General features: G+C 54.8%; 54 protein-coding genes and 1 tRNA gene (1 of these 55 running past the window's edge). 10 read left to right on the forward strand and 45 right to left on the reverse strand.

The window, feature by feature from the left end:
* Positions 1 to 35 precede the first annotated feature (35 nt).
* Both M2120_RS03005 and M2120_RS03010 read left to right on the forward strand, forming a co-directional pair.
* Entirely contained in the window at positions 36 to 1,133 is a 1,098-nt protein-coding gene (locus M2120_RS03005; RefSeq protein WP_280797238.1) for a DivIVA domain-containing protein, read from the forward strand.
* A gap of 10 nt (positions 1,134 to 1,143) precedes the next feature.
* Entirely contained in the window at positions 1,144 to 2,193 is a 1,050-nt protein-coding gene (locus M2120_RS03010) for an AI-2E family transporter (RefSeq protein WP_280797239.1), read from the forward strand.
* Positions 2,194 to 2,213: 20 nt separating this feature from the next.
* Here M2120_RS03010 and M2120_RS03015 read toward each other — a convergent pair whose 3' ends face one another.
* The 9 genes from M2120_RS03015 to rpsB all read right to left on the reverse strand — a co-directional run bounded on the left by M2120_RS03015 (position 2,214) and on the right by rpsB (position 8,805).
* Entirely contained in the window at positions 2,214 to 2,951 is a 738-nt protein-coding gene (locus tag M2120_RS03015; protein ID WP_280797240.1) for an alpha/beta hydrolase, read from the reverse strand.
* A 2-nt stretch (positions 2,952 to 2,953) separates the two neighbouring features.
* Positions 2,954 to 3,244, reverse strand: coding sequence for a hypothetical protein (locus tag M2120_RS03020; RefSeq protein ID WP_280797241.1), 291 nt, complete (start codon positions 3,242 to 3,244; stop codon positions 2,954 to 2,956).
* Positions 3,244 to 3,942, reverse strand: coding sequence for a lytic transglycosylase domain-containing protein (locus tag M2120_RS03025; protein ID WP_280797242.1), 699 nt, complete (start codon positions 3,940 to 3,942; stop codon positions 3,244 to 3,246). The genes M2120_RS03020 and M2120_RS03025 overlap by 1 nt, the downstream gene beginning before the upstream one ends.
* A 63-nt stretch (positions 3,943 to 4,005) precedes the next feature.
* Complete coding sequence (locus M2120_RS03030) at positions 4,006 to 4,557, reverse strand: DivIVA domain-containing protein (RefSeq protein WP_280797243.1); 552 nt, start codon at positions 4,555 to 4,557, stop codon at positions 4,006 to 4,008.
* A 37-nt stretch (positions 4,558 to 4,594) separates the two neighbouring features.
* Positions 4,595 to 5,569: a phosphatidate cytidylyltransferase gene (locus M2120_RS03035; protein ID WP_280797244.1), complete on the reverse strand. Its 975-nt coding sequence runs from the start codon at positions 5,567 to 5,569 to the stop codon at positions 4,595 to 4,597.
* A gap of 21 nt (positions 5,570 to 5,590) precedes the next feature.
* Positions 5,591 to 6,145, reverse strand: coding sequence for a ribosome recycling factor (frr, locus tag M2120_RS03040; RefSeq protein ID WP_280797245.1), 555 nt, complete (start codon positions 6,143 to 6,145; stop codon positions 5,591 to 5,593).
* 36 nt (positions 6,146 to 6,181) lie between these two features.
* Positions 6,182 to 6,895: a UMP kinase gene (pyrH, locus tag M2120_RS03045; RefSeq protein ID WP_280797246.1), complete on the reverse strand. Its 714-nt coding sequence runs from the start codon at positions 6,893 to 6,895 to the stop codon at positions 6,182 to 6,184.
* A 131-nt stretch (positions 6,896 to 7,026) separates the two neighbouring features.
* On the reverse strand, positions 7,027 to 7,854 hold the full coding sequence (gene tsf, locus M2120_RS03050; protein WP_280797247.1) for a translation elongation factor Ts: 828 nt from the start codon (positions 7,852 to 7,854) through the stop codon (positions 7,027 to 7,029).
* A gap of 36 nt (positions 7,855 to 7,890) precedes the next feature.
* Positions 7,891 to 8,805 carry a 30S ribosomal protein S2 gene (gene rpsB / locus M2120_RS03055; protein WP_280797248.1) on the reverse strand — a complete coding sequence of 305 codons (915 nt, stop codon included), beginning with the start codon at positions 8,803 to 8,805 and terminating at the stop codon, positions 7,891 to 7,893.
* A gap of 216 nt (positions 8,806 to 9,021) precedes the next feature.
* On the opposite strand from rpsB, the gene M2120_RS03060 reads away from it, so the two are divergent.
* Positions 9,022 to 10,617, forward strand: a complete 1,596-nt coding sequence (locus tag M2120_RS03060) for an MFS transporter (RefSeq protein ID WP_280797249.1) — start codon at positions 9,022 to 9,024, stop codon at positions 10,615 to 10,617.
* Positions 10,618 to 10,685: 68 nt separating this feature from the next.
* A complete protein-coding gene (locus M2120_RS03065) occupies positions 10,686 to 11,192 on the forward strand; it encodes a M23 family metallopeptidase (protein ID WP_280797250.1) in 507 nt (168 codons plus the stop codon).
* On the opposite strand, the gene M2120_RS03070 is transcribed toward M2120_RS03065, so the two are convergent.
* The 7 genes from M2120_RS03070 to rpsO form a co-directional block, all read right to left on the reverse strand.
* A complete protein-coding gene (locus M2120_RS03070; RefSeq protein ID WP_280797251.1) occupies positions 11,193 to 11,612 on the reverse strand; it encodes a tetratricopeptide repeat protein in 420 nt (139 codons plus the stop codon).
* A 35-nt stretch (positions 11,613 to 11,647) separates the two neighbouring features.
* Positions 11,648 to 12,370 (reverse strand): 4-hydroxy-tetrahydrodipicolinate reductase, encoded by a 723-nt coding sequence (gene dapB / locus M2120_RS03075; RefSeq protein ID WP_280797252.1) that lies wholly within the window; start codon positions 12,368 to 12,370, stop codon positions 11,648 to 11,650.
* Between the two features lie 9 nt (positions 12,371 to 12,379).
* Positions 12,380 to 12,982, reverse strand: a complete 603-nt coding sequence (locus M2120_RS03080) for a histidine phosphatase family protein (RefSeq protein ID WP_280797253.1) — start codon at positions 12,980 to 12,982, stop codon at positions 12,380 to 12,382.
* A 3-nt stretch (positions 12,983 to 12,985) separates the two neighbouring features.
* A complete protein-coding gene (locus tag M2120_RS03085) occupies positions 12,986 to 14,368 on the reverse strand; it encodes a M16 family metallopeptidase (RefSeq protein ID WP_280797254.1) in 1,383 nt (460 codons plus the stop codon).
* Positions 14,369 to 14,413: 45 nt separating this feature from the next.
* A complete protein-coding gene (locus tag M2120_RS03090; protein ID WP_280797255.1) occupies positions 14,414 to 15,427 on the reverse strand; it encodes an aldo/keto reductase in 1,014 nt (337 codons plus the stop codon).
* 156 nt (positions 15,428 to 15,583) lie between these two features.
* Positions 15,584 to 17,833 (reverse strand): polyribonucleotide nucleotidyltransferase, encoded by a 2,250-nt coding sequence (locus tag M2120_RS03095; RefSeq protein WP_280797256.1) that lies wholly within the window; start codon positions 17,831 to 17,833, stop codon positions 15,584 to 15,586.
* 338 nt (positions 17,834 to 18,171) lie between these two features.
* Positions 18,172 to 18,441: a 30S ribosomal protein S15 gene (rpsO, locus tag M2120_RS03100; RefSeq protein ID WP_096381651.1), complete on the reverse strand. Its 270-nt coding sequence runs from the start codon at positions 18,439 to 18,441 to the stop codon at positions 18,172 to 18,174.
* Positions 18,442 to 18,651: 210 nt separating this feature from the next.
* Here rpsO and M2120_RS03105 point away from each other — a divergent pair, with 210 nt between their 5' ends.
* The 3 genes from M2120_RS03105 to M2120_RS03115 all read left to right on the forward strand — a co-directional run bounded on the left by M2120_RS03105 (position 18,652) and on the right by M2120_RS03115 (position 19,749).
* Positions 18,652 to 19,017, forward strand: a complete 366-nt coding sequence (locus M2120_RS03105; protein ID WP_280797257.1) for a DUF805 domain-containing protein — start codon at positions 18,652 to 18,654, stop codon at positions 19,015 to 19,017.
* Between the two features lie 92 nt (positions 19,018 to 19,109).
* A complete protein-coding gene (locus tag M2120_RS03110; protein WP_280797258.1) occupies positions 19,110 to 19,502 on the forward strand; it encodes a DUF805 domain-containing protein in 393 nt (130 codons plus the stop codon).
* Between the two features lie 25 nt (positions 19,503 to 19,527).
* Positions 19,528 to 19,749, forward strand: a complete 222-nt coding sequence (locus tag M2120_RS03115; RefSeq protein WP_280797259.1) for a DUF167 domain-containing protein — start codon at positions 19,528 to 19,530, stop codon at positions 19,747 to 19,749.
* Here M2120_RS03115 and M2120_RS03120 read toward each other — a convergent pair.
* On the reverse strand, positions 19,746 to 20,432 hold the full coding sequence (locus M2120_RS03120) for an alpha/beta hydrolase (RefSeq protein ID WP_280797260.1): 687 nt from the start codon (positions 20,430 to 20,432) through the stop codon (positions 19,746 to 19,748). The genes M2120_RS03115 and M2120_RS03120 overlap by 4 nt on opposite strands.
* A 2-nt stretch (positions 20,433 to 20,434) precedes the next feature.
* The gene (locus tag M2120_RS03125; RefSeq protein WP_110233823.1) at positions 20,435 to 20,809 is read right to left on the reverse strand and encodes an FKBP-type peptidyl-prolyl cis-trans isomerase; all 375 of its coding nucleotides are present in this window, start codon (positions 20,807 to 20,809) and stop codon (positions 20,435 to 20,437) included.
* 25 nt (positions 20,810 to 20,834) lie between these two features.
* On the opposite strand from M2120_RS03125, the gene M2120_RS03130 reads away from it, so the two are divergent.
* The gene (locus tag M2120_RS03130) at positions 20,835 to 22,094 is read left to right on the forward strand and encodes an APC family permease (protein ID WP_280797261.1); all 1,260 of its coding nucleotides are present in this window, start codon (positions 20,835 to 20,837) and stop codon (positions 22,092 to 22,094) included.
* On the opposite strand, the gene M2120_RS03135 is transcribed toward M2120_RS03130, so the two are convergent.
* The 3 genes from M2120_RS03135 to M2120_RS03145 are packed head-to-tail and all read right to left on the reverse strand — an operon-like array spanning position 22,057 to position 25,156.
* Positions 22,057 to 23,742: an amidohydrolase gene (locus M2120_RS03135; protein WP_280797262.1), complete on the reverse strand. Its 1,686-nt coding sequence runs from the start codon at positions 23,740 to 23,742 to the stop codon at positions 22,057 to 22,059. The genes M2120_RS03130 and M2120_RS03135 overlap by 38 nt on opposite strands.
* 39 nt (positions 23,743 to 23,781) lie before the next feature.
* Positions 23,782 to 24,612, reverse strand: coding sequence for an aldo/keto reductase (locus tag M2120_RS03140; RefSeq protein WP_280797263.1), 831 nt, complete (start codon positions 24,610 to 24,612; stop codon positions 23,782 to 23,784).
* Between the two features lie 19 nt (positions 24,613 to 24,631).
* A complete protein-coding gene (locus M2120_RS03145) occupies positions 24,632 to 25,156 on the reverse strand; it encodes an adenine phosphoribosyltransferase (RefSeq protein ID WP_280797264.1) in 525 nt (174 codons plus the stop codon).
* 27 nt (positions 25,157 to 25,183) lie between these two features.
* Between M2120_RS03145 and M2120_RS03150 the strand changes: the two genes are divergently transcribed.
* Positions 25,184 to 25,681, forward strand: coding sequence for a DUF6328 family protein (locus tag M2120_RS03150; protein ID WP_280797265.1), 498 nt, complete (start codon positions 25,184 to 25,186; stop codon positions 25,679 to 25,681).
* Between the two features lie 14 nt (positions 25,682 to 25,695).
* On the opposite strand, the gene M2120_RS03155 is transcribed toward M2120_RS03150, so the two are convergent.
* The 9 genes from M2120_RS03155 to M2120_RS03195 all read right to left on the reverse strand — a co-directional run bounded on the left by M2120_RS03155 (position 25,696) and on the right by M2120_RS03195 (position 32,747).
* Complete coding sequence (locus M2120_RS03155; RefSeq protein WP_280798152.1) at positions 25,696 to 27,099, reverse strand: aspartate ammonia-lyase; 1,404 nt, start codon at positions 27,097 to 27,099, stop codon at positions 25,696 to 25,698.
* 238 nt (positions 27,100 to 27,337) lie between these two features.
* Entirely contained in the window at positions 27,338 to 28,741 is a 1,404-nt protein-coding gene (locus M2120_RS03160) for an aldehyde dehydrogenase family protein (protein ID WP_280797266.1), read from the reverse strand.
* Positions 28,742 to 28,768: 27 nt separating this feature from the next.
* Positions 28,769 to 29,113 (reverse strand): zinc ribbon domain-containing protein, encoded by a 345-nt coding sequence (locus M2120_RS03165; protein ID WP_348519937.1) that lies wholly within the window; start codon positions 29,111 to 29,113, stop codon positions 28,769 to 28,771.
* Entirely contained in the window at positions 29,034 to 29,897 is an 864-nt protein-coding gene (locus M2120_RS03170; protein WP_280797268.1) for a carbon-nitrogen hydrolase family protein, read from the reverse strand. The genes M2120_RS03165 and M2120_RS03170 overlap by 80 nt, the downstream gene beginning before the upstream one ends.
* Positions 29,894 to 30,835 (reverse strand): bifunctional riboflavin kinase/FAD synthetase, encoded by a 942-nt coding sequence (locus tag M2120_RS03175; protein ID WP_280797269.1) that lies wholly within the window; start codon positions 30,833 to 30,835, stop codon positions 29,894 to 29,896. The genes M2120_RS03170 and M2120_RS03175 overlap by 4 nt, the downstream gene beginning before the upstream one ends.
* Positions 30,835 to 31,245: a hypothetical protein gene (locus tag M2120_RS03180; RefSeq protein ID WP_280797270.1), complete on the reverse strand. Its 411-nt coding sequence runs from the start codon at positions 31,243 to 31,245 to the stop codon at positions 30,835 to 30,837. Before M2120_RS03180 ends, M2120_RS03175 begins: the two co-directional genes overlap by 1 nt.
* 41 nt (positions 31,246 to 31,286) lie before the next feature.
* Positions 31,287 to 31,655 carry a hypothetical protein gene (locus M2120_RS03185; RefSeq protein WP_280797271.1) on the reverse strand — a complete coding sequence of 123 codons (369 nt, stop codon included), beginning with the start codon at positions 31,653 to 31,655 and terminating at the stop codon, positions 31,287 to 31,289.
* A gap of 6 nt (positions 31,656 to 31,661) precedes the next feature.
* Positions 31,662 to 32,597, reverse strand: a complete 936-nt coding sequence (gene truB, locus M2120_RS03190) for a tRNA pseudouridine(55) synthase TruB (protein WP_280797272.1) — start codon at positions 32,595 to 32,597, stop codon at positions 31,662 to 31,664.
* A 74-nt stretch (positions 32,598 to 32,671) separates the two neighbouring features.
* Positions 32,672 to 32,747: transfer RNA gene (locus M2120_RS03195), tRNA-Lys, on the reverse strand.
* Between the two features lie 264 nt (positions 32,748 to 33,011).
* Here M2120_RS03195 and ald point away from each other — a divergent pair.
* On the forward strand, positions 33,012 to 34,127 hold the full coding sequence (ald, locus tag M2120_RS03200; RefSeq protein ID WP_280797273.1) for an alanine dehydrogenase: 1,116 nt from the start codon (positions 33,012 to 33,014) through the stop codon (positions 34,125 to 34,127).
* A gap of 6 nt (positions 34,128 to 34,133) precedes the next feature.
* Here ald and M2120_RS03205 read toward each other — a convergent pair whose 3' ends face one another.
* From M2120_RS03205 to rpmF, 15 genes are all read right to left on the reverse strand, one after another.
* A complete protein-coding gene (locus M2120_RS03205; protein ID WP_280797274.1) occupies positions 34,134 to 36,647 on the reverse strand; it encodes an FtsK/SpoIIIE domain-containing protein in 2,514 nt (837 codons plus the stop codon).
* Positions 36,648 to 36,713: 66 nt separating this feature from the next.
* Complete coding sequence (locus tag M2120_RS03210; RefSeq protein ID WP_280797275.1) at positions 36,714 to 37,346, reverse strand: FHA domain-containing protein; 633 nt, start codon at positions 37,344 to 37,346, stop codon at positions 36,714 to 36,716.
* 10 nt (positions 37,347 to 37,356) lie between these two features.
* On the reverse strand, positions 37,357 to 39,555 hold the full coding sequence (locus M2120_RS03215) for a transglutaminase domain-containing protein (RefSeq protein ID WP_280797276.1): 2,199 nt from the start codon (positions 39,553 to 39,555) through the stop codon (positions 37,357 to 37,359).
* Positions 39,555 to 40,817: a DUF58 domain-containing protein gene (locus M2120_RS03220; RefSeq protein WP_280797277.1), complete on the reverse strand. Its 1,263-nt coding sequence runs from the start codon at positions 40,815 to 40,817 to the stop codon at positions 39,555 to 39,557. Before M2120_RS03220 ends, M2120_RS03215 begins: the two co-directional genes overlap by 1 nt.
* Entirely contained in the window at positions 40,814 to 41,779 is a 966-nt protein-coding gene (locus M2120_RS03225) for an AAA family ATPase (protein WP_280797278.1), read from the reverse strand. Before M2120_RS03225 ends, M2120_RS03220 begins: the two co-directional genes overlap by 4 nt.
* A gap of 27 nt (positions 41,780 to 41,806) precedes the next feature.
* Positions 41,807 to 47,551, reverse strand: a complete 5,745-nt coding sequence (locus M2120_RS03230) for an Ig-like domain-containing protein (RefSeq protein ID WP_280797279.1) — start codon at positions 47,549 to 47,551, stop codon at positions 41,807 to 41,809.
* 2 nt (positions 47,552 to 47,553) lie between these two features.
* Positions 47,554 to 48,660: a serine/threonine-protein kinase gene (locus M2120_RS03235; RefSeq protein WP_280797280.1), complete on the reverse strand. Its 1,107-nt coding sequence runs from the start codon at positions 48,658 to 48,660 to the stop codon at positions 47,554 to 47,556.
* Positions 48,661 to 48,741: 81 nt separating this feature from the next.
* Complete coding sequence (locus tag M2120_RS03240) at positions 48,742 to 49,557, reverse strand: PP2C family protein-serine/threonine phosphatase (RefSeq protein WP_280797281.1); 816 nt, start codon at positions 49,555 to 49,557, stop codon at positions 48,742 to 48,744.
* 45 nt (positions 49,558 to 49,602) lie between these two features.
* On the reverse strand, positions 49,603 to 50,280 hold the full coding sequence (locus M2120_RS03245) for an FHA domain-containing protein (RefSeq protein ID WP_280797282.1): 678 nt from the start codon (positions 50,278 to 50,280) through the stop codon (positions 49,603 to 49,605).
* Positions 50,281 to 50,291: 11 nt separating this feature from the next.
* Positions 50,292 to 53,837: a chromosome segregation protein SMC gene (smc, locus tag M2120_RS03250; RefSeq protein WP_280797283.1), complete on the reverse strand. Its 3,546-nt coding sequence runs from the start codon at positions 53,835 to 53,837 to the stop codon at positions 50,292 to 50,294.
* Positions 53,838 to 53,920: 83 nt separating this feature from the next.
* Positions 53,921 to 54,685, reverse strand: a complete 765-nt coding sequence (locus M2120_RS03255) for an IclR family transcriptional regulator (RefSeq protein WP_280797284.1) — start codon at positions 54,683 to 54,685, stop codon at positions 53,921 to 53,923.
* A gap of 92 nt (positions 54,686 to 54,777) precedes the next feature.
* A complete protein-coding gene (locus M2120_RS03260; protein WP_280797285.1) occupies positions 54,778 to 55,857 on the reverse strand; it encodes an alanine racemase in 1,080 nt (359 codons plus the stop codon).
* Positions 55,858 to 55,867: 10 nt separating this feature from the next.
* Positions 55,868 to 56,725: a bifunctional DNA-formamidopyrimidine glycosylase/DNA-(apurinic or apyrimidinic site) lyase gene (mutM, locus tag M2120_RS03265; protein ID WP_280797286.1), complete on the reverse strand. Its 858-nt coding sequence runs from the start codon at positions 56,723 to 56,725 to the stop codon at positions 55,868 to 55,870.
* 9 nt (positions 56,726 to 56,734) lie between these two features.
* Complete coding sequence (gene rnc / locus M2120_RS03270; RefSeq protein ID WP_280797287.1) at positions 56,735 to 57,442, reverse strand: ribonuclease III; 708 nt, start codon at positions 57,440 to 57,442, stop codon at positions 56,735 to 56,737.
* Between the two features lie 23 nt (positions 57,443 to 57,465).
* Positions 57,466 to 57,671 carry the 3' portion of a 50S ribosomal protein L32 gene (gene rpmF, locus M2120_RS03275; RefSeq protein ID WP_280797288.1) on the reverse strand. Its footprint extends 1 nt past the window's final position, so only the last 206 of its 207 coding nucleotides appear in the window; its start codon straddles the right edge of the window (only 2 of its three bases are visible, at positions 57,670 to 57,671); its stop codon occupies positions 57,466 to 57,468.

Genomic DNA, 57,671 nt, shown 5'->3' on the forward strand with positions numbered 1-57,671 from the left:
GAAATCCCCCAAGACGGGGCCTATGGAGGTCAACGGTGGCATCGGAAGAATCGTTTTCTCGCGTCCTGCGCGGATACGACCCCGCTGAGGTTGATCCCCTCATTCAAAAGCTTCGCCGTGAGTTACTCAGTGCGAAATCTTTACACGACGACTCCATCGCTCAACTCAAGCAAATAGAGGCACGTCTAGCCGAGCTGGAACTTGAATCAGATGTGAAGGCTTCCCCCACTGTTGAAGGATTGAGCACCGCACTGAATAACAAGCTCAAGAAAGCAGACAAACTCGCTGCTGAGATTGTTCGAAGAGCAGAAAGCGATGCGTTGCTCATTCGTTCAGCTGCAGAAAAAACTGCTAACAAATTCGTTGACGCGGCACGAGAAGGATTTGAGCAGGCACGTGCCGAAGCACAACAACTCTCTGAACAACTTGCTACCCAAGCTCGGGAAGAAGCACAGAGAATTCTTACCGAAGCCCGTGCCGCAGCTGAAAACATAGTTGCCGCAGGCCACAGTGACGCGCTGCAATTACGAGGTGAAGCGTCCACCATCGCAGCGAACCTTCGCGCCGAGAGCCACAACGAAATTGCCCGACTCAAAGCAGATGCCCAGCGAGAAATAGAAGAGCTGAAGTTGGTGCTCACGTCACAAACCAACCCTGAAATCTCAGTCAACGACAAAATTATGAGCATTCTCAAACTGAATGCGGACGGTGCTGCGATTCGTGCAGAGATGGAAGCAGAGCTTCAAATTCGGCACCAAGAATCCGTGCTGCAAACTGAGAAGTACGTTGGTGCTGCTGAAGCACAGCTAGCTACTGCTCGGACCCGTCAACGCGCTATTGAATCAGAGTGCGAACGACTTGAGGCAACGGCGACCGAAGAAGCGAAACGTATCGTTGAACAGGCCCGTCAAAAGGCAGCTGTCGAGCTCGACAGTGCACAAAAACTCGCGCGCAAAAAAATTAACGACGCCGAGAAGTATGTTGCGGCCGTTATTTCGTCTATCTACTCCCAAATTGATGGCCTCCACGTGGAGCGGGAAGCCGTCGCTTCGTTCTTTGACGCGCTACGGTTGGAGTTAGAACACAGCTTGGGCAAATCTTCGCCTCAGAAGAAGCTGACTACCAAACGTTAAGGAGTACCCGATGAGAATCCAGAATGCATTCCGCGCTGGTTTGATCGGTAGCTTGGGCGTCGGCCTGGGTATCGTGTTGATGACGGCAGTTCAGTCCCTCGCCACGGTTCTCACCTACATCTTTATTGCCCTCTTCCTTTCGTTGGGCCTTGACCCTGCCGTGAAATGGCTCACCGCAAAAGGCCTGCCCAAGTGGGCTGCCATCCTCACCGTGGTGATCATTGTTGTCGGTGCCTTCGTGGCCATCTTGGTCGCGGTTGTGCCCATGATGGTCGATCAGATTATCTCGCTGTGGAATACCTTGCCGAAGGAAATTACGACGCTGAAAACACAGGACTGGATTGCCTATATTCAAAAGCAATTCGGCAGCGTAATTGATGTCAACCAGGTCATTACCGAAGTGGGCAAGTTCTTTGGAGATCCCGCAAACATTGGCAAGATTGCTGGTGGTGCACTCGCAGTTGGTGTTGGCGTTGCTAACGCTCTGACGGGCACGCTAATCGTAGTTATCTTGACTCTGTACTTCACCGCGTCTTTGCAAACCATCAAGGACACCGCTTACTCTCTGGTTCCTCTGAGCAAGCGTCAGAAGTTCGTTGAAATGAGCGAAGAGATTACCGGCGGTGTGGGTAAGTATGTTGTGGGCCAAATCTCTTTGGCAGCGTTGAACGGTATTTTGGCATTCATCATGCTGACCCTCATTGGCGGAAAGCAAGTCATGCTCTTTGCCTTCCTGGCTTTCTTGTTCGCATTGATCCCACTCATTGGTACTGTGATGGCGTCCATCATTGTGACCCTGGGTCAGCTCGTTCTCGCCGATTCACAGGTTGCCATCATCATCGGCATCTACTTCCTGATTTATATGCAGGTTGAGGCGTATGTCTTCAGCCCCAAGATCATGAACAAGGCAATCTCAATCCCCGGTTCCATTGTGGTGATTGCCGCACTGGCTGGTGGAACGCTGATGGGCATCTTGGGTGCACTGGTGGCAATCCCCATCGCAGCATCCATTGTGCTGATTATCAAAGAAGTGGTCATACCGGCCCAAAACGAGGCCTAGTACTCCCGCGTCAGGAGTACTTAGTCGCTGGAGCCTGCGACAGGACCATCCCACCATTCCGGTAGGGGTACTGCAGCAGGATTCACGCGTTCAACAATCTCGTTAAGCACACGCTTGGTTTGGTTTTCCCCCACCCACAGGTGCTTGCCGCCCTCCACCTCGACAATGTCAATGTGTGAAACAGAAGAGAAACGCTCGCGCGCTTCGGGGCCCTGCAGATAATCATCCAGCTCAGGCACGAGAGCGATGAGTTGACGATGATCGCCATCCCAGGCAGCAACCTCTTCGGGGGTTGCCCGGTGGAGCGGCGGCGAGAGCAAAATGGCTCCCACAATGGCGTGCTCTCGCCCATACTTCAACGCCAGTTCTGTCCCGAAAGACCAGCCCACCAACCAGGGGTTGGGCAATCCACGTGCGGCGACAAAATCCATAGCTGCCGCAACATCAGCTTGTTCCGTGATGCCGTGACCAAACTCTCCGTGGCTGTGTCCACGAGCAGACTTTGTGCCACGGGTATTGAATCGCAACACCGCGATGTTCGCCAGTGCAGGTAATCGACCTGCTGCCTTGCGCAGGATGTGGGAGTCCATGAAACCGCCGGCAGTAGGCAGGGGGTGCAACGTCACCAGCGTGGCAACAGGAGCACCATCGAGCGGCATCGCCAGCTCACCCACGAGCGTTAGCCCGTCGCTGGTGTGAAGTTCAATCTCTTCACGGTGTGCAGGCAGGTTAATCCCACCACGAATTTCAGTACTCACGTTTAGCTCATCCTCCAACAGGCTTCGTGCCAGTGACGACGTGCCTCAACATCAGCAAGATCGCCCAGAATGCCATCATTACGCCATGCCACCAGGTGTGAGACACCTGGAGCGATCTCGAGCGAGCATCCCGGACAGGTGTAGGACTTAGCCGCATTGAGGGCAGAAATAGGCTGAACGGTCCATTCGCGTCCCTTGCGGACTTCCGTGCGTCGCCAGCCTGTGGTCAGTCTCTCCACATCCAGCGGCTCGTAGTCAGCGTCACGTTTGCGCGAACGATTGTTGCGTGCCATTAGTACCAGTGAACAGCTTCAGAGTGCGCCCACGCACCACAGGGTGAACCGTAACGACCCTCGATGTATCGAAGACCCCACTCAATCTGTGTAGCGGGGTTGGTCTGCCAGTCATCAGCCACGGTTGCCATCTTTTCACCAGGCAAAGCCTGCGGAATACCGTAAGCACCACTGCCGGTGTTGTGGGCATAGACGTTCCAGTGAGACTCGCGGTTCCACAGCGCCACCAGACAGTCGTATTGATCCATACCCCAGCCACGTGCCTTCACAGCGGCAAGACCGAGTGCCTGAGCAGTGTCGGGATCGGGAACACCTGCAGCGGGGGCAGAGGCAGAAGCCTTCGCAGCCGAACGCGCAGAAACAGTCACACCATCACGTCCGGCAGCTGTGGTGTAAGTGCCAGAAAGGGTTACTTCTTGACCATCGGGGGCAACGATAGTTGCGGGGATGTAATACGGAGAAGCAACAGCACCTGAATAGGGGTCAACGACGTTGACGAGCAAGACACCCACCGTGATGAGGAAGGCAGAAGAAAACAGGCTAAATGAGCGCTGCGAAGGGAACAAACTGGGTACGACAAGACGAGGACGAACAACAGAGCTGGCTGCGAGACGCACCTTGCCCTTGTTCGCGGTTTCTCGTAACGAGGCAACGACAGTCTGTGCTGGCGTGCTGGTTACATCTGAATGTCTACCCACAGTTCTCTGATTTTAGCCCAGAAGCCTGTGAATCAGCCACCAGAGTGGCTCTGAACAGGGGTTTTAGTTGTTTCCGAGGGACAGAAGTAAGTCGATCAGTGCGTCCAGCACCGCATCCACTTGAGCTTCGTCATACCCGCCACGGGCCGCACGGAAGGTCACCGAGCGCACATCAGCAACGCTGAGTGGCTCTCCTGAAAGCAAATAGGCATTCACGCGCTCAGCAAATGCATCAACATCTTTGACGGCATATCCCTGAGTGAGGAAACCCACTCGAGAGAAACGATGCTTGGGCTCACGTGAGAAACGAGCGGTGAGCACAGCTGCACTCTGACTTGCTTGTTCCAGTAGTGCCGCCTCACCAATAGTTGCCAACGCAACGGCACGCTCACGCTCAGCAAACGCGGTCTCTAGGCGCTCCAGCGCGCCATCGACGTGACGGGTTGAGTAGCCACCCTTGTGCAGGGAGAAGGAGGTGTCGCGAATAGCGCGAGAAGTGAGGGAGGTGGCTCCAGCGATATTACTGTCATAGGCAACGCGGGCTTCAGCAATGAAGGCATCAACCTCAGCGGTGTTGTAACCACGGGTGCCGCGCTTCACGCGGGGAAAAGACATACTCACAGAACTTATTGTTTCAGAAGATGTTCAAGACTTAGTGCACGACGAGGATATAGATCAGGTATGTCACTAAAGCAGAGGGAAGAATCGAGTCCAGACGATCCAAGAATCCACCGTGACCAGCAAGCCAGGAGCTCATGTCCTTGACTCCGATGGTGCGCTTGATGTGGGACTCTCCGAGATCACCCAAGGTGGCCGTGACCAAGATGATGGGCCCCATGATCAACCCGAACCACCAGGGTTGACCAATCATGAACATGCTCAATAAGATTCCAGCAATAATGGCTGCCAGTCCCGCGCCAGCAAAACCTTCCCACGTCTTCTTAGGACTGATCTTGGGCGCCATCGGGTGCTTGCCGAAGTTCAAACCGCTGACATAGGCACCGGTGTCGACAGAAACCACCATGATCAAGAAGGCCAAGGTCCACCACTGACCGTTGGGCTCGGCAACGAGCGCAACAGCAAAGCTACCCAAACCCGTGACATAAGCCTGCACGAAGGCAGCTGCCTGTGCGTCCTTGACCAAGCTGACGTCAGCAGTGGCGTGATAGCCGCGCTTGATATCAAACCAACGCCACAGCACCACAACGATTGTGCCAAGAGCGGCGAAAGCCAGTGCTGCCAGTGCGCCAAAGTAATAGGCAATCGGAACTGCTGCCACAGCCACCACACCTGTGGGAATGCGTGGAACCCTGCGCCCCATGGCCTGGAGTGCAGTAGCTAACTCAACCGAGGAAATACCCAGCAGTACTGCCGCAAAGAGCATGAATAGGTCTTTATTGACCAACAAGCTCAGCAGTAATAGTCCCCCGAGGACAATGCCGATACCGATGGCGCCGAGAAGGTTACGCCCAGACTTTTGCTTAATGCGTTCATTAGTCTTTTCGAACTGCATTCGCCGGGCTTCGAGCTGACGCTCGAAGTCTGCACGAGTGGCACGAAACTGCGCATGCAGTTCACCAGCAGGATTTCTCCTGCTGTGCTCATCTCGATGGGGATTCTCGTTCATGCCTGGGCCCAGAGATGGGGGCTAAACCTTGAGAAGTTCAGCTTCCTTGTGCTTGAGGGCGTCATCGATAGCGTCTACAAACTTCTTCGTGATCGCTTCGAGTTCTTTTTCTCCACGTGCACGTTCGTCATCGCCGAGCTCACCCTTGAAGGCATCAATGCCGTCCTTGGCACTACGGCGAATGTTACGCAGGGAAACCTTGGCGTCTTCAGCTTTTGCCTTAACGATCTTGACGTATTCCTTACGACGCTCTTCAGTGAGCTCGGGCATGGTGACGCGAATCACGTTGCCGTCGTTGGTGGGGTTAGCGTCCAGGTTGGGCACGTCGCGGATTGCCTGCTCAATGTCGCGCAGTGCGCTCTTGTCGAACGGGGTGATCAGCAAGGTGCGAGCCTCAGGGTTCTGCATCGAGGCAAGCTGAGCCAGCGGTGTGGGGGTTCCGTAGTAAGTCACCATGACCTTCTGGAACATTGCGGGGTTGGCGCGACCCGTGCGCACGTTAGAGAAATCTTCTTTGGCTACTTCAACAGCCTTGGCCATACGCTCTGAGGCATCTGATAGTACTTCCGCAATCACGGTAACTCCTTGAAATTTGGTGCGATGGTCTTCAGTCTAGTTGGTGACCAGTGTGCCGATCTTTTCGCCCAAGATGGCCTTAGTGATGTTGCCGGAAGGCTCCATACCGAACACGCGCATAGGCATCTTGTTATCCATGCACAGGCTGAATGCGGTCGAGTCAACCACCTTGAGGCCACGCTTGAGGGCATCGCGGAAGGTGACCGACTCCAGCTTTTCTGCACTGGGGTCCGTCTTGGGGTCTGCGGTGTAGACGCCGTCAACACCGTTCTTGGCAACGAGCACCTCATCGGCGTGAATTTCAAGTGCGCGCTGAGCGGAGACGGTGTCGGTAGAGAAGAAGGGTAGACCTGCACCAGCACCGAAGACGACCACGCGGCCCTTCTCCAGGTGACGGATTGCACGAAGTGGCAGGTAAGGCTCAGCAACCTGGCTCATGGCAATGGCTGACTGCACGCGGGTGGCAGCACCTGCCTGCTCGAGGAAGTCCTGCAGAGCAAGAGCGTTCATGACGGTGCCGAGCATACCCATGTAGTCGGCACGTGCACGATCCATACCGCGCTGAGACAGCTCAGCACCGCGGAAGAAGTTTCCACCACCGACGACGACGGCAATGTCGACATCCTTCGATGCCGCCGCAATCTCGCGAGCAATCGCGCTGACCACGTCGGGGTTGACACCGAGTCCACCACCACCGAATGCCTCACCCGAAAGCTTGAGTAGAACGCGACGGCGGGTGTTTGTCGGCATGAGTTTCCTTATCTAAAAGCAGTGGCGCTAGAACTAATTTACTGGGTGCATGGCATGAGCTGATACCCACCACACATGAAAGAAGCCCGATCCATAGTGGACCGGGCTTCTTTACGAGATAACCGAAACGACTATGCGCCAACCTTGAAACGAGCGAAGCCCGTCACGGTGATGCCAGCGTTCTCGAGAACCTGCTGAACCTTGAACTTGTTGTCGCGAGAGTATTCCTGCTCCAGCAGAGCAATCTGCTTAATGTAGGCAGTGATACGACCGTCAACGATCTTCTCCAGCTGTGCTTCGGGCTTGCCCTCGTTACGGCTGATTTCGGTAACGATTGCGCGCTCCTTCTCGATGTCCTCTGCAGGAACATCTTCGCGGCTGAGGTACACAGGGTCAGCGAAGGAGATGTGCTGTGCAATTGCACGAGCAGTCTCAGCGTCATCACCGGTGTAAGCAACAACAACACCAACCTGTGGAGGAAGGTCCTGGCTGGTCTGGTGCAGGTAGATGGAGAACTTGTCACCGCTGAATGAAGCCAGACGACGAAGTTCGATCTTTTCGCCCAGGATTGCTGCCTCATCTGCGATGAGCTCAGCAACAGACTGTGAACCTGCAGGAGCGGCAAGTGCTGCCTCAACAGAGGTTGCACCAGCAGCGGATACTGCATCGAGAACCTTCGCTGCGAGTGCAACGAACTTGTCACCCTTAGCCACGAAGTCGGTCTCGCAAGCGAGCTCGATCATGGTTGCGGTGCCGTTCTCCTCCTTGGCAGCAACGAGGCCTTCGCTGGTGGAGCGGTCGGCACGCTTCGCGTTACCCTTTGCTCCCTTGAGGCGGAGGATTTCAGTTGCCTTCTCCAAGTCACCGTTAGCTTCGGTGAGAGCGTTCTTGGTGTCGACCATGCCGGTGCCGAGGCGCTCGCGCAGAGTCTTGAGGTCTTCCATGCTGAATGATGCCATGGTTGTATCTCCTTTAGAGGGATAGAAAGTGGAAAATTACTCTGCTGCGGGCTTCTTGGCAGCAGGCTTCTTAGCTGGAGCCTTCTTAGCAGCAGGCTTCTCAGCAGCAGCCTCAGCTACTACCTCTTCAGCAACAGCTTCTGCAACTGCCTCAACGACAGCAGCTTCAACAGCTACCTCAGCAGCAGGTGCGCCAGCCTCGAGGAGTTCGCGCTCCCACTCAGCCAGTGGCTCAGCAGCGTCGCCCTCAGCAGGCTTCTGGTGACGCTGAATCAGACCCTCAGCAACAGCATCTGCGATAACGCGAGTGAGCAGTCCAACAGAGCGGATTGCGTCATCGTTACCAGGGATGGGGTAGGTCATCTCGTCTGGGTCACAGTTGGTGTCGAGGATACCGATAACGGGGATACCAAGCTTCTTAGCCTCCTGGATTGCCAGGTGCTCCTTCTTGGTGTCAACTACCCAGATAGCGGATGGGGTCTTGGTAAGGTTGCGGATACCACCGAGGCTCTTGTGGAGCTTGTCGAGTTCACGCTTCTTGATCAGAAGTTCCTTCTTGGTGAAGCCACTCTTAGTGGTGTCTTCGAAGTCGAGCTCTTCGAGCTCCTTCATACGTGCGAGGCGCTTACCAACGGTGTTGAAGTTGGTGAGGAGGCCACCGAGCCAACGCTGGTTGACGTAAGGCTGACCTACGCGAGTTGCCTGCTCGAGGATTGCTTCCTGAGCCTGCTTCTTGGTTCCAACGAAGAGGATGGTTCCACCGTGAGCAACAGTCTCCTTGACGAAGTCGTATGCATTGTCGATGTGAGCCAGCGACTGCTGGAGGTCGATGATGTGGATACCGGAACGCTCAGCAAGAACGAAACGCTTTACTTTAGGGTTCCAACGACGGGTCTGGTGACCAAAGTGAACGCCGCTGTCGAGCAGCTGGCGGATTGTTACGACGGCCATGGCCATCTCCTTTTCTTGGCATGTTTTGTGCACAGCACAACACACACCGCTTGCGGTTTTGTCGCGAGGACCGGTTGGTTCTCGCCCTAGTGCCCGATGCAATTCCCGCGAGAATGATTACTCATACTCGACCGTTGGGTTTTGTCATACGTGTTGGGCACGCGAAGTCACTCCATAAATGAAGTGCCTGACCAGCATAACAGGCACAATAGGGGTATGGCATCTTCAGCGACAGTCGCACTTCCTCCGAGTACCTCTCCCAAGAACGCAGGTTTGGTGCTCACTGCGCTGATTCTCGGTGCGGGTGTAGCGAACATGAACCTTGCAGTGGCCAACGTAGGCCTGCCCGACATCGGTCGCGACCTGGGCGCTTCACAGGCAGGGCTGAACATTGTTGCTGCCGGCTTCTCACTTGGCCTTGCCTCTACTGTTCTCTACTTAGGTGCCCTGGGAGACCGTTACGGCCGCAAAATGATGCTGATGATGGGCTTGATCATTGGTGTTCCTGCAGCGTTTATGTCGGCACTCTCCCCCAATATTGAAATGTTGGCAGCCTCTCGTTTGATTGGTGGTTTTGCGGCAGGTATGGCTTACCCCACCACCTTGGCGCTGATTACTGCGCTGTGGTCAGGTCCTGCTCGCACACGAGCAATCGCACTGTGGTCAGCCATTGGTGCCGCAATGTCGGCATCCTCCACCTTGCTTGCCGGCGCTGTGCTCATGATTTTGCCCTGGGGATACTCTTTCCTCATTGCCGTTCCCTTTGCCGTGGTGGCAATTGTGTTGGTTTGGAAGCTTGTTCCCGCGCACGTCAACGAAACCAAGGACAAGGTTGATCACCTTGGTGGTGTGCTCTCCGGACTCTTTGTGGGAACACTTGTGCTGGGCATCAACTACATTGCTCTGGATGGCCAAAGAGATATTGCGGTGGCTTTACTGGGTGGTTCTGCCGTCACAGGCTTCTTGTTCTTTTGGCGCCAAAAGCGAGTCGGCGAACCGCTTTTCGATCTGAAATATGCCGCTCGCCCACCGTTTTGGGTGGCTGCAGTTTCCGGCATCATTGTCTTTGGCTCTTTGATGGGGGCGATGTTTGTTGGTCAACAGTTCCTGCAGAACGTCTTGGGATACAACACCTTAGAGGCAGGAGCAGCTATCTTGCCCTGTGCGATCACCATGGTGATCGTGGCTCCGTTCTCCAGCACACTCATTGAAAAGCGTGGGTCTCGCATCACTCTCCTGCTGGGCTTCATTGTCTGCATGGCAGGCTTCATGGTGATGCTGTTTGGCTGGAACATCCACACTCCCCTCGGCATGGTGGCACTGAGCTATGTGCTCATTGGTGCTGGTGTGGGCTTCGCCGGAACACCAGCCAGCCATGCCCTGACCGACTCTGTGCCCGTCACCAAGGTGGGCATGGCCTCGGGAACTGGTGACCTCCAGCGTGACCTGGGTGGCTCCATCATGCAGTCTTTGCTCGGAGCAATTCTGGGTGCAGGCTACGCAGCAGCTATTTCTCGCTCAATTTCTGCAGCTCCTGCAGCAACCCAGGCAGAAATCACAACAAGTATTGGTGACACTCTGCGGAAGTCGTTTGGTAGTGCTGAAGATCTTGCTTCCAAATACCCCGACTACAGTCAAGCAATTATGGAAGCTGCTAAACAGTCCTTCCTCGACGGAGCGAACTGGGCCTATGCCTCCGGCATTTTTGTCATGCTGATCGGCATGTTCATCACGTTCTTTTTCTTCCCCAAGAAGAACAAAGAGCGTGAACTCTATGCCGAATATGCCAAGCAGTCCTCCACAGTTCACTAAGAAGTTCGTTTTCCACTTCTAAGCCAACGAGCTCCTCGTAGTGCTGAATTCACCGCATGCTCTGAACCATGTGGGGATTTCAGAACAACACCATCACCAAACTGCTCGCAACGAGTTTGTTCAGCGTGGCATGCATTGTTTCTCTCAATGCCTCCTCCGCACATGCACTGCGTGCAGGCAGTTGGTCCTGGCCGGTTGCAGGTGCTCACACCATTTCTCGCGGCTATGAAGCACCCAGCGTGTTCTATGGACCAGGACATCGCGGCATAGACCTACTCGCTGACGAAGGTCAAGAAATCCTCGCCCCCGCAGATGGTGTGGTTCATTTTGTAGGCACTGTTGTTGATCGAGAACTCATCTCTATAGATCACGGCGTCTTCCTATCCACCTTTGAGCCCGTGACCTCCACGTTGAAAGAGGGTCAAAGTGTTCAACGAGGCGAGGTCATCGGCACCCTCACAACAAGTACCCACTGCGCCTGCCTCCACCTGGGTGCACGGCAGGGAAAAGAGTATCTTTCACCACTTGCCCTGCTGGCATCGATTCCGGCGGCAGTTCTATTGCCATGGGACTAGCTAGGCAGAGTTTGCTTTGTGGAGTGCAATAGCGGTGCGCATGGCAGCCCGTGCACGCTTGCGATCACCTGAGGCGTCATAGGCTAAACCTAGACGACACCATGCACGCCAGCTGGCAGGTTCTGCATCCACTGCCTGGGCATACACCGGAAACTCACTATCGGCATCTGCTCGAATAGGTTTACCGCTGGGTCTGTGAGGTAAGTCTTCACCCGGTAAGGAACCTTCAGATTGCACGATATTGACCAATTTGGTGGAGTTGATTCCGAAGGCAATTTCTCGCCAAAGTCCCCATGCCCCCACCACTGGCAACACAATAAGTGCAACACCCATCACAATTGCCACGGGAACACCCGTGCCAATCATGACCACGCCTTGATATGCAGCTGCCCACAAATACAGCGCTAACAGCGCTGCCATGAGCACGGCTCCTAAGAATGCGCGCACGAAAACTCTCAGAGGTTAATAACGCGGTCGAGACCAACGATTTTGCCCGTGAGACCAGGCAGTGCACGAATAGCAGCCATGATGCCCGCTTCATATGAGCGGTCCGAGAGCGTGGTGTGCGTAATGGTGACGGTCTCACCATTGCCACCAAAGATCACGTCCTGCTTGGCAACGACACCTTCCATGCGCAATGAGTGCACGGGAACGCCCGCCACCAACTGACCACGAGCACGCTGATCAGCGTGAGGAGCCTGAACATCTTGGTCACGAACCTTACCGATGCGCTCAGCAGTGCTGACAGCAGTTCCCGAAGGTGAATCCACCTTGTGAATGCCGTGGGCCTCGATGATCTCGATGGAGTCAAAGTGCTTAGCAGCAAGAGTGGCTAAGTGTGCAGAGAGGGCGGAGCCTAAGGAGAAGTTCGAGATAAAGATCACACCAACTTCAGGGTGTGCTTCGATTAGGGGCTCAACCTGGTTGATGCGCTCGGCAGACCAACCCGAGGTGCCAATCATGATGGACTTGCCGTTCTCCACGGCAAACTCCAACACCTTGCGACTGATGGACGGCAGTGAGACGTCAACAACGATGTCTGCCACGAGCATTTCGCTCAAATCACTCTGCGAACCCAACTGGGCAGCCAGAGTGAAGTCCTCTGATTCAGTAATCAGACGACAAACAAGTGAACCTAGTTTTCCTGAGGCTCCAACGACGGCAACGGATGTAGTCACAAGACAAGTCTAGATTGTGTAGGCGTCAGGAATACCCGTGCGCAGTTCACGTGGCAGGTGACCGAGGTCGTTGTGTGACACAAGCGCCCAAGGGCGTCCAGGTCGTTGCTGCAGCACGGTAATGCCGCAGTGTGCCTGGTTGAGGGTGACCCACTTCCAGGCAGGAGCTCCGAGAGCTTCTCGCACGAACCAGGCAATGACGTTGTTGTGGGTAACAAGTAGATCAGTTTCGCCCTGACGACCAGGGGCTAAGAATTCAGCAACAGCATCTGCCATTTGGGCAGAGCCAGCTTCAATATCAACTTCCGTGACCGAACCAAAGAAGGGATCAAACACGGATGGCGTTTCGTCACTCTTGCCTGAAGGTATGCAATCCATCAGCAAAGCAGAGGGTTCTGTTGATACTCCCTGCATCTGCTCACTCATCACACGAACGGTTTCCCAGGCACGTTCGAGCGGAGAATGCCAGACGTGAGAGAACTCCACATCTGCCAGTCGACGGCCCACAGCTTCAGCTTGAGCAATACCCCTGGGTGAGAGAGGTCCATCAATAACGCCGTGCTCGGCGTCGAGTTGTTCGCCGTGACGAACCAAGATGATGTTGTGTGCCATGAATTACCCCCGTGCAAGAATACGCGATAACGCGGCCTCATCAGCTTGACCGACGGAGACGAGGGAGAGTTTGCCTGCGGCAAGTTCTTTCGCCAGTTCCTGAATACGTTCGATAGTCACAGCGTTCAACAAGGTCAAAGCAGCGTCATAGTCAATGAATTCACCCGAGGAAATCTCCGCTTTACCCAAACGAGACATCCGAGTATCAGTATCTTCAAGGGCCAGCGCAGAACCACCAGCGAGTTGACCCTGTGCACGGCTGAGCTCATCCGCGGTGACACCGTGATCGGCAAGTTTGTGGAATTCAGAAAGCAACAGCTCAGCAACTTCCGGGGCTTTCTTGGGAGAAGTTCCTGCGAAGAGGCCAAAAGCGCCAGCATCTGAATAGGACGAAGCAAAGGAGAACACCGAATAGGCAAGTCCCCTCTTTTCACGGATTTCTTGGAATAAGCGAGATGACATTCCCCCACCCAAGATGGCGTTCATCACGGTCTGAACCACGCGACGCTCATCCGTTGCCACAATTCCCGGAACCCCCAGAATGATGTTGGCTTGCTCAATGGGACGCTCAATCACCTGAAGGGCGGTGCCCTGGGTGATTAGAGCTGGCGTGCGATCACGACGGGCAACCGGTGCGGCCTCCACAGCCAAATCCCACCCTGCAGCTTCCAAGGTTCGCTGAACGTGAGCGACAAGGTGATCGTGATCGAGTGAACCAGCAGCGGTGATCACTAAATCATTAGGGCGGTAGTTTGCGCGGTAGTGCGCCACGACAGCCTCGCGCGTGGCCGCACGAATAGTTTCAGGGTTTCCACCAATTGGACGCCCCAGTGGGTGCTCTCCCAGTACTCCTTCAAAGAAGCGCTCTTGTGCAACATCCGACGGGTCATCCTCGGCCATTGCTAGCTCTTCCAGGATGACATCGCGTTCGGTTTCAAATTCGTCTGGATCAATCACACTCGAGGTGAGCATGTCGCTCATCACCTCGATGGCCATATCTAGATCACTATCGCGAATCTTGGCGTAGTAACAGGTGTATTCCTTGGCAGTGGCAGCGTTGTGCTCACCGCCAACCGAATCGAAGGCGATAGCGATATCGAGTGCTGTGCGCGTAGGCGTTCCCTTGAATAACAAGTGCTCGAGGAAGTGTGTGGAACCCAAGCTTGCCGGATGTGCACTGTGGCCATCATGTGCAGCTTCGGCAGGGAACTCATCCCGTGAACCAACAGCAACCCAGTAACCCAGGGTGACACTGCGTGCACCGGGTACGCGTTCGGTCAGAATGCGCACGCCCGAAGGGAGGACGCTGCGTCGAACAAGGGCATCACCAGAGGCGACAAACTCAAGTTCTGGTTGATCGAGGGGAAAAGCAATGGGGTTATTCATACGGTGCTCAAGCCTAGAGCACACCACCTACTTCGTGATGCGAGATTACGAACGAGTACGCCCAGGCAGCCAGTTTCTGCCCTGTTCAGCAGATGCCCGGTCAAGTTCGGCAATCTGCTGACGGGTCAACACAACCTGTGGTGCGTGCATCAGTGCCTCGAGTTCTCTGATGGACTCCACACCAACAGTGGGAACTCCCACAGCAGGCCTGCCCAGCACCCATGCGAGCGCGATAGTGGAGATATCCACTCCTTGACTCATCGCGATGTTGTCGAGAGTTTTGAGCACATGAGCACCGTGACGACCGCCGTGCTGTGCTGCACGACGAGCACGAGTGTCTGAAGGATTGAATGTCTTGATATTGCGATGACGACCAAGGTAGCCATTAGCCAGCACGAAATAGGGCATGACAGACATTCGCTGGGCAATCGACATCATGGCGATATTGCCTTCCACAATGTCTCGGCGCAGCAGGGAATATTCCAAAGCCACAGCTTCGAATCGTGGCAATCCGCTGCCGGCGGCAATACGAGCTTCCAAGAGTCGATCAGCAGAGAAGTTCGACGCACCGAGAGCACGAACCTTGCCTGCTTGCATCAGTGTTTCAACTGCCGAGAGGCTTTCCTCGAGAGAGACTTGAGGATCTTCTGCGTGAAAATAGAGCAGATCGATGTGATCTGACTGCAGCCGCTCGAGAGATGCTTCAACTGCAGAAATGATGTTCTGGGCAGAAAGCCCTGGGTATTCGGGGTGACGACCCACTTTAGTTGCCACAACAACACTGTTGCGGTTTCCGCGTTCACGCATCCACTTGCCAATGATCTGCTCGGACATTCCAGAGGAATACGAGTCAGAAGTATCCACCAGGTTGCCACCAAGTTCGACGAAACGGTCGAGAAGATCCGTCGAACGACCACTAGGAAGCGTCCACCCGAACACCGCGCCGCCAAGTGCCACGGGATAGACCTCGATGTCTGTTTGGCCGATGAAACGGGCAGGGGCTTCCACCTCAGAGAGGATGTTTTCCCCTGAGGTTAATTCCCCGAAATCTCCTGTCACAACTCTGACGATAGAGCAGAAATGTCACGGCAATGTTACGACAGACCATTGGTCTACCTCTCGGCGGAAATTGTCCCCCGTCAGGGCTTTAAAGTGTCCCCCAGAAAGACGAATACCCGCCCCACAACAGTGGGACGGGTATTCGGATGAGTGAATTTACTCAGCGTCGCTTTCAGCGGTTGCTTCGCCCTCTTCACCTTCGAGAACGGGCTCAAGCGAAAGCTTGCCACGGTCATCGATCTTGGTGATCTTGACGAGAACCTTCTGACCCACGGAGAGAACGTCTTCGACATTCTCCACACGCTTGCCACCAGCGAGCTTGCGCACCTCAGAGATGTGCAGCAAGCCGTCCTTGCCAGGAAGCAAGGAGACAAACGCACCGAAGGTTGCGAGCTTGACGACGGTACCGAGGAACTGCTCGCCAACCTCAGGGTTGGTGGGGTTCGCAATGGCGTTAACCTGTGCGCGAGCTGCCTCAGCCGAAGGACCATCGGTTGCACCGATATAAACGGTTCCATCATCTTCGATCGAGATGGTTGCACCAGTCTCGTCCTGGATGGTGTTGATCGTCTTGCCCTTAGGACCGATGAGTTCACCGATCTTGTCGACAGGGATCTGAACGCTGATCACGCGAGGAGCAGTAGGTGCCATCTCGTCTGGACCATCGATCGCTGCATTGATCACAGCGAGGATTGCGGTACGAGCTTCCTTCGCCTGAGTCAGTGCACCGGTGAGCACGGAGGCAGGGATGCCATCGAGCTTGGTGTCGAGCTGAATCGCGGTGATGAATTCGGAGGTACCAGCAACTTTGAAGTCCATGTCGCCGAGAGCATCTTCTGCACCGAGGATGTCGGTCAGCGCTGCGTAGCGGGTCTCACCGTTGACCTCGTCAGAGACGAGACCCATAGCAATACCTGCAACAGGAGCGCGCAGAGGAACACCAGCGTTGAGCAGCGACAGAGTCGATGCACAGACAGAACCCATCGAGGTTGAACCGTTGGATCCAAGAGCCTCAGATACCTGACGGATTGCGTAAGGGAACTCTTCACGTGCTGGAAGCACGGGAACGAGTGCACGCTCTGCCAGGAAGCCGTGACCAATTTCGCGGCGCTTAGGTGTTCCCACGCGACCGGTTTCACCGGTGGAATATGGCGGGAAGTTGTAGTGGTGCATGTAGCGCTTTGAAGTGATGGGAGACAGCGAGTCAATCTGCTGTTCCATCTTCAGCATGTTCAAGGTGGTGACACCCATGATCTGGGTCTCTCCACGCTGGAAGATTGCTGAACCGTGAACGCGAGGGATGACCTGAACTTCAGCATCGAGTGCACGAATGTCGCGCAAACCACGGCCGTCCATACGAACACCCTCGGTGAGGATACGTCCGCGAACAACCTTCTTGGTTACTGACTTGTAAGCAGCACCGAACTGGTTCAGAGCAGTCTCATCGAGTTCGCCAGCTTCAACCTTGGCCACAATGGCTTCCTTGACGCGTGCCTTGACCTCGTCGTCAGCGTTCTGACGCTCGATCTTGTCAGCGATGAGGTAGACCTTCTCCAGGTCAGCAAGAGCGAGTTCGCTCACTGCTGCGTAGAGCTCGTCAGAGTAGAGAGGGAATACAGGGTAGTCCTGTACTTCCTTCGCGGACTGACGTGCGAGCTCTTCCTGAGCCTTGATCAGTGCAGTGAGGAAAGGCTTCGATGCTTCAAGTCCTTGAGACACGATTGCCTCGTCTGGCTTGATGCCACCAGCCTTGATGAGGTCCCAGCTCACTTCGGTAGCTTCTGCCTCAACCATCATGATGGCGACGTCTTCCTTGCCATCCTTGTCAACCACGATGCGACCTGCTACGACGAGGTCGAAGACGGCGTCCTTGAGCTGCTCAACGTTGGGGAACGCAACCCACTGACCATCGATCAGGGCCATACGGATACCACCGATAGGACCTGAGAATGGCAGACCGGAGATCTGGGTTGATGCCGAAGAAGCGTTGATAGCCAGTGCGTCATAGAACTCACCTGGAGCAATAGACAGAACGGTTACAACAATCTGAACCTCATTACGCAGACCATCAACGAATGATGGGCGCAGTGGACGGTCGATCAGACGGCAGACCAGAATGGCCTCAGTCGAGGGACGGCCTTCACGACGGAAGAACGAACCGGGGATCTTGCCTGCTGCGTAGGAACGCTCTTCAACGTCCACGGTCAGCGGGAAGAAGTCGAAGTTATCCTTAGGCTGCTTGCTCACAGAAGTAGCAGAGAGCAGCATGGTTTCTTCATCCAGGTAGGCCGCAACTGCGCCCTGAGCCTGCTGTGCGAGACGTCCGGTTTCGAAACGGACTACGCGCTTACCGAACTTACCGTTATCAATAACGGCTTCGGCGAATTTGATTTCTGGACCTTCCATTAAGGTCTTTCTCCTTTGTTTTACGTCGAGACCCCGTGTGGGTTCCGACTCATACATCCGGAGCAAAGCAAGGCAGAACGAAGCCGCTCAAACACGGACATACGTTGCACGAGTATCAGACTTCGTGCTGGCCACCAGTAGAAATCCACCAACGTTTGTTGGTAAACCACCACCGAAGACCAGCGAACTGCCTGCCTGCTCTTATTTCAAGAGTACCCCAAAACCCTCAATAAGCCCATGAAGGCTGGAAATTCTGAAGTGAATGTCAGATGAACGCTTTGCAGATTAACCACAAGAGCCACCCCGAAGGGTGGCTCTTGATCAATGACTGTGTTCGACTAGCGACGCAGACCGAGGCGCTCGATGAGCTTACGGTAGCGGTTGATGTCGACATCAGCGAGGTAGCCGAGAAGGCGGCGACGCTGACCAACGAGCAGCAGCAGTCCACGACGTGAGTGGTGGTCGTGCTTGTGCTCCTTGAGGTGCTCGGTCAAGTCCTTGATGCGCTTGGTGAGAAGAGCAACCTGAACTTCTGGAGATCCAGTGTCACCGGGGTGAGTTGCGTATTCGTCGATGATCGCCTTCTTGACATCTGCTTCTAGTGCCATGTTGGGATCCCCTTTCTTAGTACCTCGTTGCGCGGCGCCCAGAACCTGTTGTTCTGAGCTCTCTTTATCCGCGGCCGTTAGACGGCAACTTCACAAGGTTACCAGAGTGTGGGCACGCCAGAAACCACACGTCCATCTGGAGCTCACTAGTCGGGAGTAACCTGAAAATGGTTCCTCTCACCAACATGAGGAATCTCAACGTCAGGAGTAATGATGAATTTCGGTGAAGCAATCAAGTCAGGCTTCAACAACTACGCCAACTTCCAGGGCCGTGCACGCCGTTCGGGCTACTGGTACTGGTACCTCTTCACGACACTGGTGAGCTTCGCATTTGGCGTGCTTTCCTCGGGAAAGACCGACAACTTCTTTGGAGTTATTGGCGGACTCGTCAGCCTTGCACTGTTCATTCCGAGCCTGGCCTACGTCGTGCGCCGCCTGCACGACACCAACCGTTCGGGTTGGCGTGTGCTGTTCGTGCTCATTCCACTCGTTGGCTGGATCTTCCTGTTGATCTGGCTGGTAACTGACAGCGAAGCTGGATCTAACCGTTTTGGTGCAAGTCCCAAGGCAGGCTAGCCGCTCACATTCAACAACTGCCCTCTGTGTTTATTCACAGGGGGCAGTTTCAATTCGGGAGTAAATACCTTCAGTAAGCCAAGATGGTGTTTATGACTTTTTCTGAAGCTATCCAATCCGTATTCTCCAAGGCAACCAAGATGGAGGGACGTGCTCCCCGTTCTGAGTATTGGTACTGGATTCTCTTCACCGTCATTGTTCAGCTCTTCGCGCTTGTTCCACTAGTTGTTGTGGCCATGATGGTTCGCCAGTCTGATTTCTGGGTCATCATGCCCTTCCTCATCGCTGCTGCAGCAATTTGGTTCTTCTTGTGGCTCACACACATCACCGTGACGGTTCGCCGCTATCACGACCAGGGCCTTTCCGGTTGGATGTTTTTCATCTCCCTCGTGCCCGTGATCGGCGGCCTCTTGGAGTTCATCTTCATGCTGCAGCCCAGCCAGCCAGGTTCGAACAAGTTCGGCGTTCAAGTTCTCGGTAAGTAATCGCCCTTCGCGCTAGCTTTTCTATATGCGCGTTGTGGTTCGGGTGAAGCCCGGTAGCTCTAAAGGTCCACTCGTCGAGTCAAACGAAGAAGGTCTTGTCGTTTTTGTGCGAGAAAAAGCCATTGATGGCGCAGCTAATGACGGCGTGATCAAGCTTTTGGCGGAGCACTTTGGCGTCCCGAAGTCACGAGTCCGTGTTGTGCGCGGCCACACCGCGCGTATCAAACAGGTTCAGATCGACGACTAACCCGTCACGTTCCTTCGCAAGAATGCTGCTGCGTCTTCGATTTCTTCCAGCGACAAGCCGTGGCCAACGTGGGCATAGAGCTTTGCTTCAACATCAAAGTGTTCTGGCAACCAGCGACGAGTGAAATCAATGAGGTTTTGTGTGATCACAGGATCTTGAGGATCGCGACCCCAGAACAGTGGTGGCTTCACATCAGCGAGCGCCTGGTCACGCTCGGCACCACCTTCAGTGGTGTCGGCAACAGCAAAGCTGGCAAAGAAGACACCGGCAATAAAACGCTCTGGTTGATGGCGGAAGAGCTGGGTGAGCATGACTCCGCCTTGGGAGAAGCCCAACAGGGCAATATCTCCTAAACCGCCGACTTGCGTATCGAGTTCATCAATCCAGGCAATGAGGCTGTCTGTCGAGGCGGTGACTTCGTTGATGTCGCGGCGCAGGGTGTCATTTTCTGCGTCGTAGTCAATAGCGAACCAGGCATTACCTGGTCCTGCCTTCAGTGGTGCACGAAGGGAGGCAATAACAAATTGTTCGGGCAGATACTGCCCCAACGAGAAGAGGTCGCCCTCGTTCGAGCCATAGCCATGCATCATGATGAGCAGGGGGCGTTCGGCTAGAGCGGAGGCGACACTCTCTCGTGGTACTGACCACCGCACAGCGGTGCTGTCGATGGCAGGGAAGGTCATACTTAGCTAACGCCCAGAAGGTCAATAACGAATATGAGGGTCTTGCCGGAGAGACGGTGACCGCCACCAGCTGGGCCGTAGGCCTTAGCAGGAGGGCATACGAGCATGCGGCGTCCGCCAACCTTCATTCCAGGGATACCTTCTTGCCATCCGGAGATGAGGGCCTGGAGAGGGAAGTTGATGGATTCGCCACGGTTCCATGAAGCGTCGAATTCTTCACCGGTTTCGTATTCAACACCGACGTAGTGCACGTCAACGGTTGCACCGGGGGTTGCTTCTGCGCCGTCGCCGACGACGATGTCTGTGATTTCCAGCTCCGCGGGAGCAGGCCCCATTGGGGCGTCGATTTCTGGCTTTGTGAGGTTGTGTTCAGTCATGGGTTAATTCTGGCAGAGTAATCCTGTGAGTGAACACAAAGGCACCCTCGGCATTGCCCAGGGAACTGCCCTCTATATCGCCAGCGTGCTCGGAACCGGCATTTTGGTATTGCCAGGCTTGGCAGCTCAGGTAGCAGGACCCGCCTCGATTCTCTCCGTCGCCATCATCTTTGTGCTCTCTATCCCACTTGCGGGAACCTTTGCTGCTCTGGCTGCGCGCTATCCCGACTCAGGTGGTGTGGCGAGCTACGTGCGTAAATCCATGGGTAACACCTGGGCCCGCGTCGCCGGATATCTCTTCTACTTCGGTGTTGCAGCTGGAGAACCGGTTGTTGCTGTGATGGGCGCTGAATACGTTGTTGCTATCACAGGCGCTGATCGCTCACTTCTTCCTGCTGTAGCTGCCGTTCTCTTCCTCGTTCCCTTCACGCTCAATCTCTTTGGTGTGAAAGTGGCGGGCTGGGTTCAGCTTGGTCTGAGTGCACTTCTGGTCGTTGTAGTGGTGGGCGTGATCGCTTATGGCGCTCCTGCTGTGCACGAAACAAGCTTCCAACCATTCATGCCTCATGGCTGGGTTGGTGTGGGAGTTGCCATCAGCTTGTTCGTCTGGGCTTTTGCCGGCTGGGAAGTGGGAACCCACATCGCTGCCGAGTTCAAGAATCCGCGTAAGACCATTCCCATTGCCACGGGCATTGCTTTGGTCATCGTCGGAACGGCCTATTTAGCCCTGCAGTGGGTCACTATTGGTGTTCTGGGAGAAGATGCCGGCAAGGGGAGCGTTCCGCTATTGACCCTGGTCAATGAAACTGCCCCCAAGGCAGGTTCGATCATCATTGCCAGCATTGCCGCAATCGTCTCCTTGGGTGTGCTCAACGCTTATCTGGCTGCCATTGGCAAGCTGGGTGCATCATTGGGTAGAGATGGAGATCTCCCCCGTTATCTGGCCAAGGGAGCTGAACCGGATGAGGTTCCCCGTCGTAGTTTGATGCTCTCGCTAGGTATTTCAATTGTCTTTTTTGCCATCTTGTTTGCCCAAGATTTCCAGCTCTTGAGTCTGATTCCCATTCATTTGAGCTCGATGGTGGCGATCTATGTGCTGGGCATGACGGCAGCTGTGTTGATCTTTCCGCGCTGGAGCTGGGACTGGTGGGTTGCCGTGGTGGCGTTGGCCATGACCATCGTGTTGTTGATTTTGAACGGTCCCAATGTGCTGTTCACTGTGGGCGTTGGCGTCGTGGCCTTGATGGTTACTTGGGTAAAACGGATTCGTTCGCGTCGAACGTAATCTTCCCGTCCATCATGGTGAGAATGACCTTGGTGGAGTGGATGTCGTGGGGATCTATCTTGAAGAGGTTCTTCTCCAGCATGACAAGGTCAGCTTTCTTGCCTACTTCCAGAGAACCAATCTGTTCTTCTAACCGGAGCTGATATGCCGCATTACGTGTCATACATTTGAGGGCATCTGCAAGTTCTATGCGTTGACGTTCAACAAAAATACGGTCCTCAGGAAAACCTGGCCGTTGCCTCGTCACAGCGGCTTCGATATGCATCAAGGGCTTTATTTCGGAGATGAGCACACCTGGAATGTCTGCGCCGTATGTCACAACGGCACCACTGCGCACTAAATCGCCATAAGGCATGGATTCTTGCTCTACTCGATCTTCTCCAAGAAGTTCTCGATACACATCGATATAAACACCGTTGTAGTTTGTTCCCCACAATGGCGTGACGTTGGCAATCACTCCTAATTCTGCAAACCGGGGAATATCGTCTGGGTGAACCAGGGTGTTATGGCAAACCGTGTGGCGAGACTCTCCACGACCAATGCGCTTCTGGACGGCTTCGATAGCATCCAAAATGACTCGAACTGAACCATCTCCGTCATTGTGAATGTGCATATCGAAACCAGCTTTTTGTGTGGCTTCAATCTGTGCCTCAATGTGCTCTGGACTAAATGACATCGTGCCCAGGCCATGATTTCCAGAACAGTAAGGTTCTAACAGCAACGAGCCAAAGCTCATCATGGTGCCATCTGCCCACATCTTGTTGACGCTGATGCTGACGTGTTCTGAAACGAATTCTTTATTCCACTGTGCCAAGGTCTGGGCAACGTGCTGAGGATCATCATGTGAATTGCGAGTCCAGACCGAACCCACAACTCGCAGAGGCAAGTTCCCAGCTTGATCCCGATCGATCAACATCTGCACAATAGGAGCTGATTCGTCCTGGGTTTCCCCGATCAAAATTCCGGCGTCATAGGTCGCGGTAATCCCCCAAGAAGGGGCAGGATCAACCGTGAGTTTCATCGCTTCAGTAATGCCCTCAGGCGAGAAATACCCTAGTCGCGAGCCAATATAAAGGCAGGTTGCCCCTTCAACACCGTGGCCAGTGGGCCAGCCATCTTCATCTCTGACGTAATACTGTGCACCAGGAACTGGATCAGGGCTCTGATCAGTGATTTCGCAGAGATTCATCGCAGCTGTGTTGAACCATATATCGTGAGCGTCTGCAGATAACAAAGCCATGGGACGATCTCCGGTGATCTGATCCAGCCACTGCCTACGGGGGCTTCCTTCCTCAAATGAGGCAGGCATCCAGCCGTGTCCACGAAGAGCTGAGTCTTCTGGCTGTGCTTTCACCCAGTTCTCGATTGCTTTCAACACGTTGGTTGTTCCTGTAATCCCACTCAGGTCAACACCCACCTTCGTGGCAGCTCCCATGATGAGGTGGTCATGAGCGTCAATGAATCCAGGTAGAAGCATTCCTCCCTGCAGATCAACATGCCGAGTGTCCTCAGTGAGATACTCCGCTACCCCTGCATTGTCACCGACATAAACAATGACACCCTCTCGAACAACAAGTGCTTCTGCGCAGGGCTGAGCGTCGTTCACGGTGTGAATCAATCCACCTGAAAAATAGAAATTGTGAGACATTGACTTCGCCGCCACTTTCTTGATGAACAGAAAAGGGATTTACAACTCTTCGTGCGTGTTGGGGTCTCCGCCCCACAGGCGACCACGCTCAAGTCCTGAAATGAGATCCATTTCTTCGGGCGAGAGGTCGAAATCGAAGCTGTGTAGGTTCGACATCTGACGACCACGATCAGCTGACTTGGGCAGTGGAATCGCACCAAGCTGTGTGTGCCAACGCAGGATGAGCTGCGCTGGTGTGACACCGCGAGCCTGAGCAAGGTCGGTAATGACTTTTTCATTACGGAGTTCTTCTGTCTTCCCCAGAGGGCTCCAGCTTTCGGTTTGGATACCGTGCTGGGCATGGAAAGCACGCATCTGTGCCTGGGGGAAGTAGGGGTGGAGTTCGATCTGATTGACCGAAGGAACGACGCCGGTGGCGTCGATAATCTTGGTCAAGAACTCTTCGGTGAAGTTGCACACACCAATACTCGTGGCCAGTCCATCCTCTTTGAGCTCGATCATGGCCTGCCAGGAGTCGAGGTAGCGGTTAACGCTGGGGTTGGGCCAGTGAATCAAGTAGAGGTCGATGTAGTCGAGTCCCAGTGTCTGGCGGCTGAGCTCAAAAGCAGCCATCGTTTCATCAAAACCGTGCGCAGCACCGGGAAGTTTGGTGGTGACAATGATTTCTTCGCGAGGAACACCAGAGGCAGCAATCGCCTTGCCCACTTCACCCTCGTTGTTATACCGAGTTGCGGTATCAATCAGGCGGTATCCCTCATGGATGGCGTTCACAATCGAAGCAATGCCATCGTCACCAGTGAGTTTGTAGGTGCCCAGACCAATCTGGGGCAGTACTAGACCATCATTGAGAGTAACTGTGGGAGTCGTCATAACTCCAGCGTAGAGCTTTCTAGAGCGTGACGAGAGTGTGAATATCACGCCCTGCAAGTCTTTCACGACCGCCAAGAGCTTCCAGTTCAAGCACCACTGCAATACCGGCAACTTCCCAGCCAGCACGCTCAATCAAAGACACCGAGGCACCGATGGTGCCCCCAGTGGCCAGTACGTCATCGAGGACGAGAACTCGAGAACCAGCAGGTAAAGATGCGGGGTTCACCTCGAGGGTGGCAGAGCCATATTCCAAGTCATAGGTTTCACCGATGATGTCGCCTGGAAGCTTTCCACCCTTGCGAATAGGAAGAACACCAACACCGCCATCAATGGCTGCGGCAGCAGCCAGTAGGAATCCACGGGCTTCCAATCCAGCAACGGCATCGAACTTTCCCACGAAAGGCTCAATCAAGCCATCCACAACGGCCCGAAAGGATTCACCGTGAGCAAAAACCGGGGTTAAGTCGCGAAAGAGAATGCCCTCGGAGGGGAAGTTAGGAACCGTCAGCATGCGCCGCATGACAACATCGGTAGCGTTACTCATAATTCGAGCCTAGCTAGGCTTGAGGCTATGCCGAACACCGCGATAGAAAATGTTGATCCTGAGCTGAGCGAATCTGAGTATGCACGTCTCGAGCGTCGCTGGAATGAGCAGCTCAGTGAACTGCGTGTAACGCAGGCAGGAACGCAGATCATGATGGGCTTTTTACTCACCCTGAGCTTCCAACCTGCATTCCAAACCATCAGTGTGGTGGAGCGCAACCTATACCTCAGCTTGGTGATCGCAGCGACTTTGGCAACTGTTCTTGCCATTGCACCGGTCAGTCTTCACAGAACACTCTTCGCACGCCCCGGCGCCAAAATAAGAGTCGTCTCCATCACCCAGGTTTTCTTGCGCCTCACCCTGATTTTGGTGGGCATCGTTCTCTCTGGAACGGTTGCCCTCATTTTCAACGTGGTGCTGGGCAATACTGCCAGCCTGATTGGTGGAGTGTGCGCCGCAGTAGGCATTGCAGCAGTGTGGTTAGCACTACCACTTGGCGTGCGACGCACACTCAAGAAGAACTAGTTCTTTCTTAAGAACTAGGCGTCCATTCCTGAGATCTTCGCGGGCGAGAGCTCGCGCAGAACATCTTCTTTAGTCATTAGGCCTGCTTCAACAACCAGGTCTGCCACGGGGCGACCAGTCTTGAGGGCTTGTTTAGCCAACTCTGCAGCGGGACCGTAACCAATGAAGGGGATCAGGGCAGTGATTACACCCACGCTCGAGGCAACCATGCCTTCTAGGCGCTCCACGTTGGCCGTGATGCCGACAACACAGTTCACGCGTAGCGTCATGCAGGCTTGGGCAAGCCAGCTGATGCCCTGCAGAAGGGAGTAGGCGATAACAGGTTCAAACGCGTTGAGCTGAAGCTGACCACCCTCTGCCGCCATTGTCACGGTGACATCGTTACCGGCGATGGCATAGGCAACCTGACTCACAGCTTCAGGAATAACAGGGTTGACCTTGCCGGGCATGATGGAAGAACCTGCCTGCTGGGCAGGAAGGTTAATTTCACCCAAACCAGCTTGTGGGCCAGAAGACAGCAGACGTAAGTCGTTGCTGATTTTGGACAGCTTGATTGCCGAACGCTTGAGGGTTCCGGAGAAGCTCATGAAACCACCGGCGTCACTGGTTGCCTCAATGAGGTCGGGTGCGCTGGTGATGTCAAGACCAGAAATAGCAGCCAGGTGTCGAACGGCGGCCTCGCGGTAGCGAGGATCAGCTGTAATACCGGTACCAATTGCGGTAGCACCGAGGTTGATTTCACTGAGCATCCACACGGTCTCGGTAAGACGGTCATAGTCTTCACCGAGGGTGGTGCCAAAGCCGTGGAACTCTTGTCCCAGGGTCATCGGAACTGCGTCCTGCATCTGGGTGCGGCCCACTTTGAGAATGTGCTTGAACTCTTCACCCTTCGCGTTAAAGGCTTCGCGGAGCAAGTCCAATTCTTTGAGCAGGTGTGGCAGTGCAAACGCGAGCGATAGCTTCACCGCAGTGGGGTAGGTGTCATTGGTGGACTGTGACTTGTTCACGTCATCAATGGGGTGCATGTGCTCATACGCACCCTTTGCGTGACCCATGATTTCGAGGCAACGGTTGGCAATCACTTCGTTGGCGTTCATGTTGGTGCTGGTTCCAGCACCACCTTGAATAACACCAACGACGAACTGTTCGTGCCATGAGCCATCAATGATTTCCTGGCAGACGCGGTCAATGATGTCGGCCTTGTGCTGGTCCAGTACACCGATCTCCGCATTGGCGCGAGCAGCAGCCTGCTTAACACATGCCAGTGCCACAATCAGCTCAGGGAATACCGAGATAGGGCGCTTAGCTATGGGGAAGTTTTCGAGAGCACGTGCGGTGTGAACACCCCAGTATGCATCTGCTGGAACCTGCATGGCTCCGAGAGAGTCTGTCTCAGTGCGTGTAGCAGCAGGTGCAATCGGCAGCTGCGCATTCCCGGAAAAGTTTCCTACACGGTCTGTTGAGGTGAGGCCAAGAGTATCGATGGGACGGGTTGACGGTGTGGTCTGTTCAGACACTAGTTATCAGCTCCATTGCTGGGTTAGGGACTTTGTGGGTCGAAACCGAGTCTAGGACTGTCGTTTGGGCGCGAACAAGGAACACGTCCGACTAATCGGACAAAAAACACCGATTCTTTACAATCAGAAAAAATCTCAGCTAGCTCAGCTTGCGCAGCAAGCCTTTAATGAGTTTCTTTTTCGATTCCGTAAACGGTGGGAAAACCAAGGCAAGCGTTTCTGGCTTGAGTGGCTTGGACAAGATTGCCTTTTCGTGACTGAAGGTGTCGAAGGAGCGCTTGCCGCGATAGGCACCGATACCGCTCTCCCCCACACCTCCAAAGGGCAGACCGGGAACACTCAAGTGAATGACGGCGACATTGAATGCCAATGCCCCCGAGCTTGTCCGCTCGGTGAATGCCCTTCTCGCGAGAGTGTTTTCACTAAACACATACAGCGCCAAAGGCTTGGACTTCGAATTGATGAAATCTATGGCATCGTCCAGATCAGTCACCGTGATCATGGGCAAGATGGGGCCAAAGATTTCTTCCTGCATCACACCGGCATCACGCTTCACCTCTGCCAACACAGTGGGTGGAATGTAGCGCTGTGCCTTATTCGGTTTGCCATCTGCCACTACCCGGCCGTCTGCGAGGTAACCGCTGAGGCGAGCGAAGTGGTTGTCGTTAATGATGCGACCGTAATCCTCAGACTGAAGCGGGTCAGCACCATAGAGCGCTGCGATTGCAGCGACCAGATGTGCTTCAAGCTCGTGCTGAACGCTGGCGGTTGCCAGGATGTAGTCCGGCGCAACGCAGGTTTGTCCCGCATTCAAATACTTGGCCCAGGCAATGCGCTGCGCAGCAGCTTCCAAATCCACACTCTCATCGATATATATCGGTGACTTCCCACCGAGTTCGAGAGAGACCGGGGTGAGATGCTTGGCAGCTGCTTCCATCACAATTCGTGCTACGCGGCCATTGCCGGTGTAGAAAATGTGGTCATATTTCTGTTCGAGCAGCCACCCTGTTTCCTTGGCAGCCCCCTCCACTATCGCGATGGCGCGGGTGTCGAGATAGACCGGAATCAGTTTGGCTAATGCCGCCGAGGTGGCCGGTGCGAGTTCACTGGGCTTGAGCACAACAGCATTACCTGCTGCCAGTGCACCAACTAACGGCGCTAAGAGTAACTGCATGGGGTAGTTCCATGGAGCAATGATGAGTGCAACACCGACAGGTTCGCTCACCACGAATGCCTTGGCAGGCATGACGGCAAGCGGAACACTCACCTTCTGGGGCTTCAGCCATGCCGAAAGATTCTTCAGGGCATAGTCAATATCGCCCAGAATGATGCCTATTTCGGTCAGCTGAGCTTCAGAGGAGCTCTTGCCTAAATCCTGATGGAGTGCATCCTCGAGCACCTTCTGGTTATCTATAACGAGTTGACGAAGTGCAGTGAGCTGGTTGATCCGCCATTGACGTTTCGCGGTGAGGCCTGAGTCATAGGCTTCACGAAGAGAAGATACGAGTGCGGTGGCTTCTGACACTTTTTTCAGCGTGGTCATGCCACTCACACTACGCCTGAAGCTGGCTTAGGTGCGCCATCTTTCCAAACGTGGAATACCTTTAGCAGCGAGCCAACGAAAAAGTTTGGAACTGCCCTGTTCCTTCAAGGCGTTGTCCACGATCTCGAGCATCTCATCCAACGTGCAATCCGGGCCCACAAAAGCACCCTCCTGGTAACACAGCGAGCACCATGTGTCACTCAACGAGCCATCAGCTTCAGTGCCGCGGCAATCCCCGGCCTTTTTCGTGATGAGGGGCATGCCACAACTTTGACATTGAGCGGCCATGAACTTAGTCCTTGGGGTGAACGCTGTATCGACGAAGTTCAAGTGCTGGGTTGGTGTCTCGGGCATCAATGACTGCCTGAACATTAAGCGTGGCGATAGAAACACCCAAGTTCTGACCCATGTCTGCCAAGGTTTCTCCCAGAGGAGAGACAATACGTGACATTCCAACCGCTACCGGTGGAATTTGATCAGCACCTGCCACAAACACCATGTTCTCAATAGCGCGAGCAGAGGTCAGTGCCACCCAGTGGTGTGCTTTCTTGGGGCCTGCGATCCATTCACTGGGCATAGCTACCAGGTGAGCTCCCGCATCGACGATGCGGCGAGTGACCTCAGGAAAGCGCAGGTCGTAGCAGGTCTGCATGCCCACGGTGATGTCTTCAACCACGAAGGTTTCTGGCTCATCTGCTGCGGTTCCAGGCTGAATCCAGTCGCTTTCTTTATCTCCGAAAGCGTCATAGAGGTGAACCTTGCGATATTTCGCAACCACCCCAGCACCTGGAAGAACAGCAACCAGGGTGTTGAAGGGGCGAGGATCTGAGCTGGTGCTCTTCTCCACCATGCCCACGACAATGGCGACATTGACTTCATCTGCCAGTTCAGCCATTGCCTCCACGAAAGGACCCTCGAGGGTTTCAGCAAAGGTGTTCACCCAGTCGCCCAGTGCGCCACCAAAGGCAGCTGAGAACTCAGGCAGGATGACCAAGCGTGCACCGTTCTCAGTTGCAGCATGCACCAAGGCTTGAATCATGGTGATGTTATCGGCCGGGTTGGGCCCGGGGCCAAACTGCGCAACGGCGACCTTCACTCCCCCGATGTCTTGTGATTCACCCAGGTCATCGTTGGTGGTGTTAAATTCTTCGGTCATGAGTTCGCCAATCCAAGAATGGTGCGCGTGCGGAGGACATCGTCGTGCATTTGTTCAATCAGAGGATCGATGCCGGTGAAGGCAACCATTCCTCGAATATGTGCAGCAAACTCAATCGTGACCTGGTGACCATAGAGGTCCAGGTTTTGATCAAGCAGGAAAGCTTCAACCGTGCGCTTGTTCACACCCTCGAACGTGGGGTTTGTGCCCACGGAGATCGCAGCGGGAAAGCGCTGACCCCCATCAAGGAACCAGCCCGCATAGACCCCATCTCCAGGGACAAGTCCAGTGGAATCCTGCGACAGGTTCGCCGTGGGGAACCCCAGTTCACGGCCTCGCTTGTGACCGTGCACAACCTCACCGCTCACCCGAGGCAAACGACCTAACAGCTGAGAAACCCGAGCAATATCGCCTTCAGCCATGAGTTCACGGATCAAAGAGGATGAGACACGAACCCCATCCAATGGCGTGACGTCATCGATGAGCACCACATCAAAACCGAACTCTGCTGCCAGTTCCTGCAAGGTGACAACATCACCGGAGGCATGATCACCAAAGCGGAAGTCATGACCAACCAGTACAACCTGGGCGTGGAGTGCGCTCAGTAAGACGTCGGTGACAAATTCACGGGGGCTCAGCCCAGCAAGTGCAGAGTCGAATGACAGCACCAGTGCCGCTTCAACACCTTGAGCTTCAATCAGAGACAGGCGCTCTTCGGTTGACACGATGTCGGCAGGACGCTGATCTGGAGTCAACAGCGACGCTGGGTGACGATCAAACGTCACAACGGTTGGTGCAAGACCACGCTGGGAAGAAATATCTCCCAGCTGACGCAAAATCTCCACATGCCCTAAGTGGACACCATCAAACTTGCCAATTGTGACTGCACTTGGACCCCACCCTTGTGGGACGTCAGTAACTGCATGCCAGCTGAGCATTAGCCAACCTCAGGGTGACGCCTGAGCCAGCGCAAACCAATAATGGGCATGATCAGCGGGATAAAGAGATAGCCCATACCAAAGTAGGACCACACGGTGGGGTGGGCAAACAGGCTTGGCACAACCAGGCTCAGCACACCCACAATGAGCACACCCGCCAATTCAAACCCAATCGTGATCTGTGCGATTTTGTACCACAGCGGCCCACGCGCAATCAGAGCAATCGTTGCCAGCACATAGACAACAGCGGCGAGCGCCGAGAGGCTATATGCCAAGGGCGCCTGGTCAAACTTGGCAACCAGTTGATAGAAGGATCGCCCGGTCGCCGCTAATGCCAGAACGAGATAAATGGCAATGAGAATACGACCAGCACCAGAGCGGCGCGATGCGGGAGCAGTGGTCTCTGACATATCGATACGAGTCTAGTTCTGAGAAGTTTGTGAATTTTCGCTTAGGCGCCTTGAATAAACCAGATCTGGCCCATGCGATAAAGCATGACGGCCACTGCCAGTTGTGCAACACCTAAAATCACTGTGCTCCAGCGGCTGCGGTCGATCAGCGCCCAGAATCCAGCACCCACGGGCAGGAAGATGGCACTGATCAAGTAGATATAAAACTCAAACAGGCTACCGGTTGGCCTATTGCCGGTTAGTGGTCCAGCAATTGCCACAGCAAGCTGAACAATGAGCAGCAATGCCACCACGCCGGCAAAGGCCATGGTGAGGTCACTGGGGCGGCGTCCCATCAAGCCCAGAGCAACGGCAAGAACACCACCGGTCACGGCAACGCCGATCTGGAGAGCAGTAAACCAATCAATCATGAGAAGTTAAGACTTTTCTGTTTCTGTGGGGAAGTTCACCACGACACGAGACTGATTCTTTTTGACCGTAATCAGTCCCACCAGCCTATCTTCTGGGCCAATTGCAGCGACGGGTTCTGCACTGTCTGGAAAACCTTCTAGAAATACTTTCTTCCCTTGGGAGAGCTCCAAGGCTTGTGTCTGATTCAGATCTACAACCGGGAAAATTCCCCTGGCAACATCTGCCGGGGTCAAGAGTTCTGGGGCATGCTCGAGCTTGTCCAGATCATGCGCATCTGAGACATGGAAAGAGCCAATTCGTGTTCTCCGCAGTGCCGTGAGATGTCCTCCCACGCCTAACTTGAAGCCCAAGTCTCGAGCTAATGCACGGATATATGTGCCGGAAGAACACTCCACCCTCACATCCACATCAATGAAGCCGTTTCCTGCCTCATCAACACCCCGAGAAATACCCAAAATCTCGAAAGCATGAATCGTGACAGCACGTGCCTTCAGCTCGACGCTCTCACCTTCACGAGCAAGTGCATATGCGCGTTTGCCATCAACTTTGATGGCGCTAAACGTGCTGGGCACTTGCTCAATTTCTCCGGTGAGAGGAATGATTCCCTCAGCAATGAGCTCATCGGTGACTCGATCTAGCTGCGACTGCGGGGCAAAGCCCAGCAGATCACCCTGAGCATCATCTGTGGTGCTGGAGGAACCCAACCGTATGGTTGCAAGATATTCCTTGCTCAATCCCACGATGAAGGTGAGCAACCTTGTCGATGACCCCAAGCCCAGAATTAATAACCCTGTTGCCATCGGGTCCAAGGTTCCGGCATGACCCACCTTGCGCGTGCCCGCTAGGCGGCGCATTCTGGCCACCGCATCATGGCTGGTGAATCCTTGTGGCTTATCAATCAACACGATGCCATTTGGTGCAGGTGTTGTAGGAGAAGCCATAGGTCAATTATCTCGGAAAGACAACAGTGCTTTCCCAAACAAAAAGACCACCTGGCGAGAGGTGGTCTTAGTGTTGGTGCACCCCCCGGGACTTGAACCCGGAACCCACTGATTAAGAGTCAGTTGCTCTGCCAATTGAGCTAGAGGTGCAGTTGGTTCGAAATTGTGTTCCGAACCGAAGGTCAACATTATCACTCGAGAGCGAACTGGTCGAATTGAGTCACTCTTCACCGTTAACAGCAGAAGAAAATCTACGAAGCTCACTCACGCCAATCTGAGGGAATCATCAGAATTTTCAATTATTTTTACGAAATCCGCACAAAAATCATAAAAAACCTTTCGATTTCGTTAGATGACTGGATAAAGTAGGTAGGTACTCACCCAAAGAGGCGTGAGCTCTATATAGGAGATCCCATGAAGGTCGCAGTCCCCACCGAAATCAAGAACAACGAATTCCGCGTAGCTATCACCCCAGCAGGCGTTCACGAACTCGTTGGTAACGGACACGAAGTTCTCGTTCAAGCAGGCGCAGGCCTCGGTTCTTCCATCACCGATGAGGCATACAAAGCTGCCGGTGCGAAGATCGTTGCAACTGCCGAAGAAGCATGGGCTGCTGCCGATGTACTTCTCAAGGTTAAGGAACCTATCGCAAGCGAATACAAATACTTCCGTGAGGGACTTGTGCTCTTCACATACCTCCACCTCGCTGCTGAGCCCGAGCTCACCAAGGCCCTGGTAGACGCCAAGGTCACCGGCATCGCCTACGAGACCGTTCAGCTTCCTACTCGCCAGCTACCTCTTCTCGCTCCTATGAGTGAGGTTGCAGGTCGTCTTGCACCAATCCTCGGCGCCAACGTGATGCTCAAGCCCAACGGCGGTCCAGGTCTGCTCGTTCCCGGCGTTCCCGGAACCCACCCTGCCAAGGTTGTTGTTCTCGGTGGTGGTGTTGCAGGTACAAATGCTGTGCAGGTTGCTGCCGGTATGGGTGCAGAGGTAACTGTTCTCGACACCAACTTGTTCCGCCTGCGCGAGCTCGATGCACTCTACGACGGCCGCATCAAGACCATTGCATCTAACTCTTTCGAAATCGAAAAGGCATGTCTCGAAGCAGACATGGTGATCGGTTCTGTACTGATTCCTGGCGCTAAGGCTCCCAAGCTGGTCAGCAACGACCTGGTCAAGCGCATGAAGCCAGGTAGCGTTCTTGTGGACATCGCTGTGGACCAGGGTGGCTGCTTCGCAGACACTCACCCCACCACTCACGCTGAGCCCACCTTCCAGGTTCACAACTCACTGTTCTACTGCGTAGCAAACATGCCGGGTGCTGTTCCTAACACCTCCACCTACGCTCTGACCAACGCAACCCTGCCTTACCTGCGCTCCATTGCTAACAACGGATGGCACGCAGCCCTCAAGGCAGATCAGTCACTGCGCCTGGGCCTCAACACCCACGCTGGTGCAGTAACCAACGCTCCTGTTGCTCAGGCAGTTGGTCTGGAATACAGCGACCTCGACGCGATCTTCGCCTAGAGATATTTAGATCACAACCCTTGTGGTTGAGCCTTCGGGTTCAACCACAAGGGTTTTTTCATACCCCACATGAGGAAATAACCCAGTCCGCAGTCGAAGTCCTCGTAGTTCCGATGTGGTGCACCCATCCAGAACAAGCACTGCGTCACTTCGCAGTGACGCGAGCAACGATAACCGCGCCATCCATTCATCTGGGGTCCCTAGATAAATACCTTCACTGTGTGCAGTGGTCACAGCCAGTTCTGAGGCAAGATCTGTTAATCGAGAGTGCAGTGGCTTCTCCAGCTTGGCCAGCAACTCTCGTTTGCGGTGAGTAATCACCACATAGGCACTTTCATTCCTCCAACTCATGTGTTGGGCAAGCACAGTGTCGACTACTGCAGGTGTTACATGAACCAGCTGAATCTCATGACCTCGCCATGTTCCGCGGCCAGGTAAAGAAGCTGAGTTCAACTTCACTATTTCTGGGAACAAAGCGAGGAGTGCTGAAACACCCCGAACCTGTTCACTGCAGCCCAGCACCACAGCATTGCCCTGCTTGGGTGCTTGCCGTGACTTTGTGGTCAAAGCCGCAACAAACTGTTCACGATGTTCCAGATCAAACTCTTCGAGAATTCCATCGAGTTCATCAACGAGCAAGGTTGTTGGAGAGTTGATGTTCTCCACCACCGCATCCCATGCTTCTTCTGCGTCAGTGATTACGGGAACACCCAGTTGTGTGGCAAGTGCTGCAAGAGTGTTACTCACACCTGTGCGCGCTGGCCCAGTGATGAGCAGGTTGCCATCGTGTGTTGGCGAGTAGTTCGCCCACGATTGAACCTGCTGCTGTGGAATGTCGACGAGTCCTAGCCATGCCACGCCAGCTGGTGCTTCTGGTGAATCGGTAAGAGAAAGAGCTCTTGGAAGTGGCGGCAACCAGGGACTGCGAGCACTCCACTGGGGATGGTGGTCACACCACTTTCGTGTTTTCTCAATCACGCCATCAACATCCCCCGTGCCCAGAACAGCAGCTTGGAATTCCCGCAATTCCACACCCGTCCCCATCGCCACTGCACGCCCCGGAATATGCGGAAGTGCATAAGCCAGGTCACTCTCTAGCAGGCTGTGCGAATCATGTTTCTGAGAGACTCTAAACCCGACCCTCACCGCACAATTAGCCAGTAAAGACTCCCCCACGCTGCCACCCACTCGCTGGCTTGAGAGGATGACGTGAATGCCGAGTGCTCTTCCCCGGGCCGCAAGATCTACGAACGCATTCACGAGCTCCGGAAATGTTTCGAGCACAGCACGAAACTCATCAACAACAACGATGAGACGTGCCAGATCGACTTCTGTTCTGAGCTGAGAGATATCAGAGATCTTCTCCTGAGCAAGTATGTGTTCCCGGTAATGAATTTCTGCGCGAAGTGAGGTGATAGCTCGCAGAGCTTCTGCGTGATCAAGGTCGGTGACAACACCGACAACGTGAGGCAGTTGGGCAAGTTGTGAGAACCCCGCCCCACCTTTGAAATCAATGGCGAGAATGGCAAGTTCTGCAGGTGAATAACTGGCCGCCATCGCCACCAACCAGGTTCGAAGGAATTCGGTTTTGCCAGAACCTGTCATGCCCGTCACGACAGCATGCGGACCAGCACTGACAAGATCCAGGAGCAGAGGGTGGTCGCCTCCCCTGCCTACATTCACCACGAGGGAATCTCTCGCAGATGCCCACTCTTCTTCCCTATTCACCACCGCTTGAACATGTGTGGGGATCTCCGTTGAAGCCGCAAGCGCATGAGGGTGTTCTGCACGCAGTTTCTCGTGAATCAGCGAAGCTTCTGCTGTGCTGAGCAAATCCACGACGACTGCAATGGGCAGTGCAGAAGGGTCAATGGTGTCGTGGAGCGTAGCAAAGCCTCGATCAACTTCAAGGAAATATCTCACCCCATAGGCGATGCTCTCTTTACTGGAAACAACAGAAACCGTAACTGGCAGCGCACGTGAGCCCTCTGCCCTGGAGTCTCGCTCTGGAAAACCCACTCGCCCACGCTCATCTATTCCCCACAACCATGCAAGCTGGAAGGCAATAGCTCGTTGCACCGACAAAGCTTCAACGGGTTGACCCGAAATAGCTAGCCCCTTCGTAATGTCGATCAGTACAGGCATTCCCCCGACTCGAGCGGTTCCGATGCGCACTTCACGTGCTGTTCCTTGCGGTATTTCCCCGGCAGCCCAGCGAGGTCGCAAAGAGTAGCCCTCTTCTGCAAATCGACTACTGGGCGGACTGCTCACCAGCGCATCCTGACGCCTGGTGAAGGTTTCTAACTGCTTTTGGTGAGCCTGGGCAAGGATTTCTTCACCATCACGTTCTTCCTGACGTGCTTCTTCACGCCTGGCATGCCATCTGGCATCGAAGTATTGAGCAAGAGCCATCACGGGGCCCAACAGAGCAAAGAGCAAGGTGTAGGCAGAGCCGGTCACCAGCCACAACACAACACTGGTGATGACAGGGGTGATCAGTGCAAAGAGAGGAAAACGCATTCCTGCACTTCAGCAGAAACAGCTTCACCTCAAATGGGGTAAATGAGTTTCGGTGGAAAAGTGCCGCTATGAAATGGTGAGGTGGAGATCACCAAAGTCGAGACGCGTTCCCCGCACTACTGTGTAGCGAGTGCCGGGTTGAGCACGACGAGGAACTACTCCAGGCTCTCTCACGATTGTGCCGTTACCACTGTTGCGATCAGCAACCCAGAGTTCACCATTGTCGACCCCAAATTCAAGGTGGGTCTTTGAGACTGACCTTCCAGGATCAGAAACCACGATGAGGTGCTCAAATTCTTCACCCTCAGCAGGAGTGGGCATGCGGCCTAAGAGACCACTGTGGGTAATCTCGACGCTTTCACCAGTACCTAAGGTGATGGTGAACGAGGCGAGGGTGTCTAGTTCTTGCTCGGTGGCAAAACGCGGGGGCTCCACCTCTCGAACAGGTGCTGAGTCAAAAAGTTCTGACAGGTCAACACCGTCGACCTGTTCCACGATGTTTGTCGAGGTTGTTTCAGGCTCTGTGGCAGAAACTGGCGCATGTGTTTGTGGAGCTGGTGCTGGGACCTCAACTACCGCTTCTGGTGCTGGCTCTGGCTTGATGACAGGAATAGCTTGCGTGCGAGCAAGGGAACTTCCGCATTCACCGCAAAAGAGCGCACCTTCTGGCAACGCACTCTGACAGACATCACACAACATGCTTGTGATGCTACCTGCGCTTGGGCAGCAATTCGGTCAAGCGAGCCCACGATAGTCCAAATGATTTCACAGAGATGCGTGCACGGATTTTCTGCCACCTGGTGAGCTGTGCATCTAAGCCAGTAATGACCTTTTCCGCTTCTGACCACGCTCTGGTGACCTCAGCTTCAGAAATGCTGTCCGAGGAATACTGGGCAGTGTCTGCCAATACTGCAACGGCAGTTGCAGCTGGGAGTTCAGTCAGTGCCGCAACCTCTAAACGAGTGTTAGAGGCAGTCATCAACGCGCCATGGTCAATCAGTGCGTCGTGTATCTCACTCCAGGCGCCAGTAATGCGTTCTCTGGCATCAGTTGCATTCAGACGTGCTGCACGGCGTCGACGCTTGGCGATGACAATCGCCAGAAGTGGCGATGCGAGTAGTCCAAGCCAGAGCAGTGTCCAGCCCACAACAGTAACCACGGCAAGAATGGCCTGCAATACAGGATCTACGGGCTGTGGCTGTTCTTCATCTGCCGCTTCGGGAGCAGAGTTGTCGTTCAGTTGTGGCTCGTTTTGTGCGGGCGGATCAACTGCTGTTTGTGGGAAGGCAACCTCTGTGGGGTCTTGAGGCTGTTCTTCAGGAATGGGGCGCTCAACTGGAATAGGGTTGAGGGCAACCCAGCCTTCGGTGGTAGATATTTCAATCCATGCCGTCATGTCAGCACCGGTGAAGGTGACCTGCGTTGCAGGATCTGCCCCTTCCGGTGCCGTGAATCCCATCACCACACGCGATGGGAACCCGAGCTGGGTTGCAATGAGTGCAGCTGCAGCCGAGTATTGCTCTGCGTCTCCCACCATGGGAGTGGCAGCGAAGAGTGCGGCAATGCGGTTTGCTCCGTGGCCAGAAGCACTGGGAACTTCATCTGGGCCACCGTGGCTGATGTATCCCTCAAAGGTCAGTGCCTGAAGCGATGCTTGGAGTCGCTCCCCGGCAGAAGTTTTGCCCTTAGATGTCACAGACACAAAGGCATCAAGACCATTGGGAATCACTGCGGGAGCAGGAACTATGGCATCTCCTGGCGCGAGTGAACTCAGTGCATCAAGGGAGACTTCTGGGGCAGCAAGGCCTGTTGTTCGGTAACTATCACCAGAGGCAAGGCCCGTTATTACTGCTCCAGTTGCAGCAGGGCGGCTGTAGTAGAACGCATCGGTGAGCGCACGGGCTCCACTGCCAGTGAAACGCAGAGAACCGAGCTCACCCGCGAGCGGAACCCACGCACCTGTCAGCCCCGAAATTGTGACGTCGGCAGTAATGCTCTCCCCCGCGCTGCCAGTCAGAGGAATTGACCCTGGCAATTTTGTGAAGTCCGCTGCCACTCCACCAACCGAATAGAGAACGCCGGTGTAGTTATCCAAGGTTGCCAGGCTGACGTGTTGGCCTGAACTCAAACCCGCAACGGTGAGCAAATCTTCGTTCGCAAGATCACCGGTGACGTAGGAGCGATATTCCGACAGTGGACTGGTGTCATCTTGCAGTACGAAAGGCTGGTCTATTTCTGTGCGCCACACTGAACGATCGGTGATGGGGGTTACGAGCACAACCGCACTGGCAACTACCGACGAGAGGGCAACAATGCCCAGTGCGCGCATACCCAGGCTGGCACTACCGACTCGGCTCAACGCAAACCAGAGCGCAATCAGAACAAAAACGCCCACCGTGACCACGATGCTGGCAAAACTGCGCGAGGGACCTAACCATATAGCAGTGCCGAGGGTGATGACCGGAACGAGTGCAGCGCTGCTGGCAATGCCCTTCTGGCGGTTGATACGCAGGCTCAACGACACCGCGAGCAGCACGCCGAGGAGGGAAAGTAGGAATACAGGAACAAGCAATGCCTCATAGGCACCGACGGGAGGCATGACGGTGACCAGTTGCTTCCAGGAGAGCATGATTCCTGTGAGCAGGCTCAACTCGCCCTGCACACTGGGCAAGAAACCCAGTATGGCTTCGCTCGGGACCGCTAAAGGAACTCCGAACAGCAAGTAGGCAGCGACTGCCGTGAGAACGGTGCGCAGCACCGACCACGAACGGCGCGCTGACCACAACGCGATTACTCCACCCAACAGTGCACCACCGGCCAGGGCAATGAAAAAGTACGGGTCTTGATAAACCGGCCACAACGGAACCAGAGAAACCACGACGGCGAGGCTCAGAAGTATTGCTCTCACTATGCCACCGCCATTCGCTTGCCCAGAAGTTGTTGCAGATCATCGAGGCGACCAATGGTTGCTACCGTCAATCTGCCCATGCGGCGGGTGGACGGAGAGGCTTCTGGAGCACAACACACCACCACAACTTCAACGCCAGCGGGGAAGGCAACCGAAGCAGAGTGCAAAGTCTTGGAGTCAACTCCCGCGCCGGTCACGAGGAAGACAATCGACACATCCGCAGCTTGCACGGATGCCAAACGAGACAGTTCCACGATGGTGGGACTGCCTTCTTGAAGGTGGATCCCTGAGAGCTCATCCAGGAGTCGATCCCTGGAAACTGTCGACAGCGCTCGAATTCGAGTCGGAGAAGAACCTCGTTCCTCTCGGCGGCGAGAGGCAAGCTCCCGGGCGGCTTCACGCAATGCACTCAATCGACCTGTGGAAACTGGTCTTGCCTGAGCACTGACCAGGACAGAAAGTTCACGAGTGTCACGAATCGCACGAACACCTAGCGACGCTGCCGCGCTGACGGCGAGCTCAAATTCGTCATCGGTGGCAAACGTTTCAGGACGGGTGTCCACTGCAATCATGAGGTGGCTGCGGCGGGTTTGTTCAAACTGGCGCACCATGAACTGTCCGGTTTTGGCAGTGGACTTCCAGTGAATGTTGCGACGATCATCGCCGGGAACGTATTCGCGTAAGGCATGGAATGACAGGTCACTATCGGTGAGGTCTTTGGTCGGATTACCTTCCAAATCGGGCACAAAACCGGTGCTCATACTGAGCAAACCAATGGTTTTGGGGTGAATAAACAAAGTCTTCACACCCCCGTGAACAACTTCACGGGAAATAAGACCCAGAGGGTCTTGGCGAATCACTCGGGCAGGACCCACCTGCACCATGCCGCGGTGCTCGGTGGGAACTGGAAGTGTGATGTCTTCCTGTGCACTCTTGCGCAGACGTCCCACGCGGGTTTCCACCTGTTGATCCCCAACCGGAACAACAACATCCAGGGCAGCTAAGGAGTGCCCTGTGGGGTTAGAAACTGACACAACGAGTTGTGCTTCATCTCCGACCACTACACGTTCGTGGGCGAGCTTGAAGGAAACCTCATGTGAGTGCCTAAAAAGTGCATAGAGTGTGGCGATGCCAAAGCTGAGTAGCCCGGCACAACCCAAACCAATCAGTTCTATCCATCCCTGCGCAGCACCAACGACAAGGCTGAGCAGGGCAATAATTACCCAGCCCCAACCTCTCGAGGTGACGACGCGAAAATTCATGAGGTGGCAGGAGCTCCCACGGGAAGATCAATCAGGATCTTGCCCACGACATTGTTGGCGGTGACGCCATCAAACTCTGCCTCAGGATCGAGCACCAGGCGGTGAGAAAGTACCGAGTCTGCGAGTGCTTTCACGTCGTCAGGAATGACAAAGTGGCGACCCTGCGATGCAGCGTGGACGCGAGAAGCACTGATCAACGCCAATGCACCTCGAACTGAAGCACCTAAACGAACCTCAGGCGCAAAACGAGTGGCTTCAACAATGCGTGAAACATAGTCATTGATTTCAGGATCAACATGAACACTCTTGGCCAGCTCAATAAGCTTGACCACCATCTCGGCGGGCACAACACCGTCGAGTTCAGCAGCCTTCTTCTTGGCAGAGCCTTCCAAAATGAGCATGGTTGAGGCGTGGTCGGGGTAACCCAGCGATGCCTTCATGAGGAAGCGGTCTAACTGTGCTTCAGGAAGTCGGTAAGTTCCTGCCTGCTCAATGGGGTTCTGGGTGGCAATCACCATGAATGGTTCACCGGTGGGGTGGGTCACACCATCAACAGTGACGTGGTGTTCTTCCATAACCTCGAGCAATGCCGACTGGGTCTTGGGGCTTGCTCGGTTGATCTCATCGGCAAGCACAATGTTGGAGAAGATGGGGCCTTTGTGGAATTCGAAGGCACCCTTCTTCTGATCGAAGATGCTCACACCGGTGATGTCACCGGGCAGAAGGTCTGGGGTGAATTGAATACGCGAGTGACTTCCCTGCACACTTTGCGCCATCGCTCGAGCAAGCGATGTCTTACCTGTTCCTGGGTAGTCCTCCAGAAGTAAGTGACCACCGGAGAGCATGGCGGTGAATGCCAAGCGGACAGTGCGATTTTTGCCCAGGAGTACCTGTTCCACGTTTCCGACCAGCTTGTCGAAAACTTTCTGGAACCCGGCTGCTTGTTCGGGTTTCATACTCATGTGTTGTGCCTTTCGATGGAACGGTAATTACGGGGTGGGAATGTAGATGGGGGCAGGTGTTCCGCTGGACGTGGAACCACCTGGACCGCAGTCACCAGCAGCTGTGCAGCCACGAATAACAACAGTCTGGCCTGTGCCGGAACTTCCTCCGGCTTGGAAGTAGGCGGTTTTATCGATTTGATAGGTCGGTGTGGATGCTCCCACAACTTCGGTCAAATCAACCCAGTTGCTCCCGATCTGGATTTGCCACGTGCGAATCGAGCTCTGCAGGGAAGCAACTGTGGGGTTTTCTACCCGAATGACGAAGTCACGGCCATTGGTCAAGGTTGAACAGGTAACTGCAGGGGTTGCCAGTGGCATTTCTAGACAGGTAGCACTGTCGTAGGAAGCAGCTCCAGGAATACGCTGCGTAATGGTGACACTGGTTGTCTGTGCAATACAGCTAAAGCCGTTGTCTGCATAGACAACGTAGTTGTAGTTACCCACGCTCTTTGAAGACGTGTCATTCCAGGACGTAGCTGAGCCCACATTTGTAGCGCCGCTTTGGTATCCAGCCAAACATGCACCATCACTGAAGCTTGAGGTTCCACCCTTGACGTAATAGGTGACAGAGTTGGCACCATTTGCACCCACAGCATTCCAACTCAATGTTGTTTCACCCTGAGCGCCGGTCTGGGTGGCCACCAGGCCACCTGCCGGCTGTGGTGCACCGATAGCGGTAATTGAGCCAGAGCTGGTGGTGTTCCAGTTATCTGTGTCGGCATTGTTTTGTGGTGTTACCCGGGCAACGTATGAGTGTCCTGGGCTGAGCCACAAGGTGGGCAAGCTGGTCACATTCGCGGGCTGGTCATAGCTGGCGCGAACGGTGGTGCCATCTTCGATGATCGTGACCACGTACTTATTAACCGGGCTTCCGCCGGAGGGAGTCCCAACCGCACTCCACGAGACGTTGATGCCACCGCCTTCAGGGTGGCCGGAATCATAGGCAGCAGTGGAAATGTTGACCTGTGCAGGACCTGCAGGAACCACATCAGCACTGAGTGGTTCGCTCCAGTTGCTCAGCTGCGACGTGCCAATGGCATTTGTTGCACTGACAGTGAAGCGGAAGCGCTGTCCGGTGGGCAGCCCATCAAGTGAACAGATCGTGGAGGTGCACTCCTTGCGATAGCCGCCGTCGCTCTCCACGGTGTATTTCGTGATGGACGAGTTGTTTGCAGCTGGTGCTGGCCAGGACAGTGTGAGTGTTCCTGAAACAAAGCCGGCAGCACGAGTGGGTGCCTGCGGTGCTGAAGGAACATCTTGCACCGAAATGTTGATCACTCCCCAGACATAGCGGTCTGGATCATTGGTGGCATCAGCTACTTCATATTGCAACGTTGTGTCACTGGGGTCTGCATTCGCCGAGACCGAAACGGTGAGCGTGGACTTATCCGCAGACGGCGTCACGGTGACACCGGCAGGGATATTGCCACCATCCAAACCTCGCACCGAGAGGACCTTCAACGGTTGTCCAGGGAAGGGGTTGGTGGCCTGATCATTAGCCAACACATCGACGGTCTGTGTCTCTCCACGCTTCGCCACGATGCTGTCGGTGACGGGGATAGCTAGTGGGCGGGTGGAGGGAACAAACCGAATAATGATCTGCCCGGAAGTTCCTTCAGAGACTTTGTCTTTCACCGTGACGGTCAAGGGAACGGTGCGACCCTTGACCGCATCATTGCTTGCCTTCAGGGTGAGCGTTTGTCCGTCGAGGGTTGCCGAAACTCCTTGCCCAGCGCCGTTGACGGTGTATTCGAGTTCGTCTTGATCGTCTACGTAGGGGTAACGCGTGACACGAACGAGATCTAGTGTCTTCTCTTGTCCTGGCTCGAGGTCAATATTGGCACCAAGCATTACTGGTGGCATGTTTTCGCGAGGGGTCACGGTGATCGGCAGCACAATCGTGGCAGTGTGAGCACCGGGTGAAGTAGCAGAGTCCCCGTCGGTGACTTCAAAGGAGATGGAGGCCGGACCAAAGTAACGGTCTTCACTGGTGAAACTCAAAGTGGTGTCATTGACTACCAGGCGTGATCCATCAGCGTGTGTGGCACGAACCGTGGAAGCATCTGTGAGTTTCACGCTCTTGCCCAATGCAGCAATGACATAGTCATTGAGGTTGATTCGCAGAGGCTGTTCACTGACAACGGTCAGTGGTGCGACACCCCGCTTACGCTGAGGCAGGGCATCATCCGTGCCAGGAACCCAGATAAATGCGGTCGAGGTGACACTGGGGTCATCGGGGTGGGCAACAGTAAAGGGGATGATTTGGCTTTGCGCCAACACCTGCACACGAACAGTGTTGCTTGAGATAACACGAGCGGTAGCACCATAGCCATTGACTATGGTTGGGCGCAGACTTGAGACCGGGCCGTCGGCAAAGAACGCATTAGCCATCACGTTCACGTCCACACTGTTGTGGCCAAGAATGTCGGTCAAGCTGACCACGGCATCTGAGATGACAGGTTTTGCCAAGGGTGCCTGAGCTTGAACATCGAGGGTAATGAAGTTGGAAGCAGAGCCGGCAATATCGTTCTCGATTTCATAGATCAACCCATAGCGACCGGGGGTCAGCGGTGCAGTGATCTTGACCAGGTCTCCCACTATTTCTGCCGTGACGGAGTCGTCTTGTGGGGTGACGGTGACCAGTGTGAGTGGACGGCCATCTGGGTCAGAATCGTTTTGTAGGGCACGAACATAGACGGTGTAGCCAGGTCTAGCCGTAACGTTATCTGCCACCGCCACCGGGTTGCGACCACCGGCAAGTGGTTCTGCAATTCCCACCCGTATCGTGGCACTTGCTTGTGCACCGAGAGCATCCACTACCGAGTAGGTGAATTGGTCTGTGCCTGTTGCATAGGCCGAGGCTTCATATTCGATCCAATCTGCGCCGACAGAACTGATGGAACCCTTTTCAGGGTTGGTGTCCAGTCCCACGAACTGGACCGAGTCACCATCTGGATCAATGCCCACCAACGGTATGGGGATGCGCACTGTCTGCCCCGACATGGCACGTGCTGTCACAGCACGTGGTGTCGGTGGCTGGTTGGTATCTTCATCGATGGCACGAACCGCAATCGTGACGGTTCCACTTGCCCACTGCCCGTTATCTGCATTCACGCGGTACACAGCAGAGTAAGTGCCGGGGTTGGTTCCAGCTAGGAAGCGCAGTTGGTTTCCAGATACAAAAAGCAAACCTGAGCCTGCGGGAACATCCTGATCTAGGTTTGGAGCCAAACTCAGCTCTCCCCCGTCTGGGTGAATATCGTTGGCGAGGACCGGAATCGTGATGACGTCCCCTACGCGAACAGCGACAACGTCGGGAACAGCAACCGGTGCTTGCGCGATGGTGGGGGCAGGTGTTTGCACAACCGTGATGGTTCCCTCACTTTGCGAAATACCGTTACTGATTCGGTATCCGAAGGAAACTGCCTGATCTAGTGGTTTGGTCAGCGTCACACGCACCAAACGGTGATCAACTATCTCAACTTGTATTCCGGACTCCACCGGAACATTCATTGTTCCGGTCACCACCAGCACACCGCCTGCGGGGTCGCGGTCTGTGGCGGTCACGTCCACTGTTCGTGATTGCTGAAGAGGAACATAGACGGCATGTGCTGCAGTGATGGGCTGAGCAGAGATCTCTGGCGGATCAATCACATCCACGCGGACTAAACCAGAGCCCGTGGTCTGACCATCGGTCACCGCATAGGTGACATAGGTTGAACCGGTGCGAGAAGCCGTGACGGAGAAAGAGAAATCGGCGAAGTCGGTGACGATATCCATTCCCGGAACAGCGGGAACACCGGTAAGGCTAAGCACCCCAGATCCACCGCGAATGTGGGAAGACGGGTTGATGCTCAGCGGCTGACCCTGAATAGCAATCACCGCGAAAGCTTCGGCCACGATTGGAACCTGACCTGCCGCCTTCACATTGACCTGGACTGATCCAAAACCTGATGCACGGCCGTCAGAAACTTCCAAGGCGATCTGCTTAGCCCCGCCGCCACCTCGACCAGAGTCAGTGAAGGCGACTCGACCAGCAGGTGAGTAGGAAAGCGAATCAGGCTGTTCAGTAGTTGCAGAAGCAACAAAGATGGCATCGCCATCGGGATCAACCCAGTCACCTAAGACATTGACAATGACCTGACCGCCCATTGCCACATCGGTGCGGGTTGGTCTGGCCTGAACAGGTGGTGAGTTTTCAGAATCAGGGTGAATGTTGAGGGTGACAGTTGCCGATGCTTCCCCACCTCGACCATCGGAGATGGTGTAGTCGAACTGGGTTGCTCCTGCCGCATCTGGAGCCAGTCGAACCATGACTTGGTTACGGTCTGCGCTGATATAAATTTCCCCCAGTGCTGCAGGTATCGACGTGATCGAATCGATCACTAACGCATCACCGTTGGGGTCATAGTCGTTGAGCAGTACGGGAAGGGACGTCACTCGTCCCGGGCGAGCACCCAGATCGTCATCAACAGCAACCGGTGGTGCAGGATTCTTGTCATACTCTGGCGAATCAGCATTGTTGGTTTGAACAACCTGTTGTTCAAGTGCTTGCTGAGCTAACAAAGAATCCCAGTTGTCGATCAGGCGAACACCGCCTTGGACCGCCCAGACAAGGCCGTTGAGGGAGTCATTGAGCGCAATCACGCCATCGCTCGTGCGGAACGTGAGTTCGGCAGAACCAGCCATCGACTCTGCGTTTTCCACGCGGTTTGCTTGCGCGCCACAGGTGGACCACACCGTGCCACCTGACCACGCAGCATATGCGCAATCCCCTGAAATCAGCGGTGCCGCTGGGCGTCCATTTGCTGCCGTGATGACAGTGCTATCGCCGTTATCCAGGTTGAGTGCGGTGAGACCTGAGCTCAGCGCCAACAGCACAGAGCTGGTTCCAGAAACAGTTGTCGACTCAGTAGAGTTGGCGTTCACGCCCACAGTGCTGGGTAGTTGCATCTGGGCTTGAGACAGTTCCGTGGAGGTTGCACTGAGCTGGATTACTCGCCCTGCAGTAATGAGCTGTGCATTTTGAGTATCGAGCACTGCCCAGCGTTGTCCCACCAGCGTGATCTGAACCTTGCCCTTGGTGAGCGTGGCGTCGATCGCAGAGCTTTCAGGAGTGACAGAGGTCAAGGTGTTGATGGTGGAGAGAGTGTTCGTCTTTGCACTGACCCCCACAAGTAGTCCTGCGTCATTGACCGCCACAACCGAATCTGCTCCCACGGTGAAGTTGGCGGGCTGAGTCTGGGCATCAAAGTTGGTGATAGTAGCTGCGGGAATTACCCACACATCACCGGTGCTTGGCGCATGCAAGATCACATTCTCACCAGAAAGTGCAGCATAGGTCACATCTGCCGGAAGTGGAATGCTTTCAGAAACTTCACCAGTTGTCTGGTCAACCACGTCTAATGACCTGGTTGCATCATTGATCAGAAATACGTGTGAGGCGTTTTGCACCAAATCCATCTGACTGGAGTCGGTGGTCAATACGGTGTTGAGTTCAAAAACTTTGGTGTTTGCTCGCCCAATTGCCTGCTTGTCACCGTTGGTGACCCACACCGCACCGTCATCAAGATTCACGCGTTGTGCTTGATAACCCGTGGCCACAATTGCACCAATGATCAGCAGTGCCAACACACTTGTTGCCGCAGTCCACTTGATCACCGTGCGGCTCAACACAGAACGTCCAGGCACGGTGTCCCCCAGAATGCGGGTCAACCAGGAGCGAAACATGACTATCCCGCCACCTGTGCAAGAACAACAGTGACGATGGCAACAACTGCCACTGCTGCTGTGGCAACGCTGATCAACAGCTTGCGTCGACGCTTGGCAGCCACGAGAGTCAACTCATCACGCAGGGCAGGAGTGGAGTTATATCCTTGGCGACGCCAGCCTGGGTTGGCATGAGCATCGAGAGGGGTGAGTGCTGTTCGATCGTTCTCATTGATCACAATCGCGCTAGAACCCCACTCATCCCCCACCACGTCGATAGGTGTTTGGGCCAGACCCAGAGAAGTTTCAACCTGTTGCAACTGGCGAGCAAACTCGAGAGCCGAGTGTGGCCGGTCAATTGGGTTCTTACTCATCACCTTGGTGAGCACTTCTTCCAGCTTCGCTGGAACATCACCGCGGCCAATCGGTGTCGGCTTGGATTTCAGGATACGCCCCGCCAAGTGCCCCGGAGAGTTATCTTTGCCAGGAACTTCAAAGGGTGAGCGACCTGCCAGCAGGGAATACACCGTTGCACCCAACGCCCAGATTTCTGAAGCTGTCGACCCAGTGGTGCTTTCTCGAATCACTTCCGGAGCAGACCACGGAACTGACAATCCGACAGCGGTGGAGTTATCCCCCAGATACACAGACGAGGCAATACCGAAGTCACTGAGCACAGGGTGGCCATAGGCCGTCACCAGAATGTTGCCGGGCTTGATATCGCGGTGTAGAACATTAGCTCGGTGCGCGGTTTCTAAGGCGGCAGCGATACGAATACCGGTGCGCAAAGCTTCGGAAACAGGAATCGTTTCAGCGCGGAAGCGTTCACCGTAGCCACCCACACACACTTCGGTGACGAGATATGGCCTGCCATCCGAACTCACCCCTGCCTCAAACACACTCAAGATGGAGGGATGAGTGCTCAGCTGAGACATCAGCTGAGCTTCAGATTGGAACATGTCGCGAACGCGAGGGTTGACCACCTCGGGCAACAGGACTTTGATCGCCACATTTCGCCGAGGGAGCTGTTGCTCATAGAGAAAAACATCACCAAAGCCACCCGAGCCGAGGACTCGAACGAAGGTGAATCCGGAGAGAACAGGCGGGGTTGCGGGGAGTCTTCTCGACATCTGCCACCACCTTCTTCGCCCTGGGTGAGCTTCATACGAAACTCAACGCAAATAACGCCGTAAATTCAGCGCAATTGAAGTTTAGGCAGGTGAAACTGAGGATTCGGTGTGCCCCACCGTGACCGCAATAACGTCGATCACAATCAGGGTGACGTTGTCGCGGCCGCTGTTGGTCAATGCAGCATTCATCAACTCGTTGACCGCATCTTCGACGGTTGCTGAGTTGGTAAGGAAGTGTTCAATTCCGACATCTGTGAGCTCTTTGGTGAGCCCGTCAGAACACAGCAGCAAACGCATGCCAGGAACAACAGGGAGAGCAACATAGTCAGGAATGGGCTCGTCAATAATGCCCACCGCACGAGTAATCACGTTGGCGTGTGGGTGGTAATCCGCCTCTTCCTTGGTGATTGTTCCGGCATCCACTAGCTGCTGCACTACGGAGTGATCAACCGTCACCTGCTGGAAGGTGTCTTCCAACTTCACATACACGCGAGAGTCACCAATGTTGAATACTGCCCACTGCAGTTGTGGGCCTTCTTGCACCAGCGCAACACCGGTGACCGTAGTTCCAGCACCCTGCTGATCTTCGGTGAGTTTGTTGCGCAGATCCACGACCGACATCGCCAAGGCCATCTCGAGGGCATCGAGATCTGCAAAACCAGGCTTTTCTAGGCCTGCAATGCGTTGAACAACACAGTCGCTGGCAATATCTCCAGCACTGTGTCCACCCATGCCGTCTGCAACAGCAAAGACGGGACAGGCAATCGCATAGGAGTCTTCATTGTTGGCACGGTGGTTTCCCACATCAGTGCCAGCAGCCCATGACAGGGTGACGCTCGCACCGGTACTCGTGTCGACAACAGTCGTGCCGGTCGAGTTCTGGCCAAGGGCAGTCACAGGAAAATCTCCAAGAAAACGGGGTTACAACCGCGGTGAATACGGCTAACCAAGAACTTCAAGTCTATTACCGTCACCGAGGTCAATAATCGCGCCCACAGCCAGTGCCATCGAGTCTCCGGGAGCAAGCAAGATTGTGGGCTTACCTGGGATGATCACGCGCGTGCCATTGGTTGAGCGCAGATCTGTCACCACGACCACATCTCCCACTGCCTCAACACGGGCATGCGTGGAAGATACGACACCTTCTGGCGAAGCCAGAACAACCAGTGAGACTCCCTGTTCTCCACGCAGTGGTGCGGATGGAAGGCGACCCAAAATGACCGGGGTGGTCAGTAAATACTTGGTTCCGTTAATGTGTCGCAGTCGAAAGCGAGAAACCTGCTCGGGAGCAGGTTCGCCAATACCTGCATCACTGCCCTCAAGATCGTCATCATCGATTTCTTCAATCAGTGCACGAACGCTCTCGGAAGTGTCCAGCATGGAGCGCAAGATGGTGTTGTATTCATCAGTTGTGCTTTCGGGAACAACCGTGTCATCACGGGTGATCACGGTTGAATCATCGGGCACCACGGTGTCGATGACTGTGGTGTCAATCACCTCAACAGAACCCACCACAGTTTCCTCGATGGGAACACGAATGATGGTGTCATCACTGGCATCAGTGCCGATGACAGTGTCATCGTTGGCGGTGATGCGCGTGTTGTCGTCGGGTGAAGTCATGATGTGTGTCGCTAGGCAGCTGGCGTGTTCTCCGTTGCCGACACGCGCTGACCCACCACAGCAGAGACACCGTCCTGGCGCATCGAGACACCATAGAGGGCATCTGCGATTTCCATCGTGCGCTTTTGGTGAGTGATCACGATGAGCTGACTGGAGTTACGCAGGTCTTCAAAGATCGCCAGCAGACGTCCCAGGTTGGCATCATCAAGAGCTGCCTCGACCTCGTCCATGATGTAGAACGGCGAAGGGCGAGCCTTGAAAATGGCCACCAGCAGTGCAACAGCTGCAAGCGATCGTTCACCACCAGAGAGCAGACTCAGGCGGTCAATCTTCTTACCCGCAGGCTTGACCATGACCTCAATACCGGTGGTGAGCAGGTCATCAGGGTTGGTCAACGCAATGCTTCCTGAACCACCGGGGAAGAGGATGGGGAATACTTCAGCAAATGCTGCTTGGGTGTCATCGAAGGCAGCCTGGAACACCGACTGCATCGTGGTGTCGACTTCCTCAATGATCGTCATCAAGTCCTTGCGGGTGTTGGTGAGGTCAGTGAGTTGCTCAGTGAGGAAGGTGTGGCGCTGTTCCAGCGCGGCAAACTCTTCCAGTGCCAACGGGTTCACACGGCCAAGCTGACCGAGCTTACGCTCTGCTTTCTCCAGGCGGGTCTGCTGTTCGGAACGGTTGTAGGGCTTAGTTTCTGGCTCTGCATCTGCAGGCGCATCAACCTCTACTGGAATAGCAATGGGAACCTCAGGGCCGTATTCGGCAATGAGGACATCCTCGACAAGTCCTAGTTCATTTCCTGCACGCTCGAGCAGTGCTGACAGGTGCATCTTCTTTTCATAGATCTGCAGCTCGAGGCCGTGCACGTTCTCGGTAATGGAGTGCAGACGTTCACGAAGTTGTGATTCTTCTTGGCGCAGCGAAACCAGTTCCTGGTTTTGTGCTGCGCGGTCAGCTTCACGCTGCGCCAGAAGGACGCGAGCCTCGGCAACTGATCGATCTACCGAATCCAACACCGCAGGCAGAGCATCAGCAACACCAGCAGCGGCATCAATCTGGCGACGGCGAACAACAGCACGACGTGCTGCTTCTTCTGCCGCAGCACGATCAGCTTCAAGCTGCTGGCGCAGACCCTCGACACGAAGTTCTTCTGCACGAACACGTTCGCGCGCAGTTTCTAGTTCAAGACGGGCTTGAACTTCTTGCTCTCGAACCTGTTCCAACTCAGCAAAGAGTTCATCTCGAGCAGAAACATCCAAGATGGGGCGTGGCCTGGATTCAACAGCTTCCAGTTCGCTTGTGGCACGATGGGCATTCTGCTCTGCTTCTTCCACCGAGGAGGCAGCCAAAGCAAGTGACGCACTCAAACGCTCAGATTCTGCAATGGCTGCTTCAACCTGCACGCGAGCACGGTTGAGTGCTTCAGAGCGGGCTGCCAGCTGTGAATCATATTCACGCAAGGCAGCAAGGGATGCGGTTGAGCGTTCCTTGGCAACCTGGGCAACTCCGCGCTGGTCTGCCAGTTCTAGTCGTGCCTTATCGATTAGGCCCACAACTTCATCCAGTCGCTTCTGCGCTGCATCACGGTCAGAAACGAGCTCAATACGGCTCTGCTTAGAACCAGATCCACCACGCAACACAAATCGTGTGAGTACTTCACCAGCTTTGGTGATGATCGTCACATTGGCATCAGCTGAATCAAGGCCTTGCTTCCACGCTGCCCGGGCAGCATCGAGATCATCAGCAATGACAGTTGCGGCGAGTAATGCCAGTACTCCTTCAGGACCAGTGACGACGTCTGCCGCTGGAACAACACCGGCCACAGAAGGTAATGACAGTGACGACTTTCCTGGCTTGGCTGCAACAACAATTTCTACGCGCCCCAGATCATCGCGATCCACGTTGGCCAGCGCAGAGATGGCGGCATCCATGTCATCGGCCAGTACTGCGTCAGAGAGGGAACCCAAGCCAGCAGCAATAGCGGCTTCGTAACCGGTCTTAACCTGAATGTGTTCTGCAACAAGTCCACGAATACCGGAGAGTTTGGCTTTCACCAGGGCCGAAGAACCATCTTTTTGATCTAGCGCCATCGAGAGTGCACCAGTGCGAGCTTGAAGAGCATCGCGCTCACGCTCGAGGGTGTGGAGCTCATCACGCAGGCGATCGATGGTGGCATCTGCTTCCACAACCGCTGCTTGCGCAGCTTCATAAGCGTCGTTGAGTCCAGTTTCTCCTGCGGTGGTGTCAGCAGAGTCAGATTCAACCTGTGCCAAGTTTTCTTGAGCAGAAACTTTACGCTCGGTTGCCGCATCCAGTGCGTTCTGCTGACGCAGCACTTCACCACGAACTGCGGCCAAAGCTGAATCTGCAGCTTCTTTCTTTCCACGCAGTGTGGTCAGTTCAAGATCGTGCTGAGAGACCAGTGCAGACTGTGCTGAGATTTGTTCGTCAATCGAGTCCAGCTTTTCACGGGCCACTACAGTGGCCTGCTGTGATGCTTGCCAGGCGGCTTCGGCAGCAGTAACGATGCCTCGCATGACCTCAACTTCGGATTCAGCACCCTCGATCATTGCCTGGTTAACACCAGAACCTAAAGGCTGTTGATCGGTGTCAGCACCAAGCAGAGCCAAGCGCTGATTGGCCAGGTTGTAGAGACCACGCAAACGTTCCTGAATGGACTCCAGCGCAAAGACGGTCTTCCGCGCAGACTCAACATCATCAGCACTCTGATCTGCTTCGAGGCGGCGCACGCGCAACATGGTTCGCTCAAGCTGTTCCTGCAACACAATGCGTTCGCTGTGACGCTCAGACTCGGTCTTGTTGTGAGCATCAAGTGTGGTGCGCAACTGAACAACATCATCAGCCAGGATACGTGCGCGAGCATCGCGCACCTCTGCCTGAATACTCTGTGCTTCACGCGCAATCTCGGCCTGGTGTCCCAGTGGCTTGAGCTGGCGACGAACTTCGGTAGCAAGGTCTGTCAATCGGGTGAGGTTTGCTTGCATCGCTTCAAGCTTGCGCACGGTCTTTTCTTTGCGTCGACGGTGCTTGAGAATTCCGGCAGCTTCTTCGATGAAGCCACGACGATCTTCTGGGCTTGCCTGGAGCACGTTGTCGAGACGACCCTGACCGACGATGACGTGCATTTCTCGACCTAAACCAGAGTCGGATAGGAGTTCTTGCACATCGAGCAAACGGCAGTTCTCACCATTGATGGCATATTCGCTCGAGCCGTTACGGAACAAAGTTCTACTTATGGTGACTTCGGAATATTCGATGGGAAGTGCACCATCTGTGTTGTCGATGGTGAGCAGAACCTCTGCGCGGCCTAGTGGGCCGCGGGTGGAGGTTCCAGCGAAGATGACGTCTTCCATCTTGCCGCCGCGCAGGGTCTTTGCACCCTGTTCACCCATAACCCAGGCGAGGGCATCAACCACGTTGGACTTACCCGAACCGTTCGGTCCCACCACACAGGTGACTCCGGGCTCGAAGGCGAAAGTAGTCGGCTGGGCAAACGACTTAAAGCCTTTGAGCGTCAGGCTTTTTAGATACACGTCGAATGGCTCCCCGAGTCAGCAGTGCAGAACGCACTAGCTAACAAATTTACTGGATATAAAAGCCAGTGAAAACCACAGTTTTAGTGGTCGTCTTCGAGTTCCTTACGTATCGAATCTGACGCCTGCTGCAGCACCTCAACTAAACGAGGAATATCCATGTGAGTGAGGTGAGCAACGACACCGACTGCAGCAACGCAGCGACCTCCGCGAAGGATGGGTACGGCCACAGATCCATTACCTGCAGTGCTCTCCTGTCGAGCAATGGCATAGCCGCGGTTCTTAGTTTCCACCAACTCTGTCTTGAGCTTGACCGGATCCACGATCGAGTAGGGGGTGGTGCGCGTCAAGGGACGACTGAGGTATTTCTCGATAGCCTCGGGGCTTTGCCATGCCAGCAACACCTTACCCACACCGGTGGTGTGGAGGGGAAGGTGTCCACCTGCACGAGAAGCGGTGTGCACCGAGCGCTCGCCACCGATTCGGTCGACATAGAGTGCCTGTCCGCGGTCGAGCACAGCGAGGGTGATGTTTTCACCTGTCTCTTCATACAGACGAGCAAGTGTGGGGAGTGCACGGTGGCGCAGCTGGTCGCTCACGGGCGCTAGCTGACCGATAGACCACACACGTGTGCCGATGCGGTAGCGGCGGTCCGATCCTCGAACGAGGAATCCCCCGGCAACGAGTTCTGCCACGACGCGGTGGGTGCTCGACATGGGAAGCAGTGACTTCTCGGAAAGTTCAGAGAGCGTCAGTGCACGACGTCGCTCATTGAAACAGCCAAGAACAGCGATGCCGCGACCGATTGAAGAAATGGGTGCTCCGGCAGTGGTGCGTGCTGGACTCATGAAATATCTGCCCTTTCAGGCTTCGAGAATGAAGGTTCCAATGACCGGAACATTACTCCTCATTTATCTCGATATCAAGATATATCGCGAAATTAGGAATTTTTTCCTCGCGCAGCGACCTTCCAGCGGTCAACGAGAGCACCCCGATCGAAGACAAAAACCTCGTCTGCCAGATTCACGGTGTTACACACATGGTTGGGAATGACAGAAAGAACATCTCCCACAACAGGGATATTTTTCTCGCCAGCAAACTCGATCGTGGCGTGATGTTCAGACAGGGCCACGATGCGGGCATCGGGGAATCCTTGGATGCGGCCGTAGCCCGTGGCATAAGGTGCCTTATCTGCTCCCAGAGCTTTACTCCCCGCATCAACAATGACCCTGTTGCCGCGCACGCTCACAACGGTGCCCTGAACCGTCAACGCAATGTCATCCCAGCCACATGAACCTAGTTCAAGTTGTTGAGCGTCATTGAACACATACACGCCTGGTCGTTGCTCTGTCACCACAGAAGCATCAGCTTCTGCCAGGGATGGGGTGGATCCCCCACTGACCATGAGCATGTCGGCTAGACCCAGAAATTCAAGCTGTTGCCGTGCGGTTGCTAATGCGACCGCTTCATCTCGAGCTGCCGCAGCCCGGCCGTCGAGTGCATAGCTGTGGCCAGGGAAGGTAAAGCAGCCGGCAATCTGGAGTCCCATGTTCAGCAATTGTGAAGCGAGTTCCGCCACCGAGTCAGGTGATATTCCGCTTCGGTGATGACCCGAGTCAACCTCAATGACCAGTTCAACGTGAGATGCTCTCCCACCCAATAATTCAGAGAGACGCTTTCCTGCTGCCACAGAATCGATTCCCAACCGAATAGTTGAGTGGTCGAGAAGTGCCGCTAATCGTTGAGCTTTCACCGGGGTCAACCACAGTGGATACGCAATCATCACGTCAGTGAACCCGGAAGCAACAAAAACTTCTGCTTCACCTAGCGTCGCAACCGTAAGACCTAACACTCCAGCTGCTTCTTGCATGCGCGCAATTTCAATGATCTTGTGCGTCTTCACATGAGGGCGGAGGGCTATTCCTGCAGAACGCGCTGCGTCAGCAGCGCGGGCAATGTTTGCTTGCAGCGTGCCAAGTTCAATCGCAACGTAGGGAGTCTCTGGCACAGTAAGGGTCATAGCCTTAAGACTACTTTTTCTGACACTTCGGGCAGAAGTGCGAACCACGATTCATGAAGGTCACCCGGCGAATAGGAGTCCCGCACCGCGGACACGGTTTCCCCTGCTGACCATAGGCATTGAGGCTGTGCGAGAAGTAGCCTGATTCTCCATTGACGTTGACGTATTGCTCGTCAAAACTGGTGCCACCCTCAGCCAGAGCTTTATTCAAGATTGCTCGAACAGCGCTCAGAAGCTCTCTGGCCTTAGCCTTCGATAACGTATCTGAGGGTTTCTCGCCATGAATCTTTGCCGCCCACAACGACTCGTCTGCATAGATGTTTCCCACGCCACTGATCAATGTCTGATCCAGCAGTGCCCGCTTCACTCCCGTGCTCTTCTGACGTAAACGAGTAATGAAGGCCTCGTCATCAAAGAACTCATTGAGAGGATCAAGAGCAATGTGTGCTGCCTGAGAAGGAACGAAACCAGAGGCTTGCTCTACGAGTTCATCAACGGCCATAGATCCAAAGATGCGCTGGTCAACAAAGTTGACCAGAAGCTCACCGTGTTGAGGGTGAGAGATCTCGTATTGAATCCTCAGGTGGCGGTCTGCAGGAGCATCTAGTTCACGCAGCAGGACCTGGCCACTCATTCCCAGATGCGTAACCAGTGCATCTCCGGTGTCCAGTGGAAACCACATGAACTTGCCTCTGCGCTGCGCAGATAACACCGTGGCACCTTGCAGCATGCCCACAAAATCTCCCCGGCGTGCATCGTGACGTTTGAGGGAGCGCGGATCAAACACGCTCACCGTTTCAATTCGTGCGCCCACGAGTGCTGGCTCTAACCCAGCCCGCACCACCTCAACCTCGGGAAGTTCAGGCATGAGAGAAACTTAGGCGTTCTCGCTGAGGATGGCCCATGCAGACAATGCTGCTGCCATCTCAGCATGTTTCTTGCTGGTACCACTTCCGGTGGCAGTAACGAACTCTCCAACGACAACGGTGGCTGTGAAGACTCGGGCGTGGTCTGGGCCATCGGCTTCAACCGAATACACCGGCACTGCATCGCCGAGTTTGGCAGCTGCTTCTTGCAGGCTGGTCTTGGGATCCATAGCTGCACCGAAACGCTCAGGGTTTTCCAGCAGTGGTTCGATCAAACGAAGCACGAGATCGTTAGCCACTTGAGGACCAGCAGTGAGATAGGCAGCACCAAACAGTGCCTCCACGGTGTCTGCCAGGATTGAATCCTTGTTGCGACCTCCAGTGAGTTCTTCACCGTTACCCAAGCGAATGTAATCACCTAGGCCAATACCTCTGGCAACTTCAGCCAAAGCGATAGTGGAGACCAAGGACGCCCGACGCTTCGCCAAATCCCCTTCATCAAGTTCAGGGTTGTTGGTGTAGAGCATGACGGTCACTGCTTGACCCAGCACCGAATCGCCTAAGAATTCCAGGCGCTCATTATGAGCAATGCCGCCATGTTCGTAGGCGAAGGAGCGGTGCGTCAAGGCAAGCTGATACAGCTCCCCGTCAAGGGGTATGCCAAGAGAACTCGAGAGACTCGAGAGATCGGTCTTGAGACCAGAAGCAGGAGAGCTCATGCTCACTCGCCTAGTAAGTGTGACTAAACGTCAGCTACCTTGCGGCCCTTGTACTCCATGAAGAGTGGGGTGCCAGCAGAGTCTTCAACAACCTTTGCGCGGTGAGGCAGGCTGTAGGAAACCTTGCCGTTAGCGTCAACGCTCTTGACGAGGGTGGCGGCTTCAGCCTTCCACTGTGAACGGCGCATGCGAGTGCTTGCTCGCGACATTTTGCGCTTGGGAACAGCCA

The organism is Aurantimicrobium minutum (assembly GCF_029893825.1).
GTDB lineage: Bacteria > Actinomycetota > Actinomycetes > Actinomycetales > Microbacteriaceae > Aurantimicrobium > Aurantimicrobium minutum_C.

What these genes read in the sequence shown, in the direction of transcription:
- M2120_RS03010 (WP_280797239.1), top strand. Translation starts at nt 1,144, where the DNA reads ATGAGAATCCAGAATGCATTCCGCGCTGGTTTGATCGGTAGCTTGGGC.
- M2120_RS03020 (WP_280797241.1), bottom strand. Translation starts at nt 3,244, where the DNA reads ATGGCACGCAACAATCGTTCGCGCAAACGTGACGCTGACTACGAGCCG.
- M2120_RS03030 (WP_280797243.1), bottom strand. Translation starts at nt 4,557, where the DNA reads ATGTCTTTTCCCCGCGTGAAGCGCGGCACCCGTGGTTACAACACCGCT.
- M2120_RS03035 (WP_280797244.1), bottom strand. Translation starts at nt 5,569, where the DNA reads ATGAACGAGAATCCCCATCGAGATGAGCACAGCAGGAGAAATCCTGCT.
- pyrH (WP_280797246.1), bottom strand. Translation starts at nt 6,895, where the DNA reads ATGCCGACAAACACCCGCCGTCGCGTTCTACTCAAGCTTTCGGGTGAG.
- tsf (WP_280797247.1), bottom strand. Translation starts at nt 7,854, where the DNA reads ATGGCATCATTCAGCATGGAAGACCTCAAGACTCTGCGCGAGCGCCTC.
- rpsB (WP_280797248.1), bottom strand. Translation starts at nt 8,805, where the DNA reads ATGGCCGTCGTAACAATCCGCCAGCTGCTCGACAGCGGCGTTCACTTT.
- M2120_RS03060 (WP_280797249.1), top strand. Translation starts at nt 9,022, where the DNA reads ATGGCATCTTCAGCGACAGTCGCACTTCCTCCGAGTACCTCTCCCAAG.
- M2120_RS03065 (WP_280797250.1), top strand. Translation starts at nt 10,686, where the DNA reads ATGTGGGGATTTCAGAACAACACCATCACCAAACTGCTCGCAACGAGT.
- M2120_RS03070 (WP_280797251.1), bottom strand. Translation starts at nt 11,612, where the DNA reads ATGGCAGCGCTGTTAGCGCTGTATTTGTGGGCAGCTGCATATCAAGGC.
- M2120_RS03080 (WP_280797253.1), bottom strand. Translation starts at nt 12,982, where the DNA reads ATGGCACACAACATCATCTTGGTTCGTCACGGCGAACAACTCGACGCC.
- M2120_RS03085 (WP_280797254.1), bottom strand. Translation starts at nt 14,368, where the DNA reads ATGAATAACCCCATTGCTTTTCCCCTCGATCAACCAGAACTTGAGTTT.
- M2120_RS03095 (WP_280797256.1), bottom strand. Translation starts at nt 17,833, where the DNA reads ATGGAAGGTCCAGAAATCAAATTCGCCGAAGCCGTTATTGATAACGGT.
- rpsO (WP_096381651.1), bottom strand. Translation starts at nt 18,441, where the DNA reads ATGGCACTAGAAGCAGATGTCAAGAAGGCGATCATCGACGAATACGCA.
- M2120_RS03105 (WP_280797257.1), top strand. Translation starts at nt 18,652, where the DNA reads ATGATGAATTTCGGTGAAGCAATCAAGTCAGGCTTCAACAACTACGCC.
- M2120_RS03110 (WP_280797258.1), top strand. Translation starts at nt 19,110, where the DNA reads ATGACTTTTTCTGAAGCTATCCAATCCGTATTCTCCAAGGCAACCAAG.
- M2120_RS03115 (WP_280797259.1), top strand. Translation starts at nt 19,528, where the DNA reads ATGCGCGTTGTGGTTCGGGTGAAGCCCGGTAGCTCTAAAGGTCCACTC.
- M2120_RS03120 (WP_280797260.1), bottom strand. Translation starts at nt 20,432, where the DNA reads ATGACCTTCCCTGCCATCGACAGCACCGCTGTGCGGTGGTCAGTACCA.
- M2120_RS03125 (WP_110233823.1), bottom strand. Translation starts at nt 20,809, where the DNA reads ATGACTGAACACAACCTCACAAAGCCAGAAATCGACGCCCCAATGGGG.
- M2120_RS03135 (WP_280797262.1), bottom strand. Translation starts at nt 23,742, where the DNA reads ATGTCTCACAATTTCTATTTTTCAGGTGGATTGATTCACACCGTGAAC.
- M2120_RS03140 (WP_280797263.1), bottom strand. Translation starts at nt 24,612, where the DNA reads ATGACGACTCCCACAGTTACTCTCAATGATGGTCTAGTACTGCCCCAG.
- M2120_RS03145 (WP_280797264.1), bottom strand. Translation starts at nt 25,156, where the DNA reads ATGAGTAACGCTACCGATGTTGTCATGCGGCGCATGCTGACGGTTCCT.
- M2120_RS03150 (WP_280797265.1), top strand. Translation starts at nt 25,184, where the DNA reads ATGCCGAACACCGCGATAGAAAATGTTGATCCTGAGCTGAGCGAATCT.
- M2120_RS03160 (WP_280797266.1), bottom strand. Translation starts at nt 28,741, where the DNA reads ATGACCACGCTGAAAAAAGTGTCAGAAGCCACCGCACTCGTATCTTCT.
- M2120_RS03165 (WP_348519937.1), bottom strand. Translation starts at nt 29,113, where the DNA reads ATGTTCAGGCAGTCATTGATGCCCGAGACACCAACCCAGCACTTGAAC.
- M2120_RS03170 (WP_280797268.1), bottom strand. Translation starts at nt 29,897, where the DNA reads ATGACCGAAGAATTTAACACCACCAACGATGACCTGGGTGAATCACAA.
- M2120_RS03175 (WP_280797269.1), bottom strand. Translation starts at nt 30,835, where the DNA reads ATGCTCAGCTGGCATGCAGTTACTGACGTCCCACAAGGGTGGGGTCCA.
- M2120_RS03180 (WP_280797270.1), bottom strand. Translation starts at nt 31,245, where the DNA reads ATGTCAGAGACCACTGCTCCCGCATCGCGCCGCTCTGGTGCTGGTCGT.
- M2120_RS03185 (WP_280797271.1), bottom strand. Translation starts at nt 31,655, where the DNA reads ATGATTGATTGGTTTACTGCTCTCCAGATCGGCGTTGCCGTGACCGGT.
- truB (WP_280797272.1), bottom strand. Translation starts at nt 32,597, where the DNA reads ATGGCTTCTCCTACAACACCTGCACCAAATGGCATCGTGTTGATTGAT.
- ald (WP_280797273.1), top strand. Translation starts at nt 33,012, where the DNA reads ATGAAGGTCGCAGTCCCCACCGAAATCAAGAACAACGAATTCCGCGTA.
- M2120_RS03205 (WP_280797274.1), bottom strand. Translation starts at nt 36,647, where the DNA reads ATGCGTTTTCCTCTCTTTGCACTGATCACCCCTGTCATCACCAGTGTT.
- M2120_RS03210 (WP_280797275.1), bottom strand. Translation starts at nt 37,346, where the DNA reads ATGTTGTGTGATGTCTGTCAGAGTGCGTTGCCAGAAGGTGCGCTCTTT.
- M2120_RS03220 (WP_280797277.1), bottom strand. Translation starts at nt 40,817, where the DNA reads ATGAATTTTCGCGTCGTCACCTCGAGAGGTTGGGGCTGGGTAATTATT.
- M2120_RS03225 (WP_280797278.1), bottom strand. Translation starts at nt 41,779, where the DNA reads ATGAGTATGAAACCCGAACAAGCAGCCGGGTTCCAGAAAGTTTTCGAC.
- M2120_RS03230 (WP_280797279.1), bottom strand. Translation starts at nt 47,551, where the DNA reads ATGTTTCGCTCCTGGTTGACCCGCATTCTGGGGGACACCGTGCCTGGA.
- M2120_RS03235 (WP_280797280.1), bottom strand. Translation starts at nt 48,660, where the DNA reads ATGTCGAGAAGACTCCCCGCAACCCCGCCTGTTCTCTCCGGATTCACC.
- M2120_RS03245 (WP_280797282.1), bottom strand. Translation starts at nt 50,280, where the DNA reads ATGACTTCACCCGACGACAACACGCGCATCACCGCCAACGATGACACT.
- M2120_RS03255 (WP_280797284.1), bottom strand. Translation starts at nt 54,685, where the DNA reads ATGAGTCCAGCACGCACCACTGCCGGAGCACCCATTTCTTCAATCGGT.
- M2120_RS03260 (WP_280797285.1), bottom strand. Translation starts at nt 55,857, where the DNA reads ATGACCCTTACTGTGCCAGAGACTCCCTACGTTGCGATTGAACTTGGC.
- mutM (WP_280797286.1), bottom strand. Translation starts at nt 56,725, where the DNA reads ATGCCTGAACTTCCCGAGGTTGAGGTGGTGCGGGCTGGGTTAGAGCCA.
- rnc (WP_280797287.1), bottom strand. Translation starts at nt 57,442, where the DNA reads ATGAGCTCTCCTGCTTCTGGTCTCAAGACCGATCTCTCGAGTCTCTCG.